Annotated in this window: 35 protein-coding genes and 1 riboswitch (1 of these 36 running past the window's edge); of the genes, 14 read left to right on the forward strand and 21 right to left on the reverse strand. The window is 43.6% G+C overall.

Annotated elements, in window-relative coordinates:
- Nucleotides 1–211: 211 nt before the first annotated feature.
- The 4 genes from QZ076_RS06495 to QZ076_RS06510 form a co-directional block, all read right to left on the reverse strand.
- On the reverse strand, nt 212–1,705 hold the full coding sequence (locus tag QZ076_RS06495; protein ID WP_293711458.1) for a RagB/SusD family nutrient uptake outer membrane protein: 1,494 nt from the start codon (nt 1,703–1,705) through the stop codon (nt 212–214).
- 19 nt (nt 1,706–1,724) lie between these two features.
- Nucleotides 1,725–5,006 carry a SusC/RagA family TonB-linked outer membrane protein gene (locus QZ076_RS06500; protein ID WP_293711461.1) on the reverse strand — a complete coding sequence of 1,094 codons (3,282 nt, stop codon included), beginning with the start codon at nt 5,004–5,006 and terminating at the stop codon, nt 1,725–1,727.
- 281 nt (nt 5,007–5,287) lie between these two features.
- On the reverse strand, nt 5,288–6,232 hold the full coding sequence (locus QZ076_RS06505) for a FecR family protein (RefSeq protein WP_293711464.1): 945 nt from the start codon (nt 6,230–6,232) through the stop codon (nt 5,288–5,290).
- 43 nt (nt 6,233–6,275) lie between these two features.
- Nucleotides 6,276–6,863 (reverse strand): RNA polymerase sigma-70 factor, encoded by a 588-nt coding sequence (locus tag QZ076_RS06510; RefSeq protein ID WP_293711467.1) that lies wholly within the window; start codon nt 6,861–6,863, stop codon nt 6,276–6,278.
- A gap of 213 nt (nt 6,864–7,076) precedes the next feature.
- Between QZ076_RS06510 and QZ076_RS06515 the strand changes: the two genes are divergently transcribed.
- The 3 genes from QZ076_RS06515 (at nt 7,077) to QZ076_RS06525 (ending at nt 13,313) form a co-directional block, all read left to right on the forward strand.
- Nucleotides 7,077–10,076, forward strand: coding sequence for a tetratricopeptide repeat protein (locus tag QZ076_RS06515; protein ID WP_293711470.1), 3,000 nt, complete (start codon nt 7,077–7,079; stop codon nt 10,074–10,076).
- A 9-nt stretch (nt 10,077–10,085) separates the two neighbouring features.
- Nucleotides 10,086–11,894, forward strand: a complete 1,809-nt coding sequence (locus QZ076_RS06520; RefSeq protein ID WP_293711473.1) for a TonB-dependent receptor — start codon at nt 10,086–10,088, stop codon at nt 11,892–11,894.
- An 87-nt stretch (nt 11,895–11,981) separates the two neighbouring features.
- Complete coding sequence (locus tag QZ076_RS06525; protein ID WP_293711476.1) at nt 11,982–13,313, forward strand: MATE family efflux transporter; 1,332 nt, start codon at nt 11,982–11,984, stop codon at nt 13,311–13,313.
- An 8-nt stretch (nt 13,314–13,321) separates the two neighbouring features.
- Here the strand turns inward: QZ076_RS06525 and QZ076_RS06530 are convergent, their stop codons facing one another.
- Genes QZ076_RS06530 through QZ076_RS06540 form a run of 3 tightly spaced genes read right to left on the reverse strand, consistent with a single transcriptional unit; the run spans nt 13,322 to nt 18,476 of the window.
- A complete protein-coding gene (locus QZ076_RS06530) occupies nt 13,322–14,782 on the reverse strand; it encodes a PepSY domain-containing protein (protein ID WP_293711478.1) in 1,461 nt (486 codons plus the stop codon).
- Nucleotides 14,783–14,798: 16 nt separating this feature from the next.
- Nucleotides 14,799–16,103: a hypothetical protein gene (locus tag QZ076_RS06535; RefSeq protein ID WP_293711480.1), complete on the reverse strand. Its 1,305-nt coding sequence runs from the start codon at nt 16,101–16,103 to the stop codon at nt 14,799–14,801.
- Nucleotides 16,104–16,115: 12 nt separating this feature from the next.
- Nucleotides 16,116–18,476: a TonB-dependent receptor gene (locus QZ076_RS06540; protein ID WP_293711482.1), complete on the reverse strand. Its 2,361-nt coding sequence runs from the start codon at nt 18,474–18,476 to the stop codon at nt 16,116–16,118.
- A gap of 132 nt (nt 18,477–18,608) precedes the next feature.
- Nucleotides 18,609–18,812: riboswitch (cobalamin riboswitch) on the reverse strand.
- A gap of 118 nt (nt 18,813–18,930) precedes the next feature.
- Between QZ076_RS06540 and QZ076_RS06545 the strand changes: the two genes are divergently transcribed.
- Nucleotides 18,931–20,211: an O-acetylhomoserine aminocarboxypropyltransferase/cysteine synthase family protein gene (locus QZ076_RS06545; protein ID WP_293711484.1), complete on the forward strand. Its 1,281-nt coding sequence runs from the start codon at nt 18,931–18,933 to the stop codon at nt 20,209–20,211.
- Nucleotides 20,212–20,535: 324 nt separating this feature from the next.
- Here the strand turns inward: QZ076_RS06545 and QZ076_RS06550 are convergent, their stop codons facing one another.
- From QZ076_RS06550 to QZ076_RS06560, 3 genes are all read right to left on the reverse strand, one after another.
- A complete protein-coding gene (locus QZ076_RS06550) occupies nt 20,536–23,730 on the reverse strand; it encodes a DUF6383 domain-containing protein (RefSeq protein WP_293711486.1) in 3,195 nt (1,064 codons plus the stop codon).
- Between the two features lie 398 nt (nt 23,731–24,128).
- The gene (locus QZ076_RS06555; protein WP_293711489.1) at nt 24,129–25,283 is read right to left on the reverse strand and encodes a glycosyltransferase family protein; all 1,155 of its coding nucleotides are present in this window, start codon (nt 25,281–25,283) and stop codon (nt 24,129–24,131) included.
- Nucleotides 25,280–26,083: a UDP-2,3-diacylglucosamine diphosphatase gene (locus tag QZ076_RS06560; RefSeq protein ID WP_293711492.1), complete on the reverse strand. Its 804-nt coding sequence runs from the start codon at nt 26,081–26,083 to the stop codon at nt 25,280–25,282. Before QZ076_RS06560 ends, QZ076_RS06555 begins: the two co-directional genes overlap by 4 nt.
- A gap of 132 nt (nt 26,084–26,215) precedes the next feature.
- On the opposite strand from QZ076_RS06560, the gene QZ076_RS06565 reads away from it, so the two are divergent.
- A complete protein-coding gene (locus QZ076_RS06565; RefSeq protein WP_195370851.1) occupies nt 26,216–26,698 on the forward strand; it encodes a YkgJ family cysteine cluster protein in 483 nt (160 codons plus the stop codon).
- Between the two features lie 62 nt (nt 26,699–26,760).
- Here QZ076_RS06565 and QZ076_RS06570 read toward each other — a convergent pair whose 3' ends face one another.
- Nucleotides 26,761–28,917: an elongation factor G gene (locus QZ076_RS06570; protein WP_293711495.1), complete on the reverse strand. Its 2,157-nt coding sequence runs from the start codon at nt 28,915–28,917 to the stop codon at nt 26,761–26,763.
- Between the two features lie 371 nt (nt 28,918–29,288).
- Here QZ076_RS06570 and QZ076_RS06575 point away from each other — a divergent pair, with 371 nt between their 5' ends.
- From QZ076_RS06575 to QZ076_RS06600, 7 genes are all read left to right on the forward strand, one after another.
- Nucleotides 29,289–30,779 (forward strand): capsule assembly Wzi family protein, encoded by a 1,491-nt coding sequence (locus QZ076_RS06575; RefSeq protein ID WP_293711498.1) that lies wholly within the window; start codon nt 29,289–29,291, stop codon nt 30,777–30,779.
- A 5-nt stretch (nt 30,780–30,784) separates the two neighbouring features.
- Nucleotides 30,785–31,228: a lipocalin-like domain-containing protein gene (locus tag QZ076_RS06580; RefSeq protein WP_293711501.1), complete on the forward strand. Its 444-nt coding sequence runs from the start codon at nt 30,785–30,787 to the stop codon at nt 31,226–31,228.
- A gap of 88 nt (nt 31,229–31,316) precedes the next feature.
- Nucleotides 31,317–31,553 (forward strand): hypothetical protein, encoded by a 237-nt coding sequence (locus tag QZ076_RS06585; protein ID WP_293711504.1) that lies wholly within the window; start codon nt 31,317–31,319, stop codon nt 31,551–31,553.
- Nucleotides 31,550–31,858: a type II toxin-antitoxin system RelE/ParE family toxin gene (locus QZ076_RS21985; RefSeq protein WP_365324838.1), complete on the forward strand. Its 309-nt coding sequence runs from the start codon at nt 31,550–31,552 to the stop codon at nt 31,856–31,858. Before QZ076_RS06585 ends, QZ076_RS21985 begins: the two co-directional genes overlap by 4 nt.
- On the forward strand, nt 31,858–32,985 hold the full coding sequence (gene hemW, locus QZ076_RS06590; protein ID WP_293711507.1) for a radical SAM family heme chaperone HemW: 1,128 nt from the start codon (nt 31,858–31,860) through the stop codon (nt 32,983–32,985). Before QZ076_RS21985 ends, hemW begins: the two co-directional genes overlap by 1 nt.
- Nucleotides 32,986–33,125: 140 nt before the next feature.
- Nucleotides 33,126–33,701 (forward strand): zeta toxin family protein, encoded by a 576-nt coding sequence (locus tag QZ076_RS06595; RefSeq protein WP_028729609.1) that lies wholly within the window; start codon nt 33,126–33,128, stop codon nt 33,699–33,701.
- The gene (locus tag QZ076_RS06600) at nt 33,694–33,864 is read left to right on the forward strand and encodes a hypothetical protein (RefSeq protein WP_005637232.1); all 171 of its coding nucleotides are present in this window, start codon (nt 33,694–33,696) and stop codon (nt 33,862–33,864) included. Before QZ076_RS06595 ends, QZ076_RS06600 begins: the two co-directional genes overlap by 8 nt.
- 84 nt (nt 33,865–33,948) lie before the next feature.
- On the opposite strand, the gene QZ076_RS06605 is transcribed toward QZ076_RS06600, so the two are convergent.
- From QZ076_RS06605 to QZ076_RS06625, 5 genes are all read right to left on the reverse strand, one after another.
- Complete coding sequence (locus tag QZ076_RS06605; protein WP_293711510.1) at nt 33,949–36,270, reverse strand: TonB-dependent receptor; 2,322 nt, start codon at nt 36,268–36,270, stop codon at nt 33,949–33,951.
- Nucleotides 36,271–36,432: 162 nt separating this feature from the next.
- Nucleotides 36,433–38,115, reverse strand: a complete 1,683-nt coding sequence (locus QZ076_RS06610) for a LuxR family transcriptional regulator (RefSeq protein ID WP_293711513.1) — start codon at nt 38,113–38,115, stop codon at nt 36,433–36,435.
- A 28-nt stretch (nt 38,116–38,143) separates the two neighbouring features.
- Nucleotides 38,144–40,303, reverse strand: coding sequence for a S46 family peptidase (locus QZ076_RS06615; protein WP_293711516.1), 2,160 nt, complete (start codon nt 40,301–40,303; stop codon nt 38,144–38,146).
- Nucleotides 40,304–40,327: 24 nt separating this feature from the next.
- Nucleotides 40,328–40,804, reverse strand: coding sequence for a CYTH domain-containing protein (locus QZ076_RS06620; RefSeq protein ID WP_293711519.1), 477 nt, complete (start codon nt 40,802–40,804; stop codon nt 40,328–40,330).
- 220 nt (nt 40,805–41,024) lie between these two features.
- Nucleotides 41,025–42,095, reverse strand: coding sequence for a DUF2027 domain-containing protein (locus QZ076_RS06625; RefSeq protein ID WP_293711521.1), 1,071 nt, complete (start codon nt 42,093–42,095; stop codon nt 41,025–41,027).
- 117 nt (nt 42,096–42,212) lie between these two features.
- Between QZ076_RS06625 and QZ076_RS06630 the strand changes: the two genes are divergently transcribed.
- Together QZ076_RS06630 and QZ076_RS06635 are read left to right on the forward strand one after the other, a co-directional pair.
- Nucleotides 42,213–43,430 carry an S-adenosylmethionine:tRNA ribosyltransferase-isomerase gene (locus tag QZ076_RS06630; RefSeq protein WP_293711524.1) on the forward strand — a complete coding sequence of 406 codons (1,218 nt, stop codon included), beginning with the start codon at nt 42,213–42,215 and terminating at the stop codon, nt 43,428–43,430.
- A 74-nt stretch (nt 43,431–43,504) separates the two neighbouring features.
- Complete coding sequence (locus QZ076_RS06635) at nt 43,505–45,496, forward strand: OmpA family protein (RefSeq protein WP_293711527.1); 1,992 nt, start codon at nt 43,505–43,507, stop codon at nt 45,494–45,496.
- A 9-nt stretch (nt 45,497–45,505) separates the two neighbouring features.
- Here the strand turns inward: QZ076_RS06635 and QZ076_RS06640 are convergent, their stop codons facing one another.
- From QZ076_RS06640 to QZ076_RS06660, 5 genes are all read right to left on the reverse strand, one after another.
- Entirely contained in the window at nt 45,506–45,865 is a 360-nt protein-coding gene (locus QZ076_RS06640; RefSeq protein WP_129729506.1) for a hypothetical protein, read from the reverse strand.
- 436 nt (nt 45,866–46,301) lie between these two features.
- Nucleotides 46,302–47,426, reverse strand: a complete 1,125-nt coding sequence (locus QZ076_RS06645) for an aldose epimerase family protein (RefSeq protein ID WP_293711530.1) — start codon at nt 47,424–47,426, stop codon at nt 46,302–46,304.
- A gap of 298 nt (nt 47,427–47,724) precedes the next feature.
- Complete coding sequence (locus QZ076_RS06650; protein ID WP_293711533.1) at nt 47,725–51,105, reverse strand: DUF6383 domain-containing protein; 3,381 nt, start codon at nt 51,103–51,105, stop codon at nt 47,725–47,727.
- 825 nt (nt 51,106–51,930) lie between these two features.
- Nucleotides 51,931–55,656: an MBG domain-containing protein gene (locus QZ076_RS06655; RefSeq protein WP_293711536.1), complete on the reverse strand. Its 3,726-nt coding sequence runs from the start codon at nt 55,654–55,656 to the stop codon at nt 51,931–51,933.
- Nucleotides 55,657–55,675: 19 nt separating this feature from the next.
- A protein-coding gene (locus tag QZ076_RS06660; RefSeq protein ID WP_293711539.1) for an MBG domain-containing protein crosses the window boundary here: on the reverse strand, nt 55,676–57,671 show its 3' end. The gene runs 4,682 nt beyond the window's last position; only the last 1,996 of its 6,678 coding nucleotides appear in the window; the start codon falls outside the window, past its right edge; its stop codon occupies nt 55,676–55,678.

Genomic DNA, 57,671 nt, shown 5'->3' on the forward strand with positions numbered 1-57,671 from the left:
CGACAAATTGCTGCTGTAAAGTCCTCAAATCAGAAATTCCACTTGTCGGTTGTGCTTTTAATCCCTGCACTGCCAGACAGCAAAAAAAAGCGAGACACACAAGAATTGATACATTTTTTCTCATAACTGTTCCTTATTAAAATATTTGCCGGTTTCTCCGAAAAGTCAACCGGCAAATATACCTTTTTTATTTTACTGAATAACCGTTATCTCAATAACCATCATTCTGATTCAGATTCTTATTATTCTTGATCTCGTTGGTCGGGATCGGGAATAACAGCTCCCGTTTGCTCAGAGTCGGTCCGTAAGTAAATTTATGGCCTACATAGTCATCAAACTTTCCGGTTGTCAGGTTCAGCACCTTGCGGGTACGAGCCATATCAAACCAGATCTTATTTTCAAAAGACAGTTCATGATAACGTTCTTTCCATACAGCATTACGGAACTCATCCTGTGACAAACCGCTAAGATCCTTCAGGTTTGCCCGCTGCCGCACCTGGTTCACGCAGGAATATGCATCGGCTGAAGGATTTCCGTCTGCCTCATTCTGTGCTTCGGCATACATTAATAAAACGTCTGCATAACGAAGCAACGGATAATTCAGACTACTTTTCGCCGTATTCAGATTTGCATCCATATCGAAGAACTTAAAGATATGATAAGCACCGAACTTAACAACCTCTTCCCTGTTTGCATTCGAAGTAAACTGGGTATAATAGAATTCGCCTTCCTCTGTCCGCTTATCTCCTTCTTCATAAGTATTTATAAATTCATCCAATACGACAACCGAACCAGTTTCGGTCGAGTAGTAAGAGATATCCATATTATAAGGTAAATATAGACTCTGGAACGGACTTTCTACTATTCCCGACTGATATTGGATCATAAAAAGATGTTCCCCTTTATTTTCCATTTCAATATTATGCAGATCGCCGTAAGAAGAGAACAGCTTATAACTACCGTTATCTATTACCTCCTTCGCCTTTGATGCAGCCAGCGAGTAATATTCTTTTCCCTTTTCCAACGGATAACCTGCCATTGTCAGATAGACATTCGCCAACACGGACTTAATGGTAGCCATCGTTACTTTACCACTCTCATCCACCCAGGGTAATTCTGATTTTTCAGCTTCCTTCAGATCGGAAATAATCTGGTTGTAAACTTCCTCCACAGAAGCCTGTTGCGGATATAATTCGGGAGAAGAAGCGTCTACCGGAACCAGCACTAACGGTATCGATCCGAACAGACGAACCAGGTTAAAATAATTGTATGCCCGAAGGAAATAAGCCTCACCCAGGCATTTCTTCTTTGTGCTGTTATCCATCTCGATACCGGGAATATAGGTGATGGCCAGGTTCGCATTCGCTATTGCACGGTAGGTATAGTTCCACCAACTCTTACTGTATTCGTTGTCGGAGTTATTCACTACCAGGCGGATATTATTGATGTTGACATTCTGGCTCACTTTCGTTCCGGCAAGTCCGGTCTGGAAATCGGTCATGAAATAAGGGTTACCTCCATAGTCGCCATTGGCCGAATATCTTAAATCCTGATAAATCGAATTCACTACGCTACGGGCATGTTCTGCCGTTCTGAAGTAATTCTGCTGGGTAAAGTTGGACGGATTCGATTCATCCAGAAAATCTGTACAACTGCTGCACCCCAGAACCAGTGATAATATCAATAGTGCATATTTTGTTTTCATAATTTAATCGTATTTAAAATTAAAAACTAACATTCAGTCCGATGGTAAACGTACGTGGTTTCGGATAGCCGAATACAGTTATACCCTGGGCAAAGGTTTGTGTGGCATCGGATACTTCCGGATCATAGCCGTTGTATTTCGTGATCAAGAAGAAGTTCTGTACACTACCGTAGATCCTCAGGTATTTCACATAAAACTTATTGGTCAGTTCCGAAGGGAATGTATATCCCACCACCAGGTTCTTTCCACGCAGGAACGATCCGTCTTCTATAAAATGAGAGTCGATGTTCGTTGTATATCCTGCACCGGTCGGTCTGATCTGTGCAATCATTGTATTCTGGTTTTCAGGCGTCCAGGCATTCAATACGGTCTTGTAGCTGTTGGCTATACCTGTGCGGTCTTCTGCCGAGTGTTTAGAGATGTCCATCACATCATTGCCAAACATATATTGCAGGTCGACAACCAGATCGAAGTTTTTATAACGGAACGAGTTGGAAAATGTTCCGTACCCATCAGGAATACCTTTACCGATGATCATACGGTCGAGGTCGTTGATCTGTCCGTCGTTATTGCGATCCCAAAGTTTCAGGTCGCCCGGACGAAGGTTATATTTAGCGGCTTCTGCAGCTTCGTCCGTGCTCCAGGTACCCAGGCGTTTGTAGCCGTAGAAAGAACCTACCGGTTCACCTACACGGATAATATTATTGCTGGACGACAAAATGTCCGGTCCCGGATAAATATCATCGCCACCTTCGCTCAATGCCAATACCTTGTTCTTATTGAAGGAGATATTGAAAGTCGATTCCCATGTAAAGTTCTCATTCCGGATATTCACCGTATTGATAGAAAACTCGAAACCTTTATTACTCATGCTACCGATATTCTTCGTGATAGAGGTAAAACCACTGGAAGCCGGCACCGGTGCATTCAACAACATATCCGTCGTTTTCTTATAATACACATCCATTTCCAGATTAATCCGGTTATCGAGCAAACCGATATCCAATCCTGCATTTACCTGGGAGGTCTTTTCCCATTTCAAATCCGGGTTAGCCAGTGAAGAGACTCCGATACCGGACGCTTTGGAACTACCGAACACAGTCGTGTAATTTCCTAAACTTCCCTGTGAAGCATAAGCACCTGTTTCCGAGTTACCGGTCAAACCGTAACTGGCTCTCAGTTTCATGTTGGAGATGGCCGTAACCGGTTTTAAGAATGCTTCTTCAGAAATACGCCAGGCAGCACCTACGGATGGGAAGAATGCATACCTGTTTGACTGTCCGAATTTGGAAGAACCATCCAGACGGGCTGTTGCCGTCAATAAATATTTACTTTTAAAACCATAATTCACACGCGCAAAATAAGAGTTCAAACCATAGGCGTTTGCACTGGATGCAGCCGAAGGAGAAGTACCAATTCCCAGGTTATTATACTGGAAAAAGTCATCTTCGAAACCTGTTGCAGAAGCTGTCGCCGATGAGTTATCGACATGCTGCCAGGACAGACCGACCATACCGGTCAGCGAATGCATACGGGCAAACTCTTTATTGTAAGTCAGATAGTTTTCAAACTGCCAGGAATTATTCCTGTTATTCACGACAGAAGCGCTACCATTGGGCGAAGAGATCCAGATCAACTGACGCCCACCGTAATAACCGGATTTCTGGTTAATAATATTGGCTCCTAATACAGAACGGAATTCCAGACCGGGCATTAATGTTATATTTGCATAAACATTACCCAACATTGTCTGTGTCTCCATCGTGTAGTTGCGGTCTTTGGCAACCTGCACAGGACTGTTACCACCTTCCATTCCGGGATAGTCATTATTTCCGGCAAAAGTACCGTCCTCATAACGAACAGGAAGGAAAGGCAATGCCTCTACTATCTGGCGTCCTACGGTTATACCGCCATCGCCCATAGAGTCGGTCTGGCGTTCCTGCTGGTAAGCATAGCTCAAACTACCCCCAACCTTCAACCATTTGGTCAGTTCGCTATCCACAAAGAAACGGGCGGAATAGCGTTTCAGGTAAGACTCGATAATCAGACCGTCTTCCCCCCTGAATCCGACAGACAAACCGTAGCTATCGCCACCTTTCGTATTGGATACAGATATCTGGTGAGTCTGGGAAAAGGCATTCCGTATCGTTTCATCCTGCCAATCCGTATCATACAACGGCTGGCCGTTTGAATCGAACAACCTCGGATCTGTTCTTTTCAGTTTGGGATCCTTATAACTTCCATTCTTCCATCCGTCAGGATCAAATTTCTGAGCATTGGCATAAGCCAGTTCTTCCAGTTGTAAAAATTCCGAAGCATTCAGGACATCCAGCTTTTTGGGAAGGATACCTACACCGAAGTCCGTATCATAACGGATGGTTGTTCCCATTCCTTCGCCTTTCTTGGTGGTAATCAGGATCACACCGTTGGCTCCACGTGCGCCGTAGATAGCTGTTGCAGATGCATCTTTCAAAACCTCTACCGATTTGATGTCATTCGGGTTCAGGTAGTCGATCGGAGAAGTACCGTTCGTCAATGTACTGACGTTCAATATAACACCGTCTACGACGTACAGCGGATCATTCGTCACGCTGATGGAAGAGTTACCACGGATACGGATAGAGGCGCGTCCGCCCGGACGGCCCGAGTTGGTGGAGATATTCACACCGGAAACCCTGCCCGACAAAGCCTGTCCGAAAGAAGTAACCGTACGTTGCGCCAAAGCATCTTCCTTTACAGAACCGGAGGCACCTGTCAGGTCGCTTTTCTTCATCGTACCGTACCCCACGACAACGATCTCGTCAATATTCTGAGTATCTTCCTGTAAAGTGATCTTTAGAATAGATTTGTTTCTGGTACTTATTTCCTGCGATAAGTAACCGATGTAGGAAACTACCAGCATTGCATTATCCGGCACCTCGAAAGAGAATTTCCCGTCCACATCTGTCATATTCCCGATTGTCGTGCCTTTTACCAATACGTTGGCTCCGATAACAGGTTCGCCATGGCCGTCAATAACAACACCTGAGATCCGGCGACTACCCTGCTGCTGCTGTTGTGCGATAATATTATTTTCCTTCGAGGACAAAACGATATGGTTTCCCTGAATCATATAATCGATGTTCGTATCCCGGAACAGTTCGTCCAGGACCTGGGTTACCTGTTTGTCCTTTACTTTTACGGAAACTTTACGATTCACATCTATCTGATTGTTATATACAAACAGATATTCTGTCTGTTTCTCGATTTCAGAGAAAATCTTGTTTAACTGCGTACTTGATTTACTTATGCTTACCCGCATATTTTGGGAATGTGAAGTAGAGGCAAACGAACAAAAAATACAGACCAATAATAAGAATGTAGTTATTCGCATAATTCTAAAGAGTTGTTTAAGGTTGGGACTTTTTGGGCAAAAGTATCCCTGTAAAGTATTTTTTTTCATACATTTGTGTGTTTCAAAATAATACAATTAGTTAATTGTGTTAGAAATCTCTGCCGGTTGATGCGTCACCATCAGCCGGCATTTTTATTAAAATTACTTACTATACCATAGGCTATCAGATTTAAAAGGTTATTATTTCATTAATTAATATATACCACGTGATTTTCCCGGTCACGTTGATAGGTAAAGTGAATGTTTTTCTGCAACAGGCCAAGTGCATAATCAAGACCATCCGTCTGCTTGAATTTTCCGGTATACAGATATTTCGTTACTTTCTGATTGTTCACCATAATTTTCACCCCGTAGAACTTCTCGAAATCTTCCATGACTCCCCTGAACGGTTCGTCCTGGAAACAGATCAGGCCCTCTTTCCAACGGTATCTTTCATAATTATCCATTTTTCCGGTTAGGAGCCTGCCGTTCGAACGATACACTTTATTATTGGGTTTCAACAAAACAGTTTCCAACGGATTATTATGGAGAGACACTTTGACCAAACCTTCCATCAGTACCGTTTCAAACTTATCCCTGGATGAATAAGCATCTACGTTGAACTTTGTGCCCAACACCTCTACATTACATTCTTTCGTATTTACAATAAAAGGCCTTTTGTTATCTTTCGCCACTTCAAAATAAGCCTCACCATCCAATTTCACCTGACGCTCCTTGCTGTTGAAAGAGACCGGATATTGTATGGTTGTCTGTGCATTCAGCCAGATATTACTACCGTCGGGTAACGTCAGATTGACACACTGACCTGCCGGGACAGAGATGGTCTGCATGGCGACAGGCCTGTTCGCTTCCCGGGTGATCCGGGTAAAATATCCCAGCCCGAAAGTTATAACGATCATAGCCGCTATACGAAGGAAACGCACGAAAACGGAAGGTGTCCGAAGCTGTTTCCGCTTTTCGGCATTCGACACCGGTACAGGCTCGCTGTTCAACAGAACGGCATTGTAAAGTTTCCTCTCTTTCAGAAATAGCTGCTTATTTTCCGGAACCGATTCCATCCACTGCATAATACGCTCCTTTTCTTCCAGGGTGGCAGTACCTGCAAAAAACTTATATAGTAATTCTTTCTCCATTTTTCCTGTTTCTGCCTATATAGAAATCAGGAGAAGCGAGTGCCTAGTTAGAAAGTGTTAAATATTGCATATTATAAAACAAAAAAGGAAGGAAGATATAATAATCCTTCAGATTAACACGAAGGAGGGACAAAGCTTTGGCTATATGGTATTCCACACCTTTAGAAGTCATATTCAATTCTTCGGCTATTTCTTTACGGGTTTTATTCTCGATACGGCTCATCAGAAAAATGCGCCGTGTCTGTTCGGGTAACTGCCGCAAGGTCCGGTTTACTATTTCTCTTATTTCGGCCGTGAAAAGTTCCGTAGGTTCACAGACCTTCAGTGAGGAGATCTGTACATTCAGTTCCCATTCGGCCACGGCCCGGATACGTTGGGATATATCATCCTGCAACTGTTTCCGCTTCAGATGGTTCAGACATTTATGCTTGATCAACGTCAAGATATAGGCAGGAATATTCGAATCGGGTTGCAGCATGTCGCGCATTTCCCAATAATCCATAAAGGCCTCCATTGTAAAGTCTTCCGCTATTGCCGAATCCTGTACATATGAACTGGCAAAACTGATAAAACGGCCTTTATAGCTTTCCAACAGTTCACTCAATGTCTTTATGTCTTCCGATCCACTCATTCCTTTTATCCCATAAAAAAATGTAAATATAAAACATTTTTGTGCCAAAATACATCTGTCAGGCGATTATTTACTCCCGGTCATTCTGTTTATGATTTCAAATATTAATTCTTTTTGTTAATAACTTACTTAGCATTTGTATGTTATTCTTTATATTTGCAACTTAGAACTAACAGAGACTGTTTAATATCTGTACATTAAAGCGAAGGAGTGATGAAAAGAATACTTATTCCACTGTGCCTGGTGGTAGGAAGTCATGTGGCTAGCGGGCAACGGTCGTACCAGTTTGAGGCACCGGACCGTTTGTTCATAGAAGGTAAAGAATTGTTTAGTTTAAAGAATTATCCGGGTTGCATCGATAAGCTGGAAGCTTACAAACAGCATTCGAAAGATGCAGACCTGGTCCAGGAAGCCGATTATATGATCGTATATGCGGCTTACGAACAGGGGCGTCCCAATGCCGACCAACTATTGAAAGATTACCTGGAAGACTATCCGGCATCACGTCACAGCGATGAGGTGAACTTCCTGATCGGTTCGGTTCATTTCGGACGTGGCGAATACCAGAAAGCGATTTTCTGGTTCAACGAATCGAATATCGACATGCTTAGCCCGGAACAGCAGGAAACTTACAGCTTCCGCCTGGCCTACTCGCTGTTACAAACAGGGGAGATGGATAAAGCACGCGGATATTTTTCACGTATCCAGCAGGTCGGGACACAGTATCGCGAAGCGGCTACCTATTATGTGGCCTATATCGATTACGCTACCGGCAAATATAATAACGCACTGGTCGAATTCAGCCGCCTGAAAGAAATGCCGGACTACCGCGAACAGTCGTTATATTACATCACACAGATCTATTTTATACAGAATAAATACGAAAAGGTTATCAGCGAAGGGGAAGAACTCCTCTCCTCCTATCCCAACAGCAAAAACAATAGCGAGATCTACCGTGTCTTAGGTAATTCTTACTATCACCTGGGAAATCAGGACAAGGCGATCAACATGTTAAGCAAATACGTATCGTCTACCGACAGTCCGCTGCGGGGCGACCTGTATATCCTGGGAGTTTGCTATTATAATAAAGGCAACTATAACAGTGCCGTCAACGCCTTGTCGCAAACCGTTCGTGAAGACGACGCGCTTTCACAGAATGCTTACCTCTATCTCGGACAAAGCTATCTGAAGCTGAACGACAAAAACAACGCCCGTATGGCATTCGAAGCGGCAGCCACCTCTTCGTTCGACAAACAGATCAAGGAAACGGCCATGTTCAACTACGCCCTCCTGATCCACGAAACAGCATTCACCGGATTCGGTGAATCGGTTACGATCTTCGAAGACTTCCTGAATGACTTCCCGAACTCACAATATGCAGATAAGGTAAACGATTATTTGGTGGAAGTCTACCTGACGACAAAGAATTATCAGGCTGCCCTCAACTCGATCAATAAGATCAACCGTCCGAGCACAAAGATACTGGAAGCGAAACAGGACATCCTGTTCCAGCTCGGTACACAGGCATTTACCAATATGAAACTGGATGAAGCGGTCGACCTCTTCACGCAGGCAATCAATCTGGGCAGCTATAATATGGAATCGCGCAACGACGCTTACTTCTGGCGCGGCGAATCTTACTACCGCCTGGGAGAATACCGGAATGCAATTTCCGACTACCGTACTTACCTGAACAATACCCGCCAGCGCAACACCGACATGTATGCACTGGCTCATTATAACCTGGGATACTGCTACTTCAAACTGAAAGAATACGGAGAAGCGCAAAACCGCTTCCGCCAGTATGTCGATCTGGAAAGTAACCAGAATGCTCCGGCCCTGGCAGACGCTTACAACCGTATCGGCGACTGCTTGTATCAGAACCGCCAGTTCGCACAAGCCGAAGAAAACTATTCGCGTGCCGCACAACTGCAACCCTCTGCCGGAGATTATTCAGTTTACCAGAAAGGATTCCTGCTAGGCTTGCAGAAAGATTATAAAGGAAAGATCAATATGATGGATCGCCTGATCCGCGACTATCCTGAATCACAATATGTAGACGATGCCCTTTTTGAAAAGGGACGTTCTTATGTGTTACTGGATAACAGTTCACAGGCCGCCCAGGCTTTCGAATCGTTGGTTCAACGATTCCCGCAAAGCAGTCTGGCACGTAAAGCCGGTATCCAGTTGGGTCTGCTCTACTTCAACGACAACCAACCGGAGAAAGCGGCCGAGGCCTATAAAAAGGTGATCAGCAACTATCCAGGAAGCGAAGAAGCAAGAGTTGCTCTGCAAGACTTAAAGTCGGTTTACATCGACCTGAACGATATCAACGCGTATGCCAACTACGTAAATTCGATAGGCGGCAACGTCCGCCTGGAAGTGGGCGAACAGGATTCGCTGACTTATATCGCAGCCGAGAAACTGTTTAACCGCGGCAACAACGAAGAAGCACGTCGCAGCCTGATCAACTATCTGCAGACATTCCCGGAAGGAGCTTTCAGTTCGAATGCCAACTATTACCTGGGAAGTATCGCTTTTGCCAAGAAAGAATATGACGAAGCCCTGCAACGCTTCAAAGCGGTTATCGATAACGGCGATACGAAATTCCTCGAAGAATCGGTGGCACGTACGGCAGAAATGCAGTATCTCACCCAGAACTTCGCTACGGCACTGGAAACCTTCAAACGCTTGCAACTTATCGCAGAGAATCCGGAAAACAAACAGGCAGCCCGTCTGGGTATCATGCGTTGCGCTCTGCAAACCGGACAGCAGGAAGAAGCACAACTCGCTGCCAACGAACTACTGAAAGATCCGAAACTGTCTCCTGAAGTAGAAGCCGAAGCGCGCTATATCCGTGCCAAGGCATATATAGACCATAAGCAACCGGGCAAAGCGCTTGAAGACCTGAAGGTTCTTAGCAAAGATACTCGTACGGTTCACGGTGCCGAAGCCAAATATCTGTTGGCTCAGTACTTCTATGACACCAAAGACGACAAGAATGCCGAAAAGGTTCTGGAAGATTTTGCTAAGAACGGTACGCCTCACCAGTATTGGTTGGCACGTGGCTTTATCCTGTGGGCTGATATTTATATCCGCCAGGGAGACGACCTTCAGGCTCGTGCTTATTTGAACAACCTGAAGAATAACTATAAGGGAGACGACGAAATTGCCGGCATGATAGAGGATAGATTAGGTAAACTAAAGCAATAATTGAATACAATGAAGACTATATATAATGTAAAAACACTGTGTGTCGTTGCCCTGTTGGGAACAGCAGCCACAGTCAATGCACAGGAAGATACTTCGAAGAAACAGAATCTGGACCGGGAAATGACGCTCGAACGCGAATACGATCCTTCGGTACAGGACGCAAGTAAAGTCAACACCCTACCGGTCATCAAGGAGCCGACAGTGAAAAAGATGCCGATCGACTATGCCAACTTTACAGTGCCAGCCGACCCGGCGAAAGAGATCAGTCTGCTTCCTTCGGGCAGCATCATGACGGATATTCAATACAACAAACGCCGTGGTTATTTCAACTTCGGCGCCGGTACGTATCTGAACCTGAATGGCGACCTGGGATATCACATCCTCAGCACCGACAAAGATCAGTTGAATATCTGGTTCTCTCACCGCTCTACTAACGGCAAGGTGAAATACCTGCAGATAGATGAAAAGGTAAAAGCGAAGCTGAACGATAATATGGGAGGTCTTAATTTCAAGCATGTATTCCCGAGAGCATTCCTCGATATGGGTATCAAATACGGCTATTCTGCTTTCAACTACTACGGACTGCCGGTCAATGGCGCTTCCGCTTTACCAACAGAAGAGCTACTGGAAAAAGCAGACAGGACAACCAGTCAGGTAGACCAGACAATTCAGGGAAAGATCGGTGTCGGGTCGGTAGACGGAGCACCCTTTGGCTATTATATCGGAGTAGATTACACCAACTTTTCCTATAAGTACGGTCTTGGTATAGACAATGACGGCCCTACCGAACATACAGTAATACTAAACTTCGACTTCAATGCTCCTTTCAATGGGAATCAGAAAATAGGTCTGGCCGGTAGAGTCGAATATTTCAATTATTCTTCACCGGATGATAAAAAGATTGCTCCGGGAATAATTACTCCCGGCAAGTTCTACTCCTATGACTTAGACAACTATACGAGTGCCGTATTAAATCCATACTATAAAATAGAAGGAGATAGCTGGAATGTCAAATTAGGTGCAAAGGTGATGATCGTAGCCGGATTGGATGATGATTCAGGTAATACATTTACTGCTTCACCGGATATCGCTGCCGACGTTGAAGTAGCAGAAAAGACAGTTCTATATGCAGTGGCGGGTGGCGACCTTCACTCCAACAGTATGTATGACATATCGCGAATCAACCGTTATGCCGATCCCAGCGAATCGGTCAATCCTTCACGGGAGTGGCTGGATGCCAAATTAGGTATCAAAAGCGGCATAGCTCCGGGCTTCTGGTTCGATATTTTCGGCGGCTACAAAATAATAAGCGACGATTATTTCTTTAACACTTACAACAATTTTTACGAGAATGACTTTGGCAATATCTGCACCATAAGAGACGGTATCGACACCAAACAGCTTTATGTGGGAGCCAATCTGAAATATAGTTTCCAGCAATTAGTCGACATCCAGCTGAAAGGAGTTTACAATAATTGGAAAATGGAGTTGGGAGACGACTATATACCCGGAGGCAAGATCGATCCGATCGGCAAACCGAAAATGGAACTGAATGCAGGTGTCACTGTCCGTCCAATCAAAAACCTTTCAGCCTCTTTGGATTACTATCTGGCAACAGGTAGAAAAGCTGAAGTATACGGTATAACGCAAGATATGGACAACATCAACGAACTGAACCTGACAGGTGCTTACAACTTCAACGACACCTTCGGCCTGTATCTGAAACTAAACAACGTACTGTTCCAGAAATACGAACTCTACTACGGCTACCCGTTGCAGAAGTTCAGTGCGATGATCGGAGTGAATATCAATTTCTAATCCAATAGAAAGAAACATAACAGAGAGGAGAATCCGCTATCGGGTTCTCCTTTTTTATTCCTACTTTTGCACCCAAATAAGACAAACATGCAAGGAACAAAGAACCTGACACAAGGCCCCATCCGGCGACAGCTATTCAATCTGGCACTGCCGATTATGGGAACATCTTTCATACAGATGGCTTACAGTATCACCGATATGGCCTGGGTAGGACGTCTGGGTAGTGAAGCTGTTGCCGCCATCGGTGCCGTAGGTATTCTGACCTGGATGACCAACTCTATCTCCTTACTCAACAAAGTAGGTTCGGAAGTGAGCGTTGGACAAAGTATCGGGGCTGGGAACGAGGAAGATGCACGAAGTTATTCTTCCCATAACCTGACTATCGCCCTGATCATTTCCATCTGTTGGGGGTTGCTTCTTTTTGTGTTTGCCAATCCTGTTATCGGAGTCTATAAACTGGAAGCTCCCATCGCAGCAAGTGCGGTTGAGTATCTGCGGATCATATCTACCGCCTTCCCTTTCATCTTTTTGTCAGCCGCTTTCACGGGTATCCACAATGCAGCCGGATTAAGTAAAATCCCGTTCTACATCAGTGGAACAGGACTTATCATAAATATGATACTCGACCCGGTATTCATCTTTGTGTTCAACATGGGGACTGCCGGAGCAGCCTGGGCCACCTGGCTGTCGCAAGCTACAGTTTGCGCCCTGTTCATCTATCAATTGAAATGGAGAAGCAGGTTATTGGGAGGTTTCACCTTCTTTGTCAAACTAAAGAAGAGTTATTCAAAAAGGATTCTGCAACTAGGCTTACCGGTTGCCATGCTAAACACATTATTTGCCATTATCAACATATTCATGGCACGCACGGCATCTACCTACGGCGGACATATAGGGTTAATGACACTCACGGCCGGAGGACAGATAGAAGCCATCGCCTGGAATACCTCCCAGGGATTCAGTACGGCACTTAGCGCATTTGTTGCTCAAAACTATGCAGCTTCCGAGAAGAACAGAGTGTTGGAGGCCTATCACACGACATTGAAGATGACAACCGTGTTCGGTATTCTTTGTACTTTACTGTTCGTATTCTACGGCAGTGAGGTATTCTCGCTCATCGTCCCCCAGAAAGAGGCCTATGAAGCCGGAGGCATTTTCCTCAGGATAGATGGTTATTCGATGTTATTCATGATGCTTGAAATAACGATGCAAGGGTTATTCTACGGTACAGGCCGTACGGTTCCTCCCGCCATTATCAGCATAACATTCAACTCGCTACGTATCCCGATGGCAATTGCCTTATCAGCCATGGGATTAGGTATTGTCGGAGTTTGGTGGGCCATCAGTATTTCCAGCATGCTGAAAGGGGTTGTAGCTTTTATCTGGTTCCGGGCGTTGCAGAAGAAAATATTGAAGTGAAAATATGTTTATCTCCTCCTTAGCTTCCGGTAGATATATTTTACACCCAGCCATACTCCTGTAAAGGAGAGAAGAGCTCCCCCCAGGCATAGCGTCCACAGGGCGATAGTCCACAAAGTATGTCTTTCTACCAGCCAGCGGATATCCAGATAATGAAAAGCGCTGAACAGCCATTTCTTTACCCTCCGGTTGGTGTTGAGGTATTTATGATTTCCGGTAGTCGGATCGATATAATAAACACTACGGTCGTAATTGTCGACGTCTACTTTATAGACGGGTAATGGACGGGTATTATCAATAGAAAGATAATATTCGTCATAACGATCGATCATAGAGATATGGAAAGCCACATCGTCGCCATGCATCTTCCTGATGGCACGAGCGATCGTTTCTTCCGACAAGAATAAGTTCGTGACTTCCGGCAAAGAGGCATCGATCATCAGGTTTTGATTTCCAGCAATAATATCATAGACAGGAAGATCACCATAGTAAGTCCACTCTACCTGTTTCAAATCCGGATAAGCTTTTTTGAGTTGTCTGTAATCCAGTTTATAGTTATTCAAAGGGAAAGTTTTTCCGCGGAGTTTTTCCGGACTAACACTGTAATCTCCCTCTATATTAATAATCCAACGAGGTATTCTTTGCAAAGAAAGAGCACCACTCAATCCCCAGGTAACTATGAATATACCGAGAATCAATCCCAGTATATGATGCCAGCGATACCAGCGTTTACGATATGGAATTTCTAATGTCCTTTTCTGCTTATATCTTCTGTAAATGGCTGTAATACCGACATATAAACCTGTCAATCCGGCCAGCATACCTATGATTCCGGCAACAGTCAGCGTATTTGTCCAAGCATCGGTATTCTGGCGTAGGAAAGGGATATAAAAAGTATGAGGAATATATCCTACCCAGGCCCAGAAACGTTGGATAGAAGAGGTAAACTGAAGCACTTCCCCGGAACGGGCAGCTATATAAAGCTGATGCTTATCTTTATCATCAAAATAGAATTTATAAACAGGCATTTCCCGCACATAACGGCTATACATGATCCATTGTTCGCGCTTATGAAGCGTATCTACTTTCAATATGGGAGCATTTACCCAATCCCGGGCAACCTGCACGATATAATCGAATGTAACCGGTTTAACGGGTTGTAAGGTGTCAGTACAAAAAGTATACGTACTATCGTTTGTCGCCACTGAGAACAATGTCTGTCCCTGAAACTGGCGGACGTTTATTTTCCGGATCTTACTGCCATCCGGGATCTGTCCCAGATAGTCAGCAATATCAGGCAATGAAGAAGGGAGCATTTCCATTTTCTCATATTGAACGGTTTTATCCACCCGGGGAAAACTATGATAGACCAACACTAACCCGGAAATAAACCACATCAGGAAAAACAAAGCTATAATAGTCCCTGCAATCCGATGTAAACCAAACAAGAAATGAGCACCCTTCTTCATTATAATTATCTATTTATTATTTTGCGTCGGCATTATCCATTAATGTAATACGGTCGAATCCGTAACCTTCAGCAATTGTCAGACCTTTTGTCATCTCACCGGTCTTAATATCATATATATATATGCAAGGTTTTGTTGTTTCAGGATTTACACCGATATAAGCTTTGTCGCCGTCAACCAGAGAACGCTGTGAGAAGTTTCCGCTGCTAAAAGGCAAATGTTTACCTTCATACTGGAACTCAGTTCTTTCATCGGTTGTAAGATCCAGAGTTGCATAATAACAGTTGTAGGCAGCCCCCCAGCCTGTTGCTCCGGTATAATCCGGATCCATGATGTAAAGAAGAGCTTTACCTGTTGTCAGATAGCTGGCAGTGATTATTTTACCTTTACTGTAATCATGTCCTAAATAAGATTTATCAAAATCCAAATCACCTTTCTTGATACGGAGTAAGCGACCATATTGCTGAGTTGTGCTCGGTGCACCCTCGATAACATTATTACATGCCAGATACAGGTTTTCGTTTTCATCAAAGAACATCTTATCCTGCAGCAATTCGCCATAAGCCGTACCGGCCATCATTTCAGCTCGATCTTCTTTCACTTCTTTTTCAACTGTCATATCTTTTGCATTGATAAAAGCAGCGTAGAAGTTTTTAGTTTCTTTCTTATGCTGGTAGAAATAGATAATCTTATCATCTGATTTTCTATATTTTGCTAAACCGGAAGTACTGAACTTATCACCTTGCGGAGCTTCCAGAGCTAGTTCACCTTCGCCCAAAATACTCATATCCGTTGCATTCAGTTTAGTCCAGATCACTTTATCTGCTGCACCATTAGCAGCCATGATAACCAATGTATTATCATCGATCCAGGCATGAGTATAACGACGGTCTTTAAAGACATTCTTAACAAAAATCTGTTGAGCAACCGTTTCCAACTTATTTCCTACAATCTGATATTTTGCAAAACGATCTGCAGAGACAGGAACCTGATAATAGTATTTGCCTTTGTAGATTGTTTCTTCTTTTATAGTAGCCGTAACATCCACACCATCATTCTTAAAGTCGATAGTAGGTTGTTCAGTCAAAGAATCTACGCTTTTTACCAGGACAGCATCAGTAGACCCCATACCGCCAGTAGCACCAACTGTTACCCAAAGGTCAAAGTGAGTGGTAGAAGCCGGTGTTTCCGGTTCTTCAGGTTCTTCAGGATTCTCAGGTTTTTCGGGATCAATTTCCGGATCATCATCCGAACAAGCATTAAAAGATAAACTAAATAAAACTGCGGCAAATGCGCAGGCAAATAATTGAAACTTTTTCATTTATATATACATTTAATTAATGAATAGCCTAAATTTACAGAAGAACGAACGCCCCGGCTTCTGGAGCATATAGTTATCATATAATGTATCATCAAAAAGGTTATTACACTCTAGTGAGATATTATACCGTTCCTTATTCCATGAATAAGAAAGAGTCGCTGTATGCAGATGCTGTGTCGGGATTTTCGATTTACTATCTAATACCCCAAACCCTTCCCAAGTCAGGAAAAACCAATGCACATACTGATAATGATATCCCAGACGCAACTTGCTGTTTTTCTGGAACAGATCGCGTAAAGTGACATTCAGTTCCGCATTACTGAAGAGCCATGGACGATTCGGTACTTTATTATTATAGGAGATAGACGGCTTTCCATCTGTTTTATATTCCTGTTTATCACGGGCATCCTGATAACTGCAATTGACTATTGCTTGCAGATAATCTTTCCAAGTATAACGAACTTCTCCCTCTACCCCTTTGATATCAACACTCGACACATTCTCATATTGCATCATTCCTTCTGCTTCAGAGATGACAGCATGAATATAGTCTTCCACATTTCTATAAAATCCGTTTGCTTCATAATATAAAAGATGACCGGATGCCAGACGAACTGTTCCATAGGTACCCAGATTGACATTATTACTGCTCTCCGGATTCAATTTAACATTCGGATAGATAGTTGTACCGTTACCGAGTAATTCGCGAGCCAAGGGAAGTCGTACACTGTGCTCGTAGGAAGCTTTCAATGATAATTCTTCCCAAAAAGAGTAACGTGTGCCAAGACCGTAACCTATATTATTTTTCGTAGAAGAAGAAGGCATACTGTTAGAACCGGTAATCCAGTATAAATCTTGTTGTTGGATATCCAAATGGTTGATATAATCTTTTACAAAGAATGTGTTATCCATCTTCCCATTAAAAAACGACTGATTGTATGACAGACCTAAAATGTGTTTTGCCAATATGTCATTCGATGGTTCAAATTCGGTATCGATCTCGTCATAACGGTCATTACCTGTACGGCTTAACAAATAATTCAAGTTCAGAGAATGATTGTTGTTAAAGCGGTAATCTAAGTTGGTACGGATAATGGTCAGCGGACGTTTATAATGACGTAACGAACGGTCACGTCCGGTAATTTCGTTTCGTGAACTATTGATGTAATCTCCATTCCAGTCATATTTACGAAATGCAGTATCGACTGTCAGTGAATGATCCCAGGTATGCGAAAGAGAGGCATTTAGTTTTAAATCTTTGATCAAAAAATCCTGTTTCAGGTAACGAGCTGAAATATTCCAGGCATCCACCTTTCTTTCTGCCATACCATATACTTTACTTTGGATAGAACCGGTCTGCAAATCCTTATTTACTTTAGAATAAGAACCTGAAATAAAGAATGCATCCGCCCAGGATTTATTGACAAACCCGACTTCCAATTGTCCCAGAAAAGAGAAATAATCATCATGAAAACGTTTACGGTCTACCAAAACAAAATCACGTGCACTTTCATCCCACACTTCAACATCCTTCATCTTATAGTCATTCTTCGAATAATTGACTCCGATAGTCGGTCTGATGATCAAATCAGTCTTTGAATCTACAAATTGTGCATTCAAATCAGCCTTGTGCGTATGAAAAGAACCGATACCATATGAAACATCCAGGTAATTCTTCTTCACCTCGTTAGTAATAATGTTGATCGCGCCCCCCAACGCATCTGCTCCCAGGCTGGCAGGTACCACTCCTTTATAAATTTCGATCCGGTCGATGATATTGACAGGCAGGTTAGCTAGTGAAACACCGCTACCTTTGGCGTCCAAAGGCATTCCGTCGATAAAATAACGAACGGAGTTACCCGACATTCCGTTAATAGACAAGTCAAAGTCTGAACCGACTCCACCTTCTTCCCGGATCTTAATGCCGGTTGTACGGTTCACCATTTCATTCAGATTCTTCAGAGTATTGATCTGTGGTTTTACATCCAACGCGTTGACAGAAAAAGCACTTTCTTTTACCTGTTGGGTTTTCGTTTTACCGTACACTTCAACCGAATTCAGGGTTATGGAATTTTCTTCCATCGTGAAATTCATTGTCGTATTCTTACGGATATCGACAACGGTCTTTATAGTGTTGTAACCTAACAGGGTAATTATAAGGGTACGTTTGCCGGGAGTTACCGACAGTGAATAACGTCCCCGATCGTCAGTATATGTTCCCGAAGTCGTATTTTCTATAGCGACAGTTGCCAACGGAAGCGGTGTTCCATCCTTTTCCTTCACTTCGCCGGATAAAATCACTTTATTCTGTGCCACCAGACTGGCAGGGAACAAACAAATTAATAACAGAAGTACATGTATGAAACCTCTCATTTCACTAAATTCATTAATTGTTTTTTTACATGCTTTCGATGAAAGAAACAATAGAACACATGAACAGGCAGAACCTCCGGTAAAGTAGATGAATGTTCTTTCTCATATGTTTTTAGCCTTATCTCCCGAAAGCTTTAAACTTGTTATCTTGGCAGGTCTTCTGACTTACTCCATCTTTGAACGTCCTTCCCATTCATTGCGAACAGTGGATTGAGTCGTGCTCAAAGACTTTGGCGGAGCTTACAGCAGCGGGTCTGTTCAGGATTTACACCTGATTCCCTTTTCATCACTTTTCCGTGGAATTGGAAGCGTGACACCAAAATCGGTTACAAAGGTACAGATTATTTTGAAACAATAGTGTATTTTTTATAATTGATCAAAGATTTGTGTAAATAGAACAAACTATTCTTTACTTTTGTCTGCAGAATATAATTACATAGCAAACATAAAAAATATGAGCAATTCATTCAAGCCTGCAACTTTGTGTGTGCAAGGTGGCTGGCAACCGAAAAAGGGAGAACCGCGTGTACTCCCTATCTATCAGAGTACTACATTCAAGTATGAAACCAGCGAACAGATGGCTAAATTGTTCGACCTGGAAGAGAGCGGTTATTTTTATACTCGTCTGCAGAATCCGACCAACGATGCCGTAGCATCCAAAATTGCTGCTTTGGAAGGTGGCGTTGCCGCCATGTTGACTTCATCAGGACAGGCTGCCAATTTCTTTGCCTGTTTCAATATTTGCGAAGCCGGCGATCATATTGTAAGTGCAACCGGTATCTATGGAGGTACATACAACTTGTTGTCCGTTACACTGAAAAAGCTGGGTATCGAATGCACTTTCATCGATCAGGATGCCAGCGAAGAAGAGATCAGTAAGGCTTTCCGTCCGAATACAAAGTTATTGTTCGGCGAAACGATCTCCAATCCGGGAGTAATGGTATTGGATATCGAAAAGTTTGCCCGTATCGCCCACACCCACGGAGTTCCTTTGATCGTCGACAACACATTTGCCACACCGATAAACTGCCGCCCGTTCGAATGGGGTGCTGATATCGTAACACATTCTACTACCAAATACATGGACGGACACGCTACCGCAGTCGGTGGTTGTATCGTCGATAGCGGAAACTTCGACTGGGAAGCGCAAGCCGACAAATACCCGGGTCTTTGCCAGCCGGACGAATCTTATCACGGACTGACTTATACAAAGACTTTCGGTAAAGCGGCCTATATTACCAAAGCGACCAGTCAGCTAATGCGTGACCTGGGGTCTATCCAGTCTCCACAGAATGCGTTCCTGCTGAATTTGGGTTTGGAAACATTGCATTTACGTATGCCACAGCATTGTAAAAATGCATTAGCTGTTGCTAAATGGTTACAGAACTGCGATAAGGTTGCTTGGGTGAACTATCCGGATCTGGAAGGGAATAAGTATTATGACCTGACAAAGAAATATCTGCCGAACGGCTCGTGTGGTGTATTATCATTCGGCCTGAAAGGTGGCCGCGAGGTCGCTATCAAGTTTATGGATAGCCTGAAACTGGCTGCTATCGTTACTCACGTAGCAGACGCCCGTACTTGTGTGCTTCACCCGGCTAGCCATACACACCGCCAGCTGACCGACGAACAGTTGAAGGAAGCAGGTATTGCTCCAGACCTGATCCGCTTCTCTGTCGGCATCGAGTGTGCGGACGATATTATTGCGGATATCGAGCAGGCGTTGAAGCAATAAGAATTATTAGTTCATATAAGATAACCGTATTATATGAAAGATGCTTTCCGTCAGGAATCGTCTTCTATGTAATACGGTTTTTCTATTAAACATAATAGACTCTACTTCTTGGAGCTCTTTAAAAACAAAACCCCATCGACAAATAAATATCGATGGGGTTGTTTTTTGTCCATTTTCTCCCTTCACAGGGATACTCACGGATGAACTTTATTTTATTTTTATTACTAAAATTCAGCTTCCAATCTGTTCGCCTTCACAGGCTACTCACCCTTCCCCGAAGGGAAGAGTCGAGAAGCTATTTTGTATTTAATTATTCTTTAGTTATTATTTAACGATTGCTTTAACAGCAGCTTCGCCTTCAACAGCTACTACAACTACACCAGCAGGAGCAGCGATTGTAGCATCGTCAGAAGAAAGAACTGTGTTAGCGATTGTCTGACCAAGAACGTTAGCGATAGTAACTTTCTTACCAGCAGCGCCCTTGATAGTTACTGTACCGTTACCAGCAATTACACTTACAGTGTTAGTTGTGATATCTTCAGTATCAGTAGCGATTTCATCGTTAACAACGTGTTTAACATTGAAGATCAATGCGTCATCACCACCTGTTTTGATATCATCGAAGCTAGATTCGCTTTCTTTAGATAATACCAAGCAACCATTCTGCATCTTCAACCAAGCTGCTTTCTTAGGAGCAATAGCAGGTTCATTAACAGCAGCCATTGATTCAAACAAGAATGATCTATCTGCTTCAACTTCGTTTGCGGCAACCTTAGTATCCATGAAACGCATAGACCAAGTTACTAACTTATGGTTATCACCATTCAGATAATGGATGTACTTCTTGCCTGCAGGCTGTTTTGCATCAGCAGCTTTGATCGCTGCAAAGTTTACTTTGTTGTTAGCAATACCAGCGAACTCATCTTTCAGAATATATAGAGTATCCTGAACACGGATAGCATCTACGAAACCTGCACGAGTGTAACCTTTCCACTTGTAATCATCATTATTTGTAGCATAAGCAACAGAGTCTGCAAAGTTTACAAGATATTTACCTCTTTCAAATCCAGGAATTGCAGGAGCTGCGTGAACACAATGTTCAGCATCTGTAATATTACCATTTGCATCTACGTGAGGACCAGCTTCAGGACAAGCCTGTCCAGGAATAGCTGCCTGATCGCGACGTTCGATAGAAATCAAATATTGAGGTTTGATGTAACCCTGACCACGATTTACCCAAGCAGTATCAACAATGAATGACAATCCTGAAGGAGCTTTATCACTTGTATAAATACCTAAGAAATCAATACCTTTAACTGTGAAGTTATCATTACCTTCAATCTGAAGATATTCATTACGATAATTTTCATAGAATCTCAATGTATCAGTAGCATCACCAGCATTACCTTCAAGTGTTGCTGAATTAAAGCGTCTGTAAAGAGGAGTATTGTCCTGATCAATAGCAAAAGAAGATGTTCTTGATTCGTTCAACACTTGAACTTTCAAAATAGCAGCCAAATCATCATCTGTTACACCTGCTTTGTGTGTACCTACAGCATTATCATTTGCTTTTACAATTGCATAATAGTCAGAAGCATCAACATGATTGTTTTCTTTGAAATAGAAGCTATCAACCGGAGCAGTAAATGCACCAATTGCATATCTCTGTTCAGCAGCTTCACCCAAATACTGGCCATTCAAAGCTACTTTATAAGAAGTTCTGTAAAGTTGAGCCAAACCAATTCTTTCTTTAGCAACTTTATCAACTGTATAACCATAAGCATATTGTCCACCTTCATTCAAATTGAAAGCTGTTTTTCCTTCCAATACAGTAAGAACTGAATCTTTTGCAGGTTTTGCAATAAACTTATCAGTTGCATATGGGTGCAGATAATTAAATGTATAAACATTCAAATTATATTTAGCATCCGGAATACTCTTATAACCCAGAGTTGAGTCGCTATAAGCTTCAGGATATTTAACTGCATCTACTTTTTCAAATGTCAATGAGTCAACAGCAGTACCAAATAAAGCAGCAGCAGTTGCATATACACTAGATCCTTCAGCTGCACTCAACTGAGTTTCCACAGTGCTTGCATTAAACTCACGGTTCGTGATAACAACAGGAGAAGTTGCACTAACTTTGTCACCTGTATTCTTTTTCAACACAACCCACTGGTAAGCAGGCATGTGAGCCGGCATTTGTTCGGACTCCTTAACTGTTGTCCAAGCAATTGTTCCATTAAGGTGGATAGGAGCAGCTAAATACTGACCTTTTGAATTCTTGATGAAATAAAGACCATCAGCTACAGAAGTTTTACCATTAGCTACAAGATTACAACCTTCATAACCTAACTTAACATCCGATTCTTTCTTATCAGCAATAGTTATGATACGTACTTTACCTGCGATAAGATCCTGAACAGTAACATAGTTCTTTGCTGTTGTAGCAAGGTTTGTCAAATCAGCTGTAGTAATATTAGCAGGAGTAGCCAGAGCAGTATTCCATGTATCTGTTCCTTCAGGTTTTCTAACTACAGACTTAACCTGAATAACCAAGCTGTCAATTGAAGGGAAGTAGGTAAATGCAAACTTATATTGATCCTTCAAATCAGAAGCTTCAATTGTAGTTGCATCTGCATCAACTTCAACAGTTTCGCCAGTCTTAATAACTTTATTTATCCAATTAAAAGCTAAGAACTTGCTACCACTTGCGTTGGTATAAGCTGTATCAACACGTAAGTATTTTTTATCAGCATTTTTTACAAATACGAAATTAGCATCTGCTGAAGTTTCAGCTGTAAACTTACCATTTGTAAATGGATTAGGAACAGGAAGCTTTTCGCCCATTTCATCAGGTGTGAATGTCAACTTAACACCTTTATCAGCAGCCTGAACACCTAAAATTGTATTGATTTCATTAGCACTCAATGCGATTGCATCAGCAGTCTGAAGAGTAAACAAAGTCAATTTTGCACCAGTTGTAGCATCTGCTGCTGCATCATTTGCGCCTAATTTCATCAAACGAACAGCGTCATTTGTACCATCTTTAACAAGGCCAATTACAGAGTCTGCTTTAAAATAAGAGTAAAGAGTTCCAGGAGTCAAACCTGTTACATACTGAGTTGAGAAAGCCCATCCTGAAATTTCTCCACCAACATAAGTAGAATCAGTAGTTGCAGTTTCTTTAGCTAAAGTAACCAAAGAAGTTCCATCATACTGAATGTCTAATCTCTGTCCAGTGAATTTGTTTGTAAAATCATAGATAGGAGCTTTACCTAATCCTTGCTCAGTAACTTCAACACACCAAAGTGTACTAGCTAAGTTTGCAGAAGTAACAGCAGTTTCAAGCTTCAAAGCGCCAGTATTAGTCATTGACAAATAAGCACCATTAGCTTCCAATTGATACAACTTCTTACCATAATCTGTAGGCAAAGCTGTAACATCAGTTCCTGCTGAAGCAGACATTGCACTCAAAAGCGCAGCACCTGCCAAAAAAGTAGAAAACTTTTTGTTCATAATCAAAAATTTAATATTAATACTAAGTAATTCTAAGTTCTATTTAATATAAAGCCAACTCTCATCTATATTGGCTTGCTTGTACGATCGTCAAATACTTCAGCAAAAGTAAGCAATAGTTTTTTATCCGCAATTATTTTCACTTATTTTTTTTCTCTGTCATACCCTTTCTTATCAATTGAATAGCTTAGTTTGTACAAAAGCATAGGGTTCTATCACAAACCGCGATTCTACAAGTCTCTTATTTCAGACCGGCTTTTCGCTTTTACATTGAATTCGCTTACTACAACAAGGAAAGAGAGAGGTTTGCAAATAGAGACGAAAGATTGCTTATATATAATGTACGCATACATTAATATAATACAAGAAAATACTTGGTTTAGTATGCCACCAATCTCCTACAGTAAGAAATTCTTCGCCACCCTATACACCCATTGCATCGACAAACGGTGCCATACGGAAGAAGGCATTTCTTCCATTAGCAAATCTTCGCGGAACTCGCGCAGGATCAGCCAATCTGCCTGTTTCACCCAATGACGAAAAGAGGGGTTCGGCTGGTGAGTTTCGGATAGATGCAATAAGGCATCCAGATCGAAACGATCTGCAATCACTCCGGCTCCCGACAGAGAGGCATCGTAAGCATTGCATGCCTGCTCGATATGGGTAGGCACCATCAATACCGGCTTGTTCAGATACATCGCCTCGCAAACAGACTCGAAGCCGGCTGTCGTTGCATAGGCTTTCGCTCCTGCCATGTACTTAACGAAACGAATATCGTTCAGTTGATGAAAAGAAAGGGTATCGTCTACTTTGGTCATTTCTTTAGCTCCTCTTTTATCCCAGAAAATATGCATCGGGACATCAGGATGTTCTGCGTGCCAAGCCTTTACTTCTTCACTAAAGCCACTATTCAACAGATACCCATGCAGATAATTTCCTTTACGCGAAGTCCTGTTCATCACTTCTTTGCGTAGCAGGGGAGGAACTACCACGATCTTATCATTCGGAACTTCCCGCATCTTCCGGAAAGACAAAGCCAGCTTCTTTGTTGCACCGATAGCCGTCACACGGGTAAAGAATTTCAACAGAGATAAAGAGACTGCATTCAATTTCGGGAAAGAAAAATCGGGATGCAGGAAAAGGTATTGGTGGGCGACACAGATCATAACGACCTTCGGACGGGCAAAGAGATAAGTCAGTCCCGTCAGCAACTCATAGAAATTGACTACCACATCGGCTCCGGTCTCTTTGATCATCCGGTCGATATAACGGATACTACCTAGATATTTATGTAAACGCAACAGATTATAGCCGATACTTCCCAACAAGTTTACCTGCTTGTTCTTTGCCGTAGGCAGGAAGTTCAGACTTTCAAAATCGTAGAGCGGCGCATCGATCTTCTCCGTAAAGAATTCCGGGATACGGCGGGCCGGACTTTTCCCCACCAGTACACCGACTATCTGATGTCCCTCATCCGTCAGTTTCTGACGAAGAGATAAAGCCTGGGTTAGATGTCCCCGCCCCTCTCCCTGTATGATAAATAGTATCTTCATATTACTTCTGCGTATAATATGTTTCTTGAAACGATTTCCTCATCAGGCTCGTATTCAGCCTTATTGTAAGTAACAATACTCCATTCGCCTTGCTCGTTTTCAACCAGGGCTGTCATACTCTCCACCCAATCACCGGAATTGAGATAGTGCACATTGTTATACCGGACATTGGCAGCCTGATGGATATGTCCGCAGATAATACCGTCCAGTTTCCTGGATAAAGCGAGCTTCACCAGCTCCTTTTCGAAGTCGGAGATGTAAGAGACAGCACTTTTTACCCGGTGCTTTACATGTTGGGAAAGGGAAAAATAGGGCTTACCCTGTTTTTCCCGGTTCCTGTTATAGATTTTATTCAGCCATAACAGGAAGGTATATCCTATATCCCCCAGCATAGCAAGCCAGCGCATGTTGGTGGTCACAGTATCAAAGATATCGCCGTGAGTCACCAGGTAACGCTTCCCGTGACTGTTCAGCAGATAATCTTTGACGATAGAGATATTGGAAAACCGGAACGGGACCAGTTTATCCAGGAAATCATCGTGATTACCACGTACATAAATGATCCTTGTTCCTTTCTTCTCCATCATCTTCATGAGGACTTTGAAGAAGTCGGTCTGCGCCTGCTTCCATCGCTTGCCTGACTTCTGGAGTTGCCAGCCATCGATGATGTCGCCGTTCAGGATCAGGCGGTCGCAGTCGATATGCTTAAGGAAATTGGTTACTTCTTTTGTCTTTGAGTGCTCGGAACCCAAATGAATGTCAGAAAGCACAACGGTCGGATAATATTTTCTCAGTTTCATACGTAAGAGATTTACACTGTACAAAAGAACCTGTTTACTATTACAGGGATGCAACAACCGTGTGAAGATACTTTTTCTTTTTCCGTTGCAAATGATTACATTTGTTCCCTCAAATTAAAACCCAATCGTTTTATGGATATTAACTCCCTCCCTGAGAGAGCTAAGAAAGTAGAAAAAGAGACAAAAGCTTTTTTCAAATCAATTAAAAAGAATCGTTTACGGGTACTGGACGATACGGTTCATGCCATCCACGAAGAGGTATTCGATTCTATCGATTGCCTGGAATGCGGGAATTGCTGCCGTACGCTTGGACCGCGTATCACCGATCGCGACATCGAACGGATTGCACAGGCGCTCCGCATCAAACCACATGAAGTAGTTACACGCCATTTGCATATCGACGAAGATAAGGATTATGTGTTCCGGTCGATGCCCTGCCCGTTTCTGGGGGCGGATAACTATTGTAGTATTTATGAGGACAGGCCGAAAGCTTGCCGCGAGTATCCGCATACGGACAGGAAGAAGTTTTATCAGATACATGCACTGACGATTAAAAATGCGCAGACTTGTCCGGGTGTTTTTGAGGTATTGGAACAGTTGAAAAGAGAGCTTTAGGGAAAAAGAAAAGGCAGCCGCTTGAAACAAGGGCTGCCTTATGGTTAGAGATTCTTTTCTGATTATTCTTCCGCCTGAGTAGCTTCGTAAGCCTTCAACAGCTTATCCTGTACATCGGAAGGAACAAGTTCGTAAGCGGCGAACTTCATTGTAAATGAAGCACGGCCACCAGTGATAGAACTCAAAGAAGTTGAATAGCTTGACATTTCCTTCAAAGGAACTTTTGCCAACAATTTTTCAAATCCCTTTTCACTGTTCATACCCATAATGATGGCACGACGACCTTGCAGGTCACTCATTACATCACCCAGATAATCACCCGGAACGGATACTTCTACGTCATAAACTGGTTCAAGGATCTTAGGTCCTGCTTCTTTAAAGGCAGTACTGAAGGCATTACGACCGGCCAGCATGAAAGAAATTTCATTACTGTCTACCGGGTGCATCTTGCCATCATAAACAATGATGCGCACGTCACGGGCGTACGAACCGGTCAACGGTCCCTGTTCCATACGTGCCATAATACCTTTCAGAATAGCCGGCAAGAAACGTGCATCGATGGCTCCACCAACGATACTGTTAATAAATACCAGCTTACCACCCCAGTCCAAATCAATAGTTTGCGTATCACGTACGCTAATTTTAAATTCCTGTCCGCCGAAACGATACATATCCGGAGCCGGCATACCTTCGTAATACGGTTCCACGATCAGGTGAACTTCACCGAACTGGCCAGCACCACCGGACTGTTTCTTATGGCGATAGTCCGCACGAGCCGCCTTCGTGATTGTTTCACGATACGGAATCTTCGGTTCAATATATTCGATCGGCAACTTATCATTATTTTCTATTCTCCACTTCAATGTGCGCAGGTGGAATTCTCCCTGTCCGGAAACAATCGTTTGTTTCAACTCTTTGGATTGTTCGATCACCCATGTCGGGTCTTCCTCACGCATACGGTTCAGGATCTCCATCATCTTTTCCGAATCGGCTTCGTTAACCGGTTTCACGGCACGACGATATTTAGGATCCGGATATTTGATAAAGTCGAACTTATAGTCGCAACCCTTTCCGTTCAATGTATTACCGCGACGTACATCTTTCAGTTTCACGGTCGCACCGATATCACCGGCAACCATTTCAGTCACTGCATTACGGGTCTGACCTGCAACAGAGAATAACTGAGCGATACGTTCTTTCGATCCACGATCGGCATTCAGCAGATCATCTCCTTCTTTTACTTTTCCTGATATCACTTTAAAATAGGAAACCTGGCCGATATGCGGTTCTACAGTCGTCTTAAAGAAGAACAGGCTGGTCGGTCCACTCGATTCGGGAGTAACTTCCACACCTTCGGTTGTCACCGGGCGAGGCATCTTATCTGTACAAGGAACTACATTTCCAAGGAATTCCAACGTACGGCGCACACACATATCGCGTCCTGCACATACACAGAATACAGGGAACATGCCGCGGATAACCAAACCGGCACGGATACCTGCACGCATATCGTCTTCGCTCAATGTTCCTTCTTCAAAGAACTTTTCCATCAGCATATCGTCGTTCTCGGCAGCAGCCTCAACAAGAGCTTTGTGAAGTTCCATAGCTTTGTCCATTTCCTCTTCAGGAATTTCCAATACATCAGGTACGCCACCTTCCGGTTTCCAACGATACATCTTCATCTTCAATACATCGACAATGGCATTGAAAGAAGAACCTGTACTGATCGGATACTGGACTTGTACGATCTTACTACCGAACTGGTCTTTCAGCTGGGAGATAGTTCCATCGAAGTCTGCTTTGTCGTTATCCAACTGGTTTACAACGAAGATAACGGGTTTATGAAATTGTTCTGTATACCGGAACTGGTTTAATGTTCCCACTTCCACACCATATTGGGCATTCAATACCATCAGTGCCGTATCAGTTACGTTCAAGGCAGATACTGCTCCACCGATAAAGTCATCCGAACCCGGACAATCGATAAAGTTCAGCTTCCTGTCTTGCCATTCAACACTGAAAACGGTTGAGAACACTGAGTAACCATACTCTTTCTCAACCGGGAAATAATCGCTCACCGTATTTCCTGCTTCTACAGTACCGCGACGTTTTATAACTCCACCCTCGTAAAGCATTGCTTCAGCGAGAGTGGTTTTCCCAGAGCCCGAACTTCCCAGAATAGAGATGTTCTTAATTTCGTTTGTTTGGTATACTTTCATGATATCAGGTATTAATTGAGTTTAACAATAAATATCAACTACGTGAAATACTCACGAGGCCGCAAATTAGAGAATGTACAGGAAAAATGCAATTATCGCCCGGTGTTTGAGAACTATGTTATGCAGCAGGCCATGCTTATTGCATAGATCCGGTCTTACCCACTATGCTGCATATCCGATTGACTAACACGGCAAACAGGTTGTAAGACCAGATTTAAATTTAGCGGGTTACAGGAAAGCCATTGCTGAATATTTCCTATCTTTGTCGCCTTGTTTTTATTGCGGAGGCTTGCACTCTACTTATTTAATGTACACGAATTTACTAGAAAGAATAGCTATATTCTGAAGTAAATATCTATAACTGGTATTTAATGATATACAAATTACGAACAGTGTTCCTGGCTATCTGTTGTCACACTACATTATTATATGCACAAACAACAGATCCGTCTTTTACCTATCATATAGAAACAGGTGCCACTGCGGGGGGAGGCAATTATGCCCCACTCTGGTTTACCGCCAACAGGAACGGTCTGTCCAGCATTAAACCGAACAGTGCCTATCTGGAAGCCGGACTTACCTTTAATAAAAAGCTGAAGCATCACTGGAACATACAAGCCGGACTCGATCTGGCAACAGCGGCAAACAATACTTCTGCTTTTATTATCCAGCAGGCTTATGCCGATATATCCTGGCAATGCCTAAGTATGAGCGTCGGCAGTAAGGAACGCGATCCTTTTGGGAAAAATCCTCAATTAAGCAGCGGAGGAATGGTAGAAGGGAATAATACCCGCCCCGTTCCCCAGGTAAGAGTCGGCATTGAGGAATTCACCAATGTGCCTTTTACGAATGCCTGGTTGAAAGTGAAAGGGCACATAGCCTACGGACGTTTTACCGACGACCGCTGGCAACGCGATTATGTCGCCGTCAAGAAGCAATATGTAGAAGATGTATTGTATCACAGCAAGTCTCTCCTATTCCGTATCGGTAAAAAAGAGAAGTTCCCTCTCGAACTCGATTTCGGCATGATCATGGCGGCACAGTTCGGTGGCAAGGTCTACGAATATGATGCCAACCGTCAGACGAAACAGGTATACGCAATATCTACCGGGATAAAGGATTTCTTCGATATACTTATCCCCGGCAAAGGAGGGGATGATACTCCATGGGGAGACCAGGTCAATATCTTGGGTAACCATCTAGGCAGCTGGAATCTTTCATTAAGTTACTACCTGAGCGACTGGAAACTCAGAGGATATTATGAGCATTTCTTCGACGACCATTCCCAGATGTTCTTCGAATACGGACGGTGGAAGGACGGACATATCGGCCTGGAAGTAACCTTGCCTCATAACCGGTGGATCAGTACATTCGTATGGGAAGGCCTGGCTACCAAAGACCAGACAGGTCCTATGTTGTACGACGGGTTTGCCGGCCATTTCAGCGAATACCAGATCAGCGCAAAAGACAACTATTACAATAATTACTATTACCAAAGCTGGCAACACTGGGGCATGGGAATGGGGAACCCTCTCCTACCGGCACCTCTTTATAATGAGGACGGGAGTTTACTGTTTAAGAGTAACCGCATATTGTCACAACATATCGGCTTCAACGGAAATCCCTCGAAAGAAATAAACTATCGCGTACTGATGAGTTACACCAGACATTGGGGAACATACGACAATCCCTTGGACGAAGTTCGTAAACAGTTTAGCTCGCTGTATGAAGTCACCTACAGCCCGCAGAAGCTCCGGGGCTGGTCTATCTCTGCAGCACTGGGACTCGACCACGGTACTTATCCGGGGAATAACACCGGCGGCATGTTAGTAATTAAAAAAGAAGGGATCATCCTGAAATAAGACATATGGAAGCAAAAATAAATAAGAACCTGAATATACTTATCATGCTTCTTTGCTGCATGATCTTTTCAAACAGTTGCCAGAAGGAACCGATAAACGGAAAGACTGACGGACAATGGCAGTTGATGCATTTTGAAACGGCGGACGGAACCATTCACCCGTGCGAACGGATATATTATGCCATACAATTACAGTTGGTGGAAATCAGAGATAAAAGTGAGAATAAATATGGTACTTTCGTCGGCCGTTTCAATTACGACCAGAAGGCCGAAAAGATTACAGTAAAAGAGTTTAGCGTCCCCTACAACGAAAATGTATTGGCTACCGGGGAGCAGCTCCTGCCTTTCGGCATGGACAGTACGGAAACAGTATTCGACGTAATCAAAGCAGACGGTAAATCTTTAATTCTCCGGTCGGACTATGCAACGTTAACATTCCGGAGTTTTTAAGAAGCATCCATTTTAACGTTAAACGACATAGACTCAATCAATAAAATATCTATCTTTGTATATTCAATACATATATATTATGACAACTATGGAATTAAAAGCACGTAAAATGGATCTGGTAGAAGCTGTAATGCTACTGGACAATGAAAAACTGGCCAAAGCCGAAAGATACATAAGAAGTTTACTGACAGAATCTTCAGATAAAACTTACGAAATGCCTGCACATCTTCTTAATGCTCTATTAGATCGGGCAGATGAAAACAGAAAGAACGGCTCTTATATTGAAGATAAGGAAATGGATAACTTTATAAAGTCACTTGGATGAATATCATTTGGGACCCATTAGTAAAACAACAAATAGAAGACATATTCAGATTTAATCAAACTGCATTCGGAACACAAAAAGCGAAATCCATTATACAGTCAATAAATCATCATATCCATTTGTTAAAGCAATTTCCTTTTATGGGAGCAATAGAGCAATCGACAACTTCGAGAGTATTACCTTATCGATATCTGGTAGAAAAACATTGCAAGATATATTATACAGTAGATGATAAAAACATATACATTGCTTTAATCTGGGACACCCGGCAAGACCCTCAAAAATTATGGACTATTCTTAAATAATGGCAGGCCTCTATATACATATTCCGTTCTGTGCCAAACGATGTTTGTATTGCGATTTCTTTTCCAACACGGAAATGAAATACAAAGAGCCGTATGTGACTGCCCTTATCCGGGAACTGGAAATAAGAAAGGATTACATCGGCAATGAACCGTTAGAAACGATCTACTTCGGAGGTGGAACTCCCTCCCAATTACAAGCCACTGACTTCGAACGTATATTTGATGCCATACAACGCTTATTCGACACATCCGGTTGCAAGGAGGTCACACTCGAAGCCAACCCGGACGATATGACACCCGAATACGTTGCCAGCCTTCGTACATTTCCTTTCAACCGTATCAGCATGGGGGTACAAAGTTTCAAGGCGGAAGACCTGCGCTTCCTCAACCGCCGGCACGACCGGGAACAAGCTTTGCGTGCTGTTGAGTTATGTAAAGAAAATGGACTCGCGAATATAAGTATCGATCTGATCTACGGTCTCCCCGGACAGACATTGAAAGAATGGGAGTCGAACCTCGACAGGGCCATCCAACTGGATATTCCCCATATCTCCGCCTACCATTTAATATATGAAGAAGGAACCGCCTTATATAAATTAAAGGAAGCCGGAAAGATATCTCCTGTCGAAGAAGAAATCAGCGTATCTCTTTTTACCTCCCTGATCGACCGACTGACGGCAAACGGCTATCTTCATTACGAAATATCGAACTTCGCACGCCCCGGAATGATCTCCCGTCATAACAGTTCCTACTGGACCGGAAAGAAATACCTGGGAGCAGGTCCGTCCGCTCATTCCTACAATGGGGAAAGCCGCCAATGGAATGTTTCTTCCCTTCCGGCCTATATCCGGGCGATCGGAAACGGATCACCGGAGATAGAGGTGGAAGAGCTGGATATAAACACCCGTTATAATGATTTCATTATTACCGGGCTTCGTACTATGTGGGGCGTCAATTTAACCGAAATTCAAGGACAGTTCGGAAATGACAAATTAATCTATTGCCAAAAGCAGGCTGCCCCCCACCTCAAACAAGGACTTCTTATCGAAAAAGGCGAAACCTTGATACTCTCCCGCAACGGAATTTTCATATCGGATAGTATAATGAGTGACCTTTTATGGGTCTAAAATTAACAAAACAGGCCTCCGAAACAACGAAACAGGGGGTTATTCGTACAAATTCTGCACATTTTCACGATTTTTGAGAAATAAATAGTACAACATATTAAACTATTATCTATATTTGCCCTGTCAAAAAGCAGCAAATAGTGCCATATTTATATATAATATCAGGTTGCAACGGAGCAGGGAAGACCACAGCTTCATTTACAATTCTTCCAGAGATGTTGAAGTGTAAAGAGTTTGTGAATTCCGACGAGATAGCCAAGGGGCTTTCCCCTTTTAACGCAGATAGCATCGCCGTAGCTGTAGAAGCAAGCCGAATTATGTATAAGCGCATTAAAGAGCTCATCGCAGCCGGTGAGACTTTTGCAATGGAAACTACGCTCGCCACCCGGTCAGTCGCAAATCTGATACGGGAAGCACAAAGGGAAGGATATTATGTTACATTGTTATATTTCTGGCTGAATACGCCGGATCTGGCAGTGGAACGGGTAAAAATGAGAGTGGCAGCCGGTGGTCATAACATACCGGAAAGTACTATCCGCCGTAGATATGAGGCGGGTATTCACAATCTTTTTGAACTATATATCCCCATTAGTGATTATTGGATGGTAACAGACAATTCTATGTCTCCGATGGAAGTAATTGCCAAAGGATTCAGGAATGATAAAAAAGAGATATATAATTCGGATATTTACACTAAACTTGAACATCATGAGTGAACAAGAAGTAAGAGAATTTGAAGAGAATATAGTTAAAGGTGCCAATATAGCTTTTCAACGCTTAGTTAACCAGAAAAAGAAAGAAGACGGCGAATTAGTCTTCTCTCGCAACGGATATATTTTCCGCGTAAAGGCAGCTGACCTGGAAAAGGGTATGTTTTAATTATATCAGATATAAAAAAAGCGAGTGATCTTTCGATCATTCGCTTTTTTTTATACTCAACCTTTACCTGACAACAAAGCTTTATCACTTCCGGCTGTCCAGAATACCGGATTCGTTATCTGCATTATTGACTTTCCTATAGGTTGATTTATATTTACGCCCGAAGTCTATATGATAAGAGAAGGTCAGACGGAAAGCGGGATAAATATCTCCGAACTGCTTATCCGACACATAAGGAGTAAGTGCCGAATAGTTTTTCGTCTGATACAAAGCTGTTTTACCAGAGAACGGAATAGATGCCGAAGCTCCCAGTTTCACCTTTCCCAACCGATAACCGACACTCAACATATTGAAACGATCCGCCTGCGAACTGCTTTCTCCTGAAAAACTAAATGCCCTTTTATAAATAAGCAGACCGAAACTAAACTTCTTCACATCACTGTTCAGCGAAAAAACATAATAGCCGTCCGTATAAGTATGGGAATAATCATTTCCGTGGGAAATATAATGATTGACACCTCCCGAAAGGTTCATCGACAGATAATCACCGAATGGAGAATAATTCAGATAGGCCTCTGCGGATAACCGTTGAAAACTTCGTTGGTTATCGTAAGTCTGGATAAACAAATGGCGGGAAGCATCATAACGAGTTTCTTCCATCACCATATCGGGCATATACTGATGGGACAAATACAAACCAGTCTTCACCTTCGCAGTGTTCACGGAGAAATTCAACGAATTGAAATGAGAAAAATAAGGCGTCAACTCCGGATTACCTTTTCGTATTTGCAGGGAATCGATCCATTGCTCCACATCGCTCAACTGGGATAAAGACGGATTCTGATTGCGGAACTGGTAATCATAGCGAAGGCTTAATTTCTGACTTATATTATAGGTAAGGCTCACCCGGGGACGAAAATACCAACGGTCGTACGAACTGACATCTTCCTGTGAAAGATAATTCCTCGAAACGCCTACTCCTACATTATATACCAGTTTCTTCCATTTTCCTACATATTGTGCATATAAATACGACTCGGCATCCACCATATGCGTTTTATAATCACCCGAACCGGCATAGACATTATCCGTATAGGCCTGTGTATGTTTCAACCCGCCGGTTATTCTACCCGAAGACAGCTCCTTCTCATAAATACCTTCACCGATCACGGAATAACGTTTACCGTTTATATGTGTATTAATATCGGTCAGAAGAGCTTCTTCCTGCTTCTCGATATAACTATGATCTTCGGAAGTCTTTGAATATGTCCCAACCACATTCAATACCAGCGACTGTTTATTAGGAAGCTTACGGAAATAATAGACATCCAACGACGGACGGGTAGTCAACCGGTTATTATCGTCTTTCAACTCACTTACTTCCGGTGTCATATTATTAGACAGCAAACTGCGACTATAATAATGGGGATAGTCGTAACGCAACATATTCAGACGGGCATTCAGGAAATAATCGTCTCCCTTCGTATAATTGTAATTGGCAGTCGTAACCCAGTAGTTCTCATAATCTTTTCCCGGTATTCCTTTCTGCTCACGCTGAAACGTATGATCGGGATAATAGAATGTTTCCGTGCGGTCTGTCCAGGACTCTTTGTAGCGGTGGCCATTCACAAAACTGGATAAAGAAAATTCCGATCTGCCGTGGTTATATTTTCCATAGATATAATCTCCCATCCAGAACGTATTCAACTGATGGTTCAGATCGACTCCGAAATTACCTCCGGAAGTTCTTTTGACAGTGATATAATCCAGTACGACATCTACTCCGTCACCGTAACGCAAACCCGGATTATCATGATATTCGACCCGCTTGACATCAGCCGGAGAAAGAGCTGTCACTTCCAGTGACGAGGCTTCTACCCCATTGATACGCAGTTGGACCTTTCCACTTGCCATCCCGATCGACTTCGTATTCGGGTCGACCATGATACGGGGTAACGCCAAACGGCGGGTCAGTTCAAGACCATCGTTCGATTTCTCAACTTGTTCCTTTGACGGAAACAATAACTGACGGTCCAACTGCCTGACCATAGAAGAGGCTTCGACTGAAACTTCCCCTAGTTCGACCGACTCCGGTTCCAACCAGATATCTTTCAAATTAATGGAAGAAGTCAAACCTTTCAACACTACCATCGAGGGTTTATACCCGACGAAAGTGATACTTAAGCGGTAATCGCCCGGAGCGATCCGTTGCAACTCGAAATGACCTTTACGATCGGTCACCAGACCTCCGATCAGAGTCGAGTCCATCCTCAGTAAAGAGACATTTGCCGAGACGACAGCCTGCTCGTTTTCCGTGTCTTTCACTGTTCCCTTTACTGTGATTTCCTGTGCTTTCATCATCACAGAAAACAATCCTAACATACACAGCATACATAGTCTTTTCATATAAATCTGTTTTAAATTACATGAGTAAAATTACATTGAATCCAGTAGGATATCGATTTATATGAGAGACTAATTAAAGTGCAGCCCATTTTACACGCACCTCATTTACAAGGTGTTGCAACTGGCTTTCTTCCTAAAAGTTTATATCTGGTATTTTTGCCTTTATATGGCTTCAGAAAGTAGTCCGGAGGAAGAGGAAACCTCTCCGCTATATTCTATAAAAGAAACAATATCGTCTTTTTCATTTATTCCTAATGCATGCCGGATATTCGTTTTACGCTGATAGATCGTACGGACACTTTGCTGGGTAACTACACTTATCTCCTTAGTGGAGAAACCGGCCCGCAGCAAGCAACAAAGCTGAAGTTCTTTTTCAGATAAACGTCCACTGGCAAATCCCAGCAAGCGGGTATGGAAATTATCGTAGACAGCATCAATAATCGGATACAGGTCTTCCCATATCAGCAAGGCATCGGTTTGGGTTTCGTTATTGGCAATGTTGGCCATTTGCTGGAGAAGTTCCTTGTTTTGTTCAGTCGGAGTGGTAGCCACAAGTCGGATAATACCTAACTGCTGAAGCAACACTTTACGGAAGAAATGACTATCCGGTAAGGGAGATGAATCGTCGGTACCAATCCTGACCGGCGTCACTTCACGCAGTAATTGCTGTAAGGTGTCCAGCTTTTCTTCTGTTGCCAATAGCTTTTCACGTTTGTTACGAATATAAAAGAAGGTAACGCTTCCCAGTACAGTAAAGATAAAGAGCAGAGCGAAAAGAACAGTCAATGTTTGTTGCCGCTTCACTTCCAATCGTTGGTTATCTATCAACAATTTATTTTGCATCCGGACCCGCTCCTTTTCATCCTTCACCAGACTCATAGCAGCCACGGAAGTCGAATCTACAAATTGCGCTAATTCACTCACATCGAAAGGAGCCCCATTCTGCGTCCGCCAATAGGCACGTTGTGCCTTTGTCAATACATTCCGGGTTATATACCAGGGATTCGGGTCGATCATCAACCCGTTTTCCATAAGTGAAAGGTAATACTCGACAGAGTCTTTCTGTCCCAAACTTTGCCAAAGACCTAAAGCCGTAGCGGCAAACGGTTTGTCCGGATATCTTTCGACTAATAAATGATATTTCTCCAAAGCTTTCTGAGGATGGGTATGAGACAAAGCATCAACATAATTACGCAAGTAATGTTCGGCTAAAGGATCTTTCATCTGCCAGGCCAGATCTGCCGCCTCAGACATATAATATAAAGAAGAATCTTCACATCCCATCCGTCCATAATTAAGTCCTAAAACATACCATGCATCTGCCCGCTCATCCGGGGCAATCGCTATTAATCTACGGCAAGCATCGATGACCTCCTCATATCTTCTTTCTTTATAAAAGAAATCTGCTTGCATACCATAAGCACGTGCCAGATGTATCGTGTCGCCACTTCGCTCTGCTTCGGCTACGGCATCCTGCAGGAATGATTCTTTCAACTGTTTATCGTTCGCTTGCCAATAGGCAAAGCGACAAGCATAAAACAACAGGTCGAAACGGTTATGATCCTTATAATATTGAACGGAATAAGCGATCAATGAGTCGTTGACGGTACTGCGCCGCTCTTGCAGATGGCTTAAGGTGAGCAAATACCAGTAATCGGCTTTGTCGCTATCCGTTAAAGAAGCCGGTATGATCTTGTTTTCCAGCAACCAGGCAGCGCTGTCGGGCTGTACATATACCAATTCGAAAGCTTCGTCGATCACCTGACGGTTCGACGACTTATTACAAGCGACCAGCAACAAGTTAGCTGCCAGGAAGATATATATAAATAGTTGCGTGGTTTTCATGATCATACCGGTTTCTTCTTTATCTTTATTATTCTACCAGATCCATTTCCTCCAACAGGTAGCCGGCACCGGCATATTTATCGATCAGGAACAGGACGTAGCGGATATCTACGATAATACTGCGCTGGTAATCCGGCAGGTATTGTATATCACCACCTACACCTTCCCAGTTACGGTCGAAGTTGATACCGATCAGTTCTCCGTTTGCATTCAATACAGGGCTACCCGAGTTTCCTCCGGTACTATGCGTCGTCGCACTGAAAGCGACAGGCATTTTACCATTCGGCATACCGTAGCGGCCAAAATCTTTTGCGGCATACAATTCTTTCAGACGGGCAGGAACAACAAACTCCCAGTTGGTTGAGTCTTCTTTTTCCATCACACCGTCAAGCGTTGTCTGACAACTGTAATAATCGGCATCCCGCGGACTGTATCCTTTCACCTGGCCGTAAGTCAGACGCAGCGAGAAATTGGCATCGGGGAAATTGGCTTTATCCTGATACATAGCCAATAGCCCTTTTACATACATCCGGTGAGCGATGGCATAACCGGCATCAAAATCCGCCAGAGCAGCATTCAGGTCAGACTTTTCTTCCTGCACTGATTTAGCAAACAGGATCATCGGGTCTTCTTCCAGTGCTTTCACGGAAGGGCGCGTTTTAAACTTATCGAAGTTTTCTTCACTACCATAGATAGATTTGTCGAACAGATAATCCACAAAACGGTCTACATCTCCTTTGAACTTCTTGTCGATCAGGGCAAAGTAAGCCGGTTGCGACTTAGCCGGAACCAGCCTGCGATATTCCTTCAACATCACTTTGGCAATCTTCTTGTCCACTTCAGGTGCGTAATCCTTATCGGTAAAACGGTGGTAGGCCATTTCCAGCATACGCACCTGCTTCTGTTGTTCGCTGCGGTCTTTACCTTTCAGGGCTTCGCTGACAGCTTGAATATCCGAAGGTACTTTTGTGAATTCAATACCGCGCAGGATTGCTTCATCCAGCATCCAGCTACGGAAGCGAAGGTCTTTGCGATCGGAAACGATCTGTTCGATCGTCGATAAGGCTTCCGGGTAATCAGACTCGTCATTATCCTGCGACCAGGCAATCAGGCGATCCTGCTCTTCCTTCTTTACCTGCTCGAAGTTACGTTTTTTTATCGCCCAATTGCTACCGATAGCATTTTTGTAAGCATTAGTCGATCCGGCATATTTGCTGGCGTACTGGATACGTACGGAAGGATCTTTCAGCATCTCGTCCAGCATCACTTCCTGACGTAGGTTGCGGATATTGATACGGACTGCATTGTCGATATCACGACGTTCGGCAACCTCCCAGGAGGTATAATACTTGTTTGTACGTCCCGGGAATCCCATCATCATGGCGTAATCGTCTTCTTCCACTCCCTTTATAGAGATCTTGAACCAACGTTTCGGACGAAGGGGAACGTTGGTTTCGGCGTATTCTGCCGGGTTACCGTTGGCATCGGCATAAACACGGAAGACAGAGAAGTCGCCCGTATGACGCGGCCACATCCAGTTGTCAGTATCCGCACCGAACTTACCGATAGAAGAAGGGGGAGCTCCGACCAGGCGGATATCCGAATAGATCTTCTTCGTGAACATATAATATACGTTACCGCCGTAAAAGGCTTTGATCTCCACCTCTGTTCCGGGGTTATCCTGCAGGAACTTTTCGCCGACGCGTGCTTTAGCCAGTCCGTTCAGGTATTTGGGAGAAAGAAAGTTCATACTGTTGGGATCGGTATCTTTCTCGAGTTCCGCTTTCACGTAGTCGGTGACATCTTCTATTTTGTCAATGAAGGTCACGGTCAGTCCCGGGTTGGGAAGTTCCTGGTCGCGGGTGGTTGCCCAAAAGCCGTCGGTCAGGTAATCGTGCTCCAGCGTACTGTGTTGCTGTATCTGCCCGTATCCGCAGTGATGGTTGGTCAATAACAAACCGTCCGGCGATACGATCTCGCCCGTACAACCGCCGCCAAAGATCACGACAGCATCTTTCAGCGAAGCCGAGTCAGGACTGTAAATGTCGTAATCCTGCAGCTTTAATCCTAAAGCCTGCATCTCCGGAAACTTCTGCTGCTTGAGTAAGGGAAGCAACCACATTCCTTCATCCGCCACCGCCGGCAATGACAGAGCGGCAGCCAAAAGGGATAATAAGATTCTCTTCATAGTGTTTTATCGTTTAAATTAGTATTATTTCTTTGCCCAGCCTGTATAGGGTTGTTTGGTAAGCATCGAGTTGTAATATCTCCTGTCACCGCTTACCTCCTCTCCTATCCAGTCCGGTTTTTCAAAAGGCTCGTCTTCGGAAGACAGTTCTATTTCAGCCATGACCAGGCCTTCGTTAGCTCCGTGAAAGACATCGACTTCCCAGATATGCTCCCCTGCACGAACAAGGTGGCGCACTTTATCGATAGCTCCCGGTTCGCAAAGCCTCAGCAATTGTTCGGCATCCGCAAGCGGTATTTCCTGCTCGAACTCGTAACGGCTCAGGCCTTTGTCATCCGAAGGGCCTTTGATAGTGAGGAAACCTTTCTCTCCACGGATGCGGACACGTACCGTGCGGCCGGGCTCGGAACAGATATATCCCTGCACAATGCGCTGGGAACTGTAAACATCTGCAGTGAAGTCGCCTTCGACAATGAACTTTCTTTCTATCTCGGTTGCCATATCTTTTTATTTTCTCCGGTTGTCAGCCGTATTCGGACTACTTGTATTTAGTTTTACCTTTGCAGGAAAGTTGTTGCCGACGCTGTCGGCTATATTGTCGACAGTGTCGTTTATTTAGCCGACAGTGTCGACAAAGCTTTCGACACTGTCGGCAACAGATTTTCTGCAAAGGTAAATAGCATTCATCCGGCACTTAATTGTTATTAATCAGGAGATATCTTTACTTGATCGTTACCATAGTTGCGCCGAATCCGTACTCGCGGAAAGATGCATCCTGATAATAGTGTTGTTTGTATCTCGTTTTCAACTCTTTCTCGATAGCCTTACGAAGTACTCCGTCGCCTTTACCATGGATAAAGACAATCTTCTGTCCTTTATGGTTTGCGTACTTACCGAGAATTTCATGGAACTTATCCAGCTGATACGTCAACATGTCCGCGTTACTCAATCCGTTTGTATTATCCAACAGTTCAGTTATATGCAGGTCGACTTCCAGAATGGCACCGTCAGACTTCTTCTTTACGATCGGCTGCGGGGCATGACGATCTTCACGGGCTTTCTGATACATGGCCTCTTTCAGCTCTGTAGCAGAGATAAGCAGTTCCTTTTCCGGAACGTCGTTACGCACGATAGAATAAACCATAGCGTCTTCTTCAAAGAAATCATTTTCCATAAAGCAATGTTGCTTATAGAACTTGACCGTATCGAGATGCAATTCAACCGAGATGGAATTTTTCAGCGAGTAAGGTTTATCTTTCTTGAAAGCGATCAGCTGCACACATACGCGTTCGAGGTCATTCAACTCTTCTTTGCCGAATTCTTCTATAAATATCTTTGTGTTCGGTTCTACCAGACCGTTGTAACGGCTTATCCAACTATTATTATGACGATTCATATAATTGAAGAACAGGTAGTAGTTGCTATCATTTATGAAATAAGCTTCATAGCCGCTATCCTGTATAACTTTCGATGGTTCAACCGGCAAATAAGCCAGATGGATGTTCAGGCGTTCGCCTTCGGGTGTTTCTTCCACCTTCACCTCTTCCTCTTTGGGCTGGGGTTTCGGCATCGGTTGCTGAACCTGGGGCTGAGGCTGCACACGCGGACGGTTAGAACTATGCACCTGCATCTCGTTATCACCGCCGACAACAACACATTCCCGGATCAGGGCCGGAACTTCAAAGCCGTCTTCGTCTTCCACCAATACCTGATCTTTCCCTTTAAAACTACGTACAATGCCGCCCCCTGTCGTATTCAGGAAACGCACCTTATCACCAACCTTTATATTCATACTTATTTTATCTTTATATTCGTGTCGACAAAGATACTTCATTATACCATAATATCATACAAATTTGTACTTTTGCAGCCGGGTTCGGTAAGATCGTACCCCGTAATAATGAATGCAATGGTCACAAAAACTCAACAGATAAGTATCGAAGATTATAATTATTCGTTGCCCGACGAGCGAATCGCCAAGTTCCCGCTGCCGAAACGGGATGAGTCTAAATTGTTACTCTACCGTAACGGAAAGATTAGCGAAAGTATCTTCAAGCAGATCACGGATTATCTTCCGGAAGGTTCACTGATGGTCTTCAACAATACCCGCGTAATACAAGCTCGGTTACTGTTCCAACGTGCAACGGGAGCGCAGATAGAAGTGTTCTGTCTCGATCCTTCCGAGCCGCACGATTACGAACTGATCTTCCAGGAGACAGCGACTTGCTGCTGGATCTGCCTGATCGGGAATGCGAAGAAATGGAAAGAGCCTTGCCTCAGCCGAGAGATAGAGATCAACGGGGAGAAGATAACACTTCGTGCAGAAAAGGTGCAGAGTTACGGGGAGACGCATCAGATCCGGTTTACGTGGGATGGTGGTTTCAGCTTTGCCGAAGTACTGGATGCTGCGGGAGAACTGCCTATTCCTCCTTACTTGCACCGGAAAACGGAAGAAAGCGATCTGAAGACTTATCAGACAGTCTATTCCAAGATAAAAGGTTCTGTTGCCGCTCCGACAGCCGGACTTCATTTCACCCCCGAAGTCTTAGCTGAGCTGGATGCTAAAGGCTTCAACCGCGAAGAGCTTACGCTGCATGTGGGTGCCGGGACATTCAAGCCGGTGAAGAGTGAGACGATTGAAGGACATGAAATGCATACGGAGTTTATTTCCGTACGCCGCAGCACCATCGAACGGGTGATGCAAAATATCGGTAAGATCATTGCTGTCGGCACGACCTCTGTCCGCACGCTCGAAAGCCTTTATTATATCGGCGTAGCACTGGCCTCCAATCCGGAAGCCACTTCCGACGAACTGGTAGTGAAGCAATGGATGCCCTACAATGAAGAAAACAACCGGCTGACACCTGCCGAAGCTTTACAGAATATTCTGGATTACCTGGACAAGCATCAGCTGAAGACATTGGTTACCGCCACCCAGATTATCATAGCTCCGGGCTATGAATTCAAGATCGTCAAAGGCATTGTCACCAACTTCCACCAGCCTAAAAGCACTCTGCTCCTACTGATCTCCGCCTTTGTCAAAGGCGACTGGAAGAACATCTATGACTATGCACTCGGTCACGATTTCCGTTTTCTGAGTTACGGGGATAGTTCGTTGCTGTTATAATATGATTGAATACAAAGTAAAGGCAATATCCTTTCATTCCATTCGTTATTACTTATTATAAAGAATGTCCGGTGATGAATAAAAAGATTACTCCCTATATACTACTGTTTCTATCTGTATTGCTACTGTTTTCCTGCAAATCAGCCAAGCTGAGTGATGCGGAGGAGAAGCAACGCATTGGTGAATACTTTGAAGCAGCAGCCATCTACCGGAAAGTTTATACAAAGACTTCTCCCCAGAAGCGGGATCTACGCGGATATATTGCCTATCGAATGGCTGAATGCAACCGGCTTATCAACAATACGCCGAGAGCGACAAGTGCCTACATGAATGCACTGCGCTACGACTATCCCGACAGCATTGTAAACCTTCGCCTGGGACAGATGTACCAGAGAAGCGGCAGGTATGCCGAAGCAATCCGCTACTATAACGAGTTCCTGAAACTAAACCCGGAAAGCGAGCTGGCCCTGAACGGTATCAAAGGAAGCGAACTGGCTCCGCAATGGAGACAGAACCCTACCCGTTACACCGTTAAGCGCATGGAGAAATTTAATTCCCGTCGTGGCGAATTCTGCCCGATGTTATTCGGAGAAGCTTACGATCAGCTTTATTTCACCTCTTCCCGTACCCCCAAAGGGGCCGGAAAAGATAAAGAGGAAACGGTCAGTGCCATCACCGGAATAAGAAACAACGACTTCTTCCTGGTCAAGAAAGATGAACAAGGTAACTGGCTGGCTCCTATCGAGCTGGAAGATGAAGTGAACACCGAATTTGATGAAGGAACACCTTCCTTCTCGAAAGACGGCAATACTATGTATTATACCTATTGCGCACAAGATCCGGAAGGCCCGCGTACCTCTGAAATATACGTATCCACCCGCAGCAGTGCCAAATGGGGTAAAGGGACACGCGCCTCTATCGTAAAAGACTCCGTGACCGCCTTAGGGCATCCGTCCGTTTCTCCCGACGGGAAATATCTTTATTATGTATCCGATGCCGTCGGAGGTTTCGGGGGAAAAGATATCTTCCGCTCCAGACTGGTCGGCAGCGACTTTGGCCCGATGGAGAACCTGGGGCCGGAAATCAATACGCCCGGTGACGAAATGTTTCCGTATGTACGCGACTCCGTTACGCTCTACTTTGCATCGAACGGTCATCCGGGTATGGGAGGTCTCGACCTGTTCAAAGCGACACAGGACAGCACCGGCAAGTGGCATGTGGAAAACCTGAAAGCCCCGATTAATTCCATGGGGGATGATTTCGGTATTACCTTCGAAGGGAACAAGGAACGAGGTTTCTTCAGCTCCAACCGCAACGACGCACGCGGTTACGACCACCTCTATTCATTCGAATTGCCGACCATCACGATATTTATCGAAGGACTCGTTTCGGACGTGGATGAATACCCGATCGAAGACGCCACCATACGCATTGTCGGTAAAGATGGCCTGAATGTAAAAGTTCCGGCAAAGAAAGACGGTAGTTACCGGGTGGAGCTGGAACGTGACATTCGCTACGTAATGATGGCCAGTGCACGCGGTTACCTCAACCAGAACTTCGAACTGAAGACAGGTCCGGAAGAAAAGAACGAGACCTATATCGTCGACTTCTACCTCTCTCCGATCAGCAAACCGGTAGTGATCGATAATATCTTCTACGACTTCGACAAAGCGACTTTACGCCCCGAATCGCAAAAGGCATTGGATGAAATGATCAAGATGCTGAACGATAACCCGAATGTAACGATCGAATTGGGAGCGCATACCGACCGTAAGGGAACCGACCAGTATAACGAACGTCTCGCCCAACGGCGTGCCCAGTCGGTTGTCGATTACCTGATCGCCGGAGGTATCGACAAAGAACGCCTCGAAGCCAAAGGATATGGTGAAAGCGTGCCGAAGACAATCAATAAGAAACTGGCAAAAAGTTTCGACTTTTTGAAAGAAGGGGATGTTTTGACGGAAGAGTTTATCCTGACGCTCACTCCTGAACAGCAGGAAATGGCCGATCAGATAAACCGCCGTACAGAGTTTAAGGTACTTCGAACAAACTATAATTTATTCTAACAGCGATTGTTATTCCGTTCTGCTTCGTGCCAGAACTTCGGAGAATGAGATAGGCCAATCTATCGCGTTCATCAATGTTTCGAAGGCAACACGATAGTCGAACGGAACAACCATGTATTCGGAATACAGGTCGCAGACGGCTAAGGCCAGCATCATCTTTGTGTTATAATGCACATTCTTCAAAACCGCTAAACTTGTCAACACAGATGCGTTGCGGGCCATTTCAAAATCCTGTTCCGTCAGGACGATCCTATCCTTCAGCTGTTTATAATGAGGACAATCGGATATAGCAACACTGCCTCCTATACTTTCGGCAATATCCAGTAAAACACAGCAAACAGCAATCCGTTCTTTTTCTTTAGGATTCATATTCTAACTCTGTGCCGCCCCGTTTCCCTCGTTTGGCATTTTATATTATAAAGAAGCGTGGAAACTGCTAATCTATTATTCGGAACTGAGGTATCGCCAAACACCCATCGAACAAATAATAAGACAACAGCCCACGCCCTATTATATACATGAATATATATAACAAGCGTGAGCGTTTAGTTGCCTATTATCCTTGTTCGACTTGAAACTTGGCGATTTTCAGTTCCAAAGATAATATCTTAAACGCTTAACGTTGCCAACTGATGAAGAGCCGAAACTCAATGCCCGGCCAACATGTTGTCGGGGCAAAGATAACGAAAAGCAATAAAATATATTGATTGCAAAGAATTATTAACTACAAAAAAAGGGCACCGTAAACGGTACCCTTTATGCATCAACAGACAGGATAACCCTGTCCTTATATTTTATTTCCTGATTATTCGGCTGTAAACTTATAAATACATTCACTCAAATACTTTTCACCCGGATTCAACACAACGGTTGGAAAGTCTGGATGATTGGGAGTATCGGGATAATGCTGTGTTTCCAGACAGAAAGCTCCGCGATGAGGATACAGGACACCGTGTTTACCGGTATCTTTTCCATCCATAAAGTTTCCTGTATAGAACTGTATACCCGGTTCATTGGTATAGACTTCCAAAGCGATACCGCTGGTCGGAGAATAAGCCTTTGCTGCCAGAACGTTCTTATCGCCGTTTGAATTCAACACCCAGTTATGGTCGTATCCGCGGCCTTTCTGCAATTGATCGAAAGGTTCGTTGATGTGTTTGCCGATAGCCACCGGAGTGCGCAGATCGAGCGGAGTTTCAGCAACGGTGCTTATGCCTGTCGGGATCAGTGTTTCGTCAACCGGAGTATAATTGTCGGCATTGATCATAATCTCCTGATCCAATACATCGGATCCGGGAACACCCGACAGGTTGAAATAGCTGTGGTTGGTAAGGTTCACCACTGTTTTCTTATCGGTAGTAGCTTCATATTTGATACCGACAACATTGTCATCCGTCAAAGTATAAGTTACTTTAATATCCAGATTACCCGGGAAACCGGCTTCTCCGTCCTTCGACAGGTAAGTGAGTTCCAATGCCTGATCGTTCAATTGCTTAGCGTCCCACATGCGGGTGTGGTATCCCAGAGGGCCGCCATGCAGACAATGCATACCGTCATTAGCCGGAAGCGTATATTCTGTTTCATCCAAAGTAAATTTAGCCTGGTTGATACGGTTACCGTAACGTCCGATCAGCGCACCATAGTTACCGTCTGATTTTACATACTGATCTACATTGTCATAACCAAGAACAACATCGGTCATTTTCCCGTTTTTGTCGGGCACCATTACAGAAACCAAGCGGCCGCCATAATTAGTAATGCATGCTTCGGCACCGTTTTTATTCTTCAGCACATATAATGCAGTTGGTTTTCCTTCCACTTCTGACACGAAGTCAGACTTCAATAACCCGGAGAGTGTAGCCTCTTCTCTTTTTTCGGCGCACGACAGCAATAAACACATTGCCATGACAGCCATACATAGTCTCTTCATTTGAAAATTAATAATTTAAAGTGTTTTCATTACAGATGAGGGCAAATATACACTTTTCTTCGAATAATATTGGTTTCGAAGAAGATAAAATGTCAAAACAAAGAAAAACCTCCCCGAAAGGAATTCCGGAGAGGTTTACTTTGGTCTGTTTTTGCTCTTCACAGGGCTAGAACAGAAGAACTTTATTTCATTACTTTAGTATTAATATAGACTCCCTGTTCCCCCTCACGGGGTAATTGAATTGCCATAAAGACAATACACGCAGTCAATTTAGAATTATTTGATTTTAAATAATTACTTATTTCACAATTGCAGGAACTGTAGCTTCACCTTCTACCGATACGTAAACTACGCCTCTAGAAGTTGCGATTGTTGCTTCGCTTGAAGAAATTACAGTATTAGCGATTGTCTGACCAAGTACATTAGTAACAACGACTTTCTTACCTTCAGCACCCTTAACGATTACACCACCGTTGGTTGCTACCACACTGATAGTAGATGTTCCGATTGTTTCGTTAGCTACAGGAGCTTCTTTAACAGCTTCGAAATTAAACTTACCAGCCTGAGACAGATCTGTTACTACTACAGGTACTCCATTGTGCCATCTAACCCAACCCTTCATATCTGGTACTTCAGCGTTGTGTTTGTCAGCAGGAGTTCCTTTCTTATACAATGTTTCCAGATAGAATGCATCACGGTTTGTGTCAACATAACGCAAAGCGAATGTACAATACTGATCTTTAGAGTTGTCAGCCAGGTTGATTTCGTCACCTGTGCTCTTCACTGTTACGATATCACCTTCGTGACGTGCAGGAACAAAACCTAAGCGAGCGAACTTTCTGTTTTCCCAAGTATACTTAGCATCGATAACAGCAGAGTCAGCCAAATGCATCAGGTAATCACCTTCTACTGCATGGTGTGCATGAGTCGGGAAGTTACAGTTCGGATCGAATTCCGGACGAAGTACAAACATATACTGTGATTTAGCTGTGTTATTTCTAACATTTGCTGTATCTACAAACATAGCAGTATTATAAGTACGACCTGCTTCCAGTGAAGACATTGCCAATAATCCGTCGTTTTCATACAGAGTAACTTCCGGGTAATCATTAGAGAATATTTTTACAGTATCGCCATAAGCCAAATTGGATACATAGTTACCAGCAGCAGCTTTCACTACATTCAGCAAGCTGTTTGTATAAACATTTTCTGCAACTGAAGCCAAACCGTTAGCACGCATTGTCAGAGAAGTCTGATCCATTGCCATTCTTACACCAGTAGCTTTAGCGCCTTGTGCAGTAGTCGGCAAATTCTGATCATTCGGATCAACCAAAACATAGTTCTTTCCGGATTCACCGATTTCTTTTACATAGAACTGAGATCTATTGCCAACACCTAGAAGTGTAGTCGTACCATCAGCATTATCCTTTACATACATGTTTGTTAATCTGTATTTACCACCTTCCAGAGTTATATATTTTCTTTCATGGTAACCTGATACCTCTGAAGAGTTGCTGCTAACTTCATCAGAATAGATGTAATAAAGCACTCTTGACAAACCATCTTCAACACCATATTTAACATCATCTTTTGTTACTCTTTCCAGTTTGAAGTTCATAGCTTCACCTTCTTTCATTACCAAGATTGAATCGCTACCCATTGTCAAGCCAAGGTTTACATCCAGAGGAGTAACATATTTGAAAGTAAAGATTGATGTATCAGCTTTTGCTACAGCCTGAGAGATATTCAGGTAACCATTCAAACTTGCTTTCAAAACATTTGACGGAACTTGTTCCAGGCGGATTGTATCTTTTGCTACAGAACCGATTCCCGAACCAATAGTATCAGATACATTGAATGTACCGTAATTAGTATAAACGTTAGGAATATTATTACCGTCTGCATCCTTCACTGCATACCAGTATTGTGTAGACCATTCCTTCTTTGATTCACGGTTCGCAATAGTAAAGAAACCGGCTTTACCATCGATATACCATTGTGCAGAAGGCATTGTTACAAATTTCTGATCTGAATATACCACATTACCATTGTTTGAGCTATTTGTAGCAGTCAGATCCTGATAAGCCCAACCTGCAGCCGGGATCAAAGCAGTTGACTGTTCTTTTGCGTTCTGAATATAGTAGAAGCCAGTAGCAATATTAGCAAAAGTCCACTGTCCAAAACTCTTAGTGCCTTTCATTGATATCTTAGTAAGAGCACCACAAAAACCATCCAATTTAGCTTTTACATCAATTGAATCAGGAACATCTACCGTCAACTCCGAGTGACCAGGAGTCAGATAAACCAACTTAACCATATTGCTCTTGATTGGGCTAAATGTTACTGAATCAGTACATAAGGAAGCCGTATCCAATTTCGATGCTGCTACAAAACCATCATACTTAAGACTATCGATTGCCTGTTTCTGATAAGCCCAAGCTTGTTTCTTATTATTTAAAGAGTCTTTCTCTATAAATGTAATTTGTTGAGCCTGAAGCAATACACGATCAAAAGAAGGTTCATAAACAACCTTGAACAAAGATTGATCCTGGAACTTTGCATAAGCAACCGGAGTCTTTCCTGCAGCAATAGTATCCAATCCTACAGAAGCACCACCTACTCCTAATTTATAGGCATTTTCATTCTTTTCCAGTTTCTTAGCAGCTAACTGCAGATTATATTTATTATTCATTGCTGAATCAAAATAAGCAGTATCGACCATCAATACTCTTACTTGTTTCAAATCAGTCTGATTTTTCTGATAATCAGCATAAGGGATAAACTGAACAAGTGTACTATCAGCAATCGTTGTATCAGGAGCCGCAAAACTCTTGAAGTCAGGAACACTGAATCCCGAACCCTTCTTTAAAGTACTATCTTTTTCCAATGTCCAAGTCCAACCTCTGGCAACCCAAGCCATTTCTGTCAGAATATTCTTTGCATCTTCCGGAACCGGATTTTTTACTTCCGGATCAAAAATGAAATCGATATGTGTAGCATTTTCACCTGTTGCATTTGCTAATTTTGAGTTGATCTGGTCTGCAGTCAAAATAACACGTCCAGCTTCTACAGGTTTCAAGCTAAGTAATGCAGCCGGAGCCGGCAGGTTTGAAGCTTGTTTTTTAATCTTTACTGTATCATCTTTCAATGTCAGATAAACAGATTCTGAAGTACTTGTTGTTGCTTTAATAGGATTAACGCCTAAATCCTTTACATTCGGATTCCATACCCAGTTTGTTACAGTACCTTTGATAAGAGCATCAGCTGTGCTATCAGGAATAGCTACCTGCAAAGGAAGTAAGGTAGCTTTATTTACAAATACATAATTAACTGTACCTGATGTTTTATCCCAACTAGCAGAAATACTCCACAATGTATTATCCAAAGGAGTATTAGCCTTTTTCAGATTGCGCATCATCAAACGGTATTTACCATTGACTTCAGCTTTAGGATCCCAAAGCATAGCGAGTACACTATCTCCTGTACTAACGCTCAATTGGTAAAAGCCATTGCTTTTATAGGCATCATTACCCTCCCCAACTTGCTTCAATTCAACTACGTTTCTACCAACAAACGCAGCAGAACGAGGCATCTTTGGAGAATCCACCTGTGCATTCGCAGTAAACACACCTCCTGCCAGCAATAAGCCAGCCATAAGCGTAGAAAACTTTTTGTTCATAATCAATAAATTTAATATTAATAATAGTGTTACTAAAAACTCCTTTACAGCCCCAGTTCTAAGAGCATATCATATCAAATGACTAGAAATAACGGTCCTTTATTCTCGTCACATTTTAGAGAGAGTTATGTATTTGTCATAAAAAGAAGGAATTTCATACTAATCTTTCTATACAGTTGATAAGAAAGCATATAGGTGAGGAAAAAAAAGAATCAAAAGGATTGCAGGTTTAAAACTTATGAGTACTTTTGTTGACGAGAATAAACGACCGTTATTTATAGTCATACACTTTTCGCCTGTTATTCCTGTTTTTCAATATTTAATACAGCTTTATAACCTCTTTCGCATATAGGAAAATGTGCTATATATAATAATGTACGTGCGTACATTAAATATACTATATCTTTTAATAAGGAACTGTTTTCCAAAGGCTTTATGGCGGAGTCTCTTGTTATGGGGAGGACTAAGCAGTTTGGTCAGTATTTCCAAGGTTTTAAGATAGGACAATTAATGGCTTTTCTCAGGAGTTTTATAAAAGAAAGGCATACATTACGAATATGTAACAAATACTTTACTTTTATGTAAGGCGAGCCTTACTCAATCGTAACAGAAGCCTTACTTTTAAAAATATCAGTACTTTGTGGCTTAGATATTACATACTTTGACCTTAAAGGTAAGGACGTTTCGACTTAATGGTTACGTTGTTAATATAAAAAAGATTAAGGGAGTCTATAAGCAAAATAAAAGAAGCCGTCCCGAGCAATGCACGGAACAGCTTCTTTGTATGCAATTCATTCCCTAAAAAGGAAAGGGAACCAAACAGAGTTACTTCTTAATAATACGGACAGTCTTCGCTTCGCCGTTATCCAGAACGATACGAACCAGATAGTAACCGCTACGCAACTGGCTCAGGTCGATTACCTGTTCCGGTTTGTTGATAACCTTCTGTATTCTGCCAGCTGCATCGATCACGATGATGGCATCTACAGGAGATTCGGAAACTACTGTTGCATTATTTTCTACCAAAGTAGGATACAAACCTACGCCTTGCAAGGTGATCGATTCGTTGCCTACCGCACCCAGCTTCACATTGAAGGTAACAGAGTCACGGTATGCCAAATGGTTGGTCGACTCAGGAACTGTAATGTACAACTTGGTTATACCTTCGTTCTTACCGATCACATGCACGCCTTCGATATGGTTTCTCGTGCCTGCGACAACAATGTTTTCAAGCGTATAAACGATCGTTGCCGAAGATTTACAGGAAGCATACAGCAGGACAGAGTCGCCAACGGCAATCGATGTAGACTCGACAGACCATTCTAGTCCGGGATCCGCCTTTGCAATGTTCAATTTACCCGGAGCCAGGGTAACGGCATAGTTGTCTTCTTCCGCGCTCAGACAGTCGATGATCAGGTCGTAAGAACCTGCATTAACAGGATTCACGGCGGTCTTCACTGTGTAAATGAAGTTGAGAACATCCGGGTTGTCGTTGCCTACAAAGCCGGTATATACCGGTTTCAGTTCGGGTATCTCATCACCATAAACGATATTTACCGTGCCGGCACTGATTGTCAGCTGTGCTTTCGAAACAGTCAGGGTTCCGGTTCCGCCTACGATAGTGTAGTTGGCACCCGGATCACCGCCTTCGATATACAGGGTGTAATTTCCTGCGCCGGTTATTGTTCCTGCTACTTTTACAACAGGGGCAGATGCGGCTTTGAAGTCGTCGCTGCCGATAAAGCCGGAATAAGTATATTCGAATGACTCAGGTATCGTTTCGCCATAAGCGATCAATGCGTCTTTCGGTTTCACCGTTACTTCACGAGGTTTGATCTGCATCTTTTCTTTGCGGACAAGCAGGTCGGAACCGTTATGTTTCACGAAGATGGAGATGTTGTAGATACCAGCGTTAACAGGCAGTTCCGGATCACCGTTGTAAGTAATGATCGGAGTATATGTCTGGATACCCTTCAGGTCGGTCAGCTTCACATCGGCTTCTTTGCCGGTTCCGTCGTAATCGAATACCATGTTACCCAGGATCACGTTGAAGTCTGCTTCATTCTTCAGACGCAAGACTTTGAATACTTCCGATTTCAAAGCTTCTTCCTGTCCGGACTCTGCATTGTAGCGGGCAGTGATCGTTACGCCTTCGTCGCCTGTCAATGCTTTCGCACGCAGATACCAGATGCTTTCTACTTTTTCAACCTGGATCAATGCCGGGTTGGATGATTCGTAAACGATCTGGGAACCTTCGGCTATTACGGTCGATCCCTGTTTAACGACTGCATTCAGACGCACAAGGTCGCCCACGATCAACTCGTTCTGTATCGGTGTCCAAACCATTACATAGCTATTATCCGGATATACCTGATAGCGGGCTTTGCCTACGATGGTGATTTCGTAGTTCGGATTTACCTTGTTGAGCTCGGTAATACCGGTCAGTTCGTACGTACCTACAGGCAGAACTCCAGCCGGACGGTTGTTGATAGCCAGGTTCTTGATACGGTTGCCGACAGTAACGGTAGCCGTTGAGTCGAGACTGTTGGCCGATTCATCCAGCTTGAAACCTTCGTAAGAGATAAACTCTTTCTGGATTTCAGCTTTGTTGAATTCAGGATCAGCCGAACCGAAAGCACGTTTGATGGTATCCAGACGGATGATCAGCGGAGCCTTCGCTACTTCCAAACGTACACTGTCGTTCGTCATGGTTCCCGGCACCAGGGTGTTCATGTTCAGTTTATAGTTACGATCCTTCGCTTTATATGGCGGCTCGATTGTCAGATCTTCAGTGATAACCTTGATATGCAAGGTATCGTTGTAAGTTCCTGCGTGAAGGGTATTATCGGCAGCAACCGGCTTAACGACTACTTTCGGCATAAAGTCGATAATGTCGTCAGGAGTAGTTGTTGTCTGATATTTGACATCGAAGCTGGCGAGGCCGCGTTTCTTTTCGGCATCGTTCGGTTCGAATGTCCAGGTCGTATCTTTATCGGCTTCACCATATACGCGGTCTACGATTACTTTCCAGATGGCCAGCGGACGCTGGTTAATCAGGAAGGTTCCGTCGACCGTTTTGAAAGCGTAGTTCAGAGAAGATACTTTGTCTGCATTATCCACCTTGGCGACATACAGGCTGTCTTCTTTCTGGTTCGGTTTCTCACGCTTCAGGTTCACTTCGGTCTTTTCGGTAGCCTTGCGTCCTTCATAATCGAAGTATCCGGCAAGCGGAGCGACTTTGAAACCTCTGTCGCCTTCGGCTGTTGCAGAGATATAATTCACAGCCTCAGCTGCTTTCGAGAAAGCATAGGAAGGAGCCGAAGCAGCCGGTTTTTCCGCTCTCTTCTTCAACCAGAAGTAGCCGTCGGGATTCGGTTCACCATAGATTTTCTGCATAACCTTTACATTCTTATCGGCGACAGGGACTTCCTGGTAAGCATCGAACACAGTGATTGTGATCGTATCCTTCTTTACTTCGTATTTACCGGCAGCGACAGCTTCGATATCATAATTCGACAAGCGATAGGCCACCTGGTTTACCGCTGCGGCAGTCAGTTCGTAGCTGTAGGTTCCGACATCGCTCTTCGGTTTGTTCACCTGAGCAGAGATAGCCGTGTGAGACACTGCCAGATCGTCTCCCCGGAACAAACTTTCCAGTGTCTGATCGTTTTTCAATATGCCTTCAGTAATAACAAGTTTACTGCCAGGTACTGTTGCGATATTTGCATCGTCATACAAACGGGCACTGTCGGGAACAGCCAATCTCAACGGAGACTTCTTAACTGTCAACAAGCCTCTGTCCGGCCAAAGATCAGACCAGATTTGCAAGTCAAGCGTATAGTTGGCAGCCTGTCCGCCACTTAACCCGATCACATAAGTTCCGGGCAAAGAAGTTTTGTCTGCTCCGCCATAAGTCACGTCTGGCAATACATTTACCTGTGAGTTCACAAAGATATCTTTCGTATCTCCATTCACGAATCCGGTAAACACAAAGTCATCAACGGACCAGGGTGTAGTCGGGTTTTCATCACCGTAGAAACGGCTAGTATCGCGGGCAGCAATAGACAATGACGCTTTTTTCACATCCAGTGGACGAGTTAGTCCGGCACCAACACGATTGCTGACAAAGAAAACAAAAGAAGAATTGTCAAAGGAAAAATAATCCGATAGATTATCTAATGCAAAACCTACCGTCTGCCCTCCGTTTACGATTGGTGTCGCAGAGAAACTCAAGAAATCTTTAGCATCTTTATCCTGTTTGAACTGTACTCCATTATTTATGGAAGGCAGCTGGACATCCATCTTCTGACCTTCGCCAACAGTAAGTGACATTGTATATGTGAAACTGGCTTCTGTCAAGCCGGAAACTTCCACAACCGAACCCAAGTCCTGACCATAAGTCATTTCAACCGGATCGTTAGCTGCGAAACTTACGTATATGGTATCAGGTACTGATATCTGTGCCTGCACGATACCGCCTGAAACAAGCATCAGGGGAAGCAGCATAAGCTGCTTCCTCGATGTGAATATTGATTTAATATATTTCTTCATACTAAATTAGTTTTACAGGTTACTTCTTAATGATCTTCACTGATTTGAAGGTTCCGTCTTCCAATGTTACATTGAGCAGATAGATACCTGATCCAAATGACGACAGATCAAGAACAGATCCCGGTTTACGAATAACTTTCTGCAGTGTTCCGTTCATCGACAGCAGTTCAACCTGCTTGATTTCAGACGGAGCAGCAACTGTTACGGTGTTGGTAAACAGTCTCGGATATACATCGATCTGATCCGCCACGACAAGATTCTCATTGCCAACCGACAGATATTCGTCGTCCACAAGGAAAGTCACCACCACCGGTTCAGCCGCGTTATAGTTATTGTTACCATGCTGCATAGCTGTTACCGTTACTGTACCGGAAGTAACCGGAGTCAGTATCCACGCATCGCCGATTTGGTTCACATAAGCAACAGCGTCATTAGACGAATTGAATGTAACCGGAAGTTTACTTGAAGCGGACGCTGTAAGAATCACATCACCGCCTTCTACATCTATTGCAGTTTCCGGACTCCAACTGATCTTCTGGGTAGCCGGAACGATTACATACTTACCGGCGGTATAAGTAACCTCGTAGTTATCGGAAATGTAGTTATCAGCGAATGTGATCGGATAAGATCCGGCATCGGAAGTACGTGTAACAGTAGAACTGATACGCGGAGCAAAGCCGAGGTCTTTCAAAGTTTCACCATTCACGAAACCTGTAGCCGTATAGGTCAGTTCTTCCAGATCCTTACCATAAACTGTTTCTTTGTCATCGGCCTGGATAGACAGAGCCGCCTTGCTTACATTCAGTAAACCGGAAACATAAGTAATTACATAGTTGCGACCGAAGTCCTGAGCAGAATACGGAGTCAGCTTATAAGAACCGGCCTTACCGTTATATGCTTCTACACGAACAACCGGAGCCTGTCCAATCAGGAAGTCTTCGCCGTTCAGGAAGTCGTTCTTATTATAATCGTAAGCATTCGCATAAGCAGGCATTGCATCGCCATACTTGATATCGAAACTGCGGGCAGTTACGACAACCGGCTTCGGAGCGATCACCATCTTGTTCTTAGCTATGTAAGAATAAGTAACCGAACCGAGTGTAGCCTTCACCGTTACGGTATATACACCAGCGTCTGTCGGAGCATCCTGGGTAGAAGGATAAAGCGTCGGAACAGATCCCAACTGGTCGCCTTCGTAATATATGCTGAAGTCTTTCACAGCCTCACCAGTTTCCACGTCGGTTACCTTCACGCTTACAGCTCTCGGGTTACTGTCGTAAATGCTGGTTACATTAGAGATGATCACATTTACTTTGGCTGCATCACCTTCCGGAGCGATCACCTTGATCGTTCCTGTTACAGGAGTCGCATCTTCGTATGTATCGTCGCCATCGGCAAATACGGTGATGGTCACATAGTTGTCACCTTCCGTACGTACATTACCGGTTACGGCATAAACGCCTTTCGCTGTTTCAGACAGGATCACGCGTTCGCGATCGTTGCCCGACAGTTCGTAACGGATATCGTAGATAGACGGTTTACCGTCGGCTTCCGATTTCAGGTAAGCGGATAATTCAACTGTTTCACCAACCGGGATAACCAGATTGCGCTGATCTTCCGGCCATATGATGGTACGGCGGATCTTATCGATCGACAAGGTTCCGTTCTCGTGAGTTATTGCATAATTACGTGCTTCTCCTTCTACCGTGAAGTAGATATCGTATGTACCGCGTGAATCAGATTTAGCATCTGTCGCAATCTTCGGCATCACAGAGAATACATCTGCCAGGTTTTCATATTCATTATTCTTCAGACCGATGTACTCGATTTCAAGATCCGGATTACCACCTCCGTACGGACGATTGTAGCTGCATGCCCGTACTGTCAGCGGAGCCTTTGTTATCGTCAGGCCGGCGTTGACAAGAGTAGCGGCTGAAATATCGAAGTTCGGAAGCAATGCAGCGATCTGTGCAGCAGCCGAAGATGTAAAGCGCAGTTCGTATGTACCGACGTCT

This window comes from uncultured Parabacteroides sp., assembly GCF_905196875.1.
Taxonomy (GTDB): Bacteria; Bacteroidota; Bacteroidia; order Bacteroidales; family Tannerellaceae; genus Parabacteroides.

Excerpts from the sequence above, each read along its gene's own strand:
- QZ076_RS06525 (WP_293711476.1), top strand. The coding sequence starts at position 11,982 with ATGCAAGGAACAAAGAACCTGACACAAGGCCCCATCCGGCGACAGCTA.
- QZ076_RS06560 (WP_293711492.1), bottom strand. The coding sequence starts at position 26,083 with ATGAAACTGAGAAAATATTATCCGACCGTTGTGCTTTCTGACATTCAT.
- QZ076_RS06580 (WP_293711501.1), top strand. The coding sequence starts at position 30,785 with ATGGAAGCAAAAATAAATAAGAACCTGAATATACTTATCATGCTTCTT.
- QZ076_RS06500 (WP_293711461.1), bottom strand. The coding sequence starts at position 5,006 with ATGCGGGTAAGCATAAGTAAATCAAGTACGCAGTTAAACAAGATTTTC.
- QZ076_RS06555 (WP_293711489.1), bottom strand. The coding sequence starts at position 25,283 with ATGAAGATACTATTTATCATACAGGGAGAGGGGCGGGGACATCTAACC.
- QZ076_RS06510 (WP_293711467.1), bottom strand. The coding sequence starts at position 6,863 with ATGAGTGGATCGGAAGACATAAAGACATTGAGTGAACTGTTGGAAAGC.
- QZ076_RS06550 (WP_293711486.1), bottom strand. The coding sequence starts at position 23,730 with ATGAACAAAAAGTTTTCTACTTTTTTGGCAGGTGCTGCGCTTTTGAGT.
- QZ076_RS06515 (WP_293711470.1), top strand. The coding sequence starts at position 7,077 with ATGAAAAGAATACTTATTCCACTGTGCCTGGTGGTAGGAAGTCATGTG.
- QZ076_RS06565 (WP_195370851.1), top strand. The coding sequence starts at position 26,216 with ATGGATATTAACTCCCTCCCTGAGAGAGCTAAGAAAGTAGAAAAAGAG.
- QZ076_RS06625 (WP_293711521.1), bottom strand. The coding sequence starts at position 42,095 with ATGAATATAAAGGTTGGTGATAAGGTGCGTTTCCTGAATACGACAGGG.
- QZ076_RS06635 (WP_293711527.1), top strand. The coding sequence starts at position 43,505 with ATGAATAAAAAGATTACTCCCTATATACTACTGTTTCTATCTGTATTG.
- hemW (WP_293711507.1), top strand. The coding sequence starts at position 31,858 with ATGGCAGGCCTCTATATACATATTCCGTTCTGTGCCAAACGATGTTTG.
- QZ076_RS06585 (WP_293711504.1), top strand. The coding sequence starts at position 31,317 with ATGGAATTAAAAGCACGTAAAATGGATCTGGTAGAAGCTGTAATGCTA.
- QZ076_RS06535 (WP_293711480.1), bottom strand. The coding sequence starts at position 16,103 with ATGAAAAAGTTTCAATTATTTGCCTGCGCATTTGCCGCAGTTTTATTT.
- QZ076_RS06620 (WP_293711519.1), bottom strand. The coding sequence starts at position 40,804 with ATGGCAACCGAGATAGAAAGAAAGTTCATTGTCGAAGGCGACTTCACT.
- QZ076_RS06640 (WP_129729506.1), bottom strand. The coding sequence starts at position 45,865 with ATGAATCCTAAAGAAAAAGAACGGATTGCTGTTTGCTGTGTTTTACTG.
- QZ076_RS06545 (WP_293711484.1), top strand. The coding sequence starts at position 18,931 with ATGAGCAATTCATTCAAGCCTGCAACTTTGTGTGTGCAAGGTGGCTGG.
- QZ076_RS21985 (WP_365324838.1), top strand. The coding sequence starts at position 31,550 with ATGAATATCATTTGGGACCCATTAGTAAAACAACAAATAGAAGACATA.
- QZ076_RS06610 (WP_293711513.1), bottom strand. The coding sequence starts at position 38,115 with ATGAAAACCACGCAACTATTTATATATATCTTCCTGGCAGCTAACTTG.
- QZ076_RS06650 (WP_293711533.1), bottom strand. The coding sequence starts at position 51,105 with ATGAACAAAAAGTTTTCTACGCTTATGGCTGGCTTATTGCTGGCAGGA.
- QZ076_RS06605 (WP_293711510.1), bottom strand. The coding sequence starts at position 36,270 with ATGAAAAGACTATGTATGCTGTGTATGTTAGGATTGTTTTCTGTGATG.
- QZ076_RS06630 (WP_293711524.1), top strand. The coding sequence starts at position 42,213 with ATGGTCACAAAAACTCAACAGATAAGTATCGAAGATTATAATTATTCG.
- QZ076_RS06540 (WP_293711482.1), bottom strand. The coding sequence starts at position 18,476 with ATGAGAGGTTTCATACATGTACTTCTGTTATTAATTTGTTTGTTCCCT.
- QZ076_RS06530 (WP_293711478.1), bottom strand. The coding sequence starts at position 14,782 with ATGAAGAAGGGTGCTCATTTCTTGTTTGGTTTACATCGGATTGCAGGG.
- QZ076_RS06570 (WP_293711495.1), bottom strand. The coding sequence starts at position 28,917 with ATGAAAGTATACCAAACAAACGAAATTAAGAACATCTCTATTCTGGGA.
- QZ076_RS06575 (WP_293711498.1), top strand. The coding sequence starts at position 29,289 with ATGATATACAAATTACGAACAGTGTTCCTGGCTATCTGTTGTCACACT.
- QZ076_RS06495 (WP_293711458.1), bottom strand. The coding sequence starts at position 1,705 with ATGAAAACAAAATATGCACTATTGATATTATCACTGGTTCTGGGGTGC.
- QZ076_RS06505 (WP_293711464.1), bottom strand. The coding sequence starts at position 6,232 with ATGGAGAAAGAATTACTATATAAGTTTTTTGCAGGTACTGCCACCCTG.
- QZ076_RS06655 (WP_293711536.1), bottom strand. The coding sequence starts at position 55,656 with ATGAAGAAATATATTAAATCAATATTCACATCGAGGAAGCAGCTTATG.
- QZ076_RS06520 (WP_293711473.1), top strand. The coding sequence starts at position 10,086 with ATGAAGACTATATATAATGTAAAAACACTGTGTGTCGTTGCCCTGTTG.
- QZ076_RS06645 (WP_293711530.1), bottom strand. The coding sequence starts at position 47,426 with ATGAAGAGACTATGTATGGCTGTCATGGCAATGTGTTTATTGCTGTCG.
- QZ076_RS06615 (WP_293711516.1), bottom strand. The coding sequence starts at position 40,303 with ATGAAGAGAATCTTATTATCCCTTTTGGCTGCCGCTCTGTCATTGCCG.
- QZ076_RS06600 (WP_005637232.1), top strand. The coding sequence starts at position 33,694 with ATGAGTGAACAAGAAGTAAGAGAATTTGAAGAGAATATAGTTAAAGGT.